At 59.1% G+C, this 57,204-nt stretch carries 53 protein-coding genes (1 of these 53 only partly in view); 12 read left to right on the plus strand and 41 right to left on the minus strand.

The features are described 5' to 3' along the window. Nucleotides 1-214, minus strand: a 214-nt coding sequence (locus tag OA90_RS19135) for an IS3 family transposase (protein ID WP_068416196.1), incomplete at its 3' end; no start/stop codon positions are given. Nucleotides 215-276: 62 nt separating this feature from the next. Further along, the gene (locus tag OA90_RS19140; protein WP_208986199.1) at nt 277-1,596 is read right to left on the minus strand and encodes an amidohydrolase; all 1,320 of its coding nucleotides are present in this window, start codon (nt 1,594-1,596) and stop codon (nt 277-279) included. A gap of 407 nt (nt 1,597-2,003) precedes the next feature. Between OA90_RS19140 and OA90_RS28640 the strand changes: the two genes are divergently transcribed. After that, nucleotides 2,004-2,159 (plus strand): hypothetical protein, encoded by a 156-nt coding sequence (locus tag OA90_RS28640; protein WP_156510567.1) that lies wholly within the window; start codon nt 2,004-2,006, stop codon nt 2,157-2,159. Nucleotides 2,160-2,344: 185 nt separating this feature from the next. On the opposite strand, the gene OA90_RS19145 is transcribed toward OA90_RS28640, so the two are convergent. From OA90_RS19145 to OA90_RS19210, 14 genes are all read right to left on the minus strand, one after another. After that, a complete protein-coding gene (locus OA90_RS19145) occupies nt 2,345-3,025 on the minus strand; it encodes a class II aldolase/adducin family protein (protein WP_068416199.1) in 681 nt (226 codons plus the stop codon). A gap of 89 nt (nt 3,026-3,114) precedes the next feature. Continuing rightward, nucleotides 3,115-3,927: a TIGR01459 family HAD-type hydrolase gene (locus tag OA90_RS19150; protein WP_068415863.1), complete on the minus strand. Its 813-nt coding sequence runs from the start codon at nt 3,925-3,927 to the stop codon at nt 3,115-3,117. A 4-nt stretch (nt 3,928-3,931) separates the two neighbouring features. Beyond that, nucleotides 3,932-5,185 carry an FGGY-family carbohydrate kinase gene (locus OA90_RS19155; RefSeq protein WP_068415866.1) on the minus strand — a complete coding sequence of 418 codons (1,254 nt, stop codon included), beginning with the start codon at nt 5,183-5,185 and terminating at the stop codon, nt 3,932-3,934. A 2-nt stretch (nt 5,186-5,187) separates the two neighbouring features. Then, entirely contained in the window at nt 5,188-6,249 is a 1,062-nt protein-coding gene (locus OA90_RS19160; RefSeq protein WP_068416202.1) for a class II aldolase/adducin family protein, read from the minus strand. Then, a complete protein-coding gene (locus OA90_RS19165; protein WP_068415869.1) occupies nt 6,246-7,835 on the minus strand; it encodes a glycerol-3-phosphate dehydrogenase in 1,590 nt (529 codons plus the stop codon). The genes OA90_RS19160 and OA90_RS19165 overlap by 4 nt, the downstream gene beginning before the upstream one ends. 13 nt (nt 7,836-7,848) lie before the next feature. Further along, on the minus strand, nt 7,849-8,889 hold the full coding sequence (locus OA90_RS19170) for a 2-hydroxyacid dehydrogenase (protein ID WP_068415872.1): 1,041 nt from the start codon (nt 8,887-8,889) through the stop codon (nt 7,849-7,851). Further along, nucleotides 8,886-10,445, minus strand: a complete 1,560-nt coding sequence (locus OA90_RS19175) for an FGGY-family carbohydrate kinase (protein ID WP_068415875.1) — start codon at nt 10,443-10,445, stop codon at nt 8,886-8,888. The genes OA90_RS19170 and OA90_RS19175 overlap by 4 nt, the downstream gene beginning before the upstream one ends. Continuing rightward, the gene (locus tag OA90_RS19180) at nt 10,442-11,569 is read right to left on the minus strand and encodes an ABC transporter ATP-binding protein (RefSeq protein ID WP_068415878.1); all 1,128 of its coding nucleotides are present in this window, start codon (nt 11,567-11,569) and stop codon (nt 10,442-10,444) included. Before OA90_RS19180 ends, OA90_RS19175 begins: the two co-directional genes overlap by 4 nt. Continuing rightward, nucleotides 11,566-12,675: an ABC transporter ATP-binding protein gene (locus tag OA90_RS19185; protein ID WP_068415880.1), complete on the minus strand. Its 1,110-nt coding sequence runs from the start codon at nt 12,673-12,675 to the stop codon at nt 11,566-11,568. The genes OA90_RS19180 and OA90_RS19185 overlap by 4 nt, the downstream gene beginning before the upstream one ends. Before the next feature lie 4 nt (nt 12,676-12,679). Further along, a complete protein-coding gene (locus OA90_RS19190) occupies nt 12,680-13,537 on the minus strand; it encodes a carbohydrate ABC transporter permease (protein ID WP_068415883.1) in 858 nt (285 codons plus the stop codon). Between the two features lie 2 nt (nt 13,538-13,539). Beyond that, complete coding sequence (locus OA90_RS19195) at nt 13,540-14,463, minus strand: sugar ABC transporter permease (RefSeq protein WP_068415886.1); 924 nt, start codon at nt 14,461-14,463, stop codon at nt 13,540-13,542. A 105-nt stretch (nt 14,464-14,568) separates the two neighbouring features. Then, nucleotides 14,569-16,008 (minus strand): extracellular solute-binding protein, encoded by a 1,440-nt coding sequence (locus OA90_RS19200; protein WP_068415889.1) that lies wholly within the window; start codon nt 16,006-16,008, stop codon nt 14,569-14,571. A gap of 45 nt (nt 16,009-16,053) precedes the next feature. Then, nucleotides 16,054-17,037 carry a sugar-binding transcriptional regulator gene (locus tag OA90_RS19205; RefSeq protein WP_068415892.1) on the minus strand — a complete coding sequence of 328 codons (984 nt, stop codon included), beginning with the start codon at nt 17,035-17,037 and terminating at the stop codon, nt 16,054-16,056. 352 nt (nt 17,038-17,389) lie between these two features. Next, nucleotides 17,390-18,280: a LysR family transcriptional regulator gene (locus OA90_RS19210; protein ID WP_068415895.1), complete on the minus strand. Its 891-nt coding sequence runs from the start codon at nt 18,278-18,280 to the stop codon at nt 17,390-17,392. 118 nt (nt 18,281-18,398) lie between these two features. Between OA90_RS19210 and OA90_RS19215 the strand changes: the two genes are divergently transcribed. The 5 genes from OA90_RS19215 (at nt 18,399) to OA90_RS19235 (ending at nt 23,703) form a co-directional block, all read left to right on the plus strand. After that, on the plus strand, nt 18,399-19,553 hold the full coding sequence (locus OA90_RS19215) for an ABC transporter ATP-binding protein (RefSeq protein WP_068415898.1): 1,155 nt from the start codon (nt 18,399-18,401) through the stop codon (nt 19,551-19,553). Beyond that, nucleotides 19,553-20,473 (plus strand): sugar ABC transporter permease, encoded by a 921-nt coding sequence (locus OA90_RS19220; protein WP_068415901.1) that lies wholly within the window; start codon nt 19,553-19,555, stop codon nt 20,471-20,473. The genes OA90_RS19215 and OA90_RS19220 overlap by 1 nt, the downstream gene beginning before the upstream one ends. Further along, a complete protein-coding gene (locus tag OA90_RS19225) occupies nt 20,470-21,417 on the plus strand; it encodes a carbohydrate ABC transporter permease (protein WP_082837148.1) in 948 nt (315 codons plus the stop codon). Before OA90_RS19220 ends, OA90_RS19225 begins: the two co-directional genes overlap by 4 nt. A gap of 123 nt (nt 21,418-21,540) precedes the next feature. After that, nucleotides 21,541-22,803 (plus strand): ABC transporter substrate-binding protein, encoded by a 1,263-nt coding sequence (locus tag OA90_RS19230; RefSeq protein ID WP_068415904.1) that lies wholly within the window; start codon nt 21,541-21,543, stop codon nt 22,801-22,803. 75 nt (nt 22,804-22,878) lie between these two features. Next, nucleotides 22,879-23,703, plus strand: coding sequence for a phosphodiesterase (locus OA90_RS19235; protein ID WP_068416210.1), 825 nt, complete (start codon nt 22,879-22,881; stop codon nt 23,701-23,703). A gap of 80 nt (nt 23,704-23,783) precedes the next feature. Here the strand turns inward: OA90_RS19235 and cynS are convergent, their stop codons facing one another. The 8 genes from cynS to OA90_RS19275 form a co-directional block, all read right to left on the minus strand. Beyond that, the gene (cynS, locus tag OA90_RS19240) at nt 23,784-24,287 is read right to left on the minus strand and encodes a cyanase (protein ID WP_235867110.1); all 504 of its coding nucleotides are present in this window, start codon (nt 24,285-24,287) and stop codon (nt 23,784-23,786) included. Between the two features lie 39 nt (nt 24,288-24,326). Beyond that, complete coding sequence (locus tag OA90_RS19245) at nt 24,327-25,505, minus strand: FAD-dependent oxidoreductase (RefSeq protein WP_068415907.1); 1,179 nt, start codon at nt 25,503-25,505, stop codon at nt 24,327-24,329. A gap of 66 nt (nt 25,506-25,571) precedes the next feature. After that, a complete protein-coding gene (locus OA90_RS19250) occupies nt 25,572-26,426 on the minus strand; it encodes a sulfurtransferase (RefSeq protein ID WP_068416216.1) in 855 nt (284 codons plus the stop codon). Nucleotides 26,427-26,462: 36 nt separating this feature from the next. Beyond that, nucleotides 26,463-27,617 carry an acyl-CoA dehydrogenase family protein gene (locus OA90_RS19255; RefSeq protein ID WP_068415910.1) on the minus strand — a complete coding sequence of 385 codons (1,155 nt, stop codon included), beginning with the start codon at nt 27,615-27,617 and terminating at the stop codon, nt 26,463-26,465. Nucleotides 27,618-27,700: 83 nt separating this feature from the next. Next, the gene (locus tag OA90_RS19260) at nt 27,701-28,237 is read right to left on the minus strand and encodes an OsmC family protein (protein WP_068415913.1); all 537 of its coding nucleotides are present in this window, start codon (nt 28,235-28,237) and stop codon (nt 27,701-27,703) included. 37 nt (nt 28,238-28,274) lie between these two features. Beyond that, complete coding sequence (locus OA90_RS19265) at nt 28,275-29,147, minus strand: ABC transporter permease (RefSeq protein WP_199823775.1); 873 nt, start codon at nt 29,145-29,147, stop codon at nt 28,275-28,277. Continuing rightward, on the minus strand, nt 29,144-30,430 hold the full coding sequence (locus OA90_RS19270) for an ABC transporter substrate-binding protein (protein WP_199823776.1): 1,287 nt from the start codon (nt 30,428-30,430) through the stop codon (nt 29,144-29,146). The genes OA90_RS19265 and OA90_RS19270 overlap by 4 nt, the downstream gene beginning before the upstream one ends. A 31-nt stretch (nt 30,431-30,461) precedes the next feature. Next, entirely contained in the window at nt 30,462-31,295 is an 834-nt protein-coding gene (locus OA90_RS19275; RefSeq protein ID WP_068415916.1) for an ABC transporter ATP-binding protein, read from the minus strand. A 376-nt stretch (nt 31,296-31,671) separates the two neighbouring features. Between OA90_RS19275 and OA90_RS19280 the strand changes: the two genes are divergently transcribed. Continuing rightward, the gene (locus OA90_RS19280) at nt 31,672-32,214 is read left to right on the plus strand and encodes a TetR/AcrR family transcriptional regulator (RefSeq protein ID WP_244274676.1); all 543 of its coding nucleotides are present in this window, start codon (nt 31,672-31,674) and stop codon (nt 32,212-32,214) included. A gap of 80 nt (nt 32,215-32,294) precedes the next feature. On the opposite strand, the gene OA90_RS19285 is transcribed toward OA90_RS19280, so the two are convergent. The 5 genes from OA90_RS19285 to OA90_RS19305 all read right to left on the minus strand — a co-directional run bounded on the left by OA90_RS19285 (nt 32,295) and on the right by OA90_RS19305 (nt 37,147). Further along, nucleotides 32,295-32,987, minus strand: a complete 693-nt coding sequence (locus OA90_RS19285; protein ID WP_068415920.1) for an aspartate/glutamate racemase family protein — start codon at nt 32,985-32,987, stop codon at nt 32,295-32,297. Between the two features lie 5 nt (nt 32,988-32,992). Further along, nucleotides 32,993-33,832, minus strand: a complete 840-nt coding sequence (locus tag OA90_RS19290; RefSeq protein WP_068415922.1) for an ABC transporter permease — start codon at nt 33,830-33,832, stop codon at nt 32,993-32,995. 2 nt (nt 33,833-33,834) lie between these two features. Next, nucleotides 33,835-34,713, minus strand: coding sequence for an ABC transporter permease (locus OA90_RS19295; protein ID WP_068415925.1), 879 nt, complete (start codon nt 34,711-34,713; stop codon nt 33,835-33,837). A gap of 83 nt (nt 34,714-34,796) precedes the next feature. Then, the gene (locus OA90_RS19300) at nt 34,797-36,089 is read right to left on the minus strand and encodes an extracellular solute-binding protein (RefSeq protein WP_068416228.1); all 1,293 of its coding nucleotides are present in this window, start codon (nt 36,087-36,089) and stop codon (nt 34,797-34,799) included. 65 nt (nt 36,090-36,154) lie between these two features. Continuing rightward, on the minus strand, nt 36,155-37,147 hold the full coding sequence (locus tag OA90_RS19305) for an ABC transporter ATP-binding protein (protein ID WP_068415928.1): 993 nt from the start codon (nt 37,145-37,147) through the stop codon (nt 36,155-36,157). A gap of 269 nt (nt 37,148-37,416) precedes the next feature. On the opposite strand from OA90_RS19305, the gene OA90_RS19310 reads away from it, so the two are divergent. Continuing rightward, nucleotides 37,417-38,136 carry a GntR family transcriptional regulator gene (locus OA90_RS19310; protein WP_068415931.1) on the plus strand — a complete coding sequence of 240 codons (720 nt, stop codon included), beginning with the start codon at nt 37,417-37,419 and terminating at the stop codon, nt 38,134-38,136. Between the two features lie 167 nt (nt 38,137-38,303). Here OA90_RS19310 and lysM read toward each other — a convergent pair whose 3' ends face one another. The 3 genes from lysM to OA90_RS19325 form a co-directional block, all read right to left on the minus strand. Continuing rightward, nucleotides 38,304-38,738 (minus strand): peptidoglycan-binding protein LysM, encoded by a 435-nt coding sequence (gene lysM, locus OA90_RS19315; protein WP_068415932.1) that lies wholly within the window; start codon nt 38,736-38,738, stop codon nt 38,304-38,306. Nucleotides 38,739-38,942: 204 nt separating this feature from the next. Then, nucleotides 38,943-40,979 (minus strand): C1 family peptidase, encoded by a 2,037-nt coding sequence (locus OA90_RS19320; protein ID WP_156510568.1) that lies wholly within the window; start codon nt 40,977-40,979, stop codon nt 38,943-38,945. Nucleotides 40,980-41,096: 117 nt separating this feature from the next. Further along, nucleotides 41,097-43,070 (minus strand): DNA/RNA non-specific endonuclease, encoded by a 1,974-nt coding sequence (locus OA90_RS19325; protein WP_068415939.1) that lies wholly within the window; start codon nt 43,068-43,070, stop codon nt 41,097-41,099. Nucleotides 43,071-43,331: 261 nt separating this feature from the next. On the opposite strand from OA90_RS19325, the gene OA90_RS19330 reads away from it, so the two are divergent. After that, complete coding sequence (locus OA90_RS19330; RefSeq protein WP_068415942.1) at nt 43,332-44,813, plus strand: protein adenylyltransferase SelO; 1,482 nt, start codon at nt 43,332-43,334, stop codon at nt 44,811-44,813. Nucleotides 44,814-44,988: 175 nt separating this feature from the next. After that, nucleotides 44,989-45,417 carry an HIT family protein gene (locus tag OA90_RS19335; RefSeq protein ID WP_068415945.1) on the plus strand — a complete coding sequence of 143 codons (429 nt, stop codon included), beginning with the start codon at nt 44,989-44,991 and terminating at the stop codon, nt 45,415-45,417. A gap of 63 nt (nt 45,418-45,480) precedes the next feature. Here OA90_RS19335 and OA90_RS19340 read toward each other — a convergent pair whose 3' ends face one another. The 4 genes from OA90_RS19340 to OA90_RS19355 all read right to left on the minus strand — a co-directional run bounded on the left by OA90_RS19340 (nt 45,481) and on the right by OA90_RS19355 (nt 48,085). Continuing rightward, a complete protein-coding gene (locus OA90_RS19340) occupies nt 45,481-46,131 on the minus strand; it encodes a glutathione S-transferase (protein WP_068415948.1) in 651 nt (216 codons plus the stop codon). Between the two features lie 37 nt (nt 46,132-46,168). Beyond that, on the minus strand, nt 46,169-46,531 hold the full coding sequence (locus OA90_RS19345) for an AzlD domain-containing protein (protein ID WP_068415951.1): 363 nt from the start codon (nt 46,529-46,531) through the stop codon (nt 46,169-46,171). After that, nucleotides 46,528-47,289 (minus strand): AzlC family ABC transporter permease, encoded by a 762-nt coding sequence (locus OA90_RS19350; RefSeq protein WP_068415954.1) that lies wholly within the window; start codon nt 47,287-47,289, stop codon nt 46,528-46,530. Before OA90_RS19350 ends, OA90_RS19345 begins: the two co-directional genes overlap by 4 nt. A 91-nt stretch (nt 47,290-47,380) precedes the next feature. Then, nucleotides 47,381-48,085, minus strand: coding sequence for an SDR family oxidoreductase (locus OA90_RS19355; RefSeq protein ID WP_068415956.1), 705 nt, complete (start codon nt 48,083-48,085; stop codon nt 47,381-47,383). Nucleotides 48,086-48,299: 214 nt separating this feature from the next. Between OA90_RS19355 and OA90_RS19360 the strand changes: the two genes are divergently transcribed. Next, nucleotides 48,300-49,715 (plus strand): patatin-like phospholipase family protein, encoded by a 1,416-nt coding sequence (locus OA90_RS19360; protein WP_068415960.1) that lies wholly within the window; start codon nt 48,300-48,302, stop codon nt 49,713-49,715. Between the two features lie 91 nt (nt 49,716-49,806). Here the strand turns inward: OA90_RS19360 and clpA are convergent, their stop codons facing one another. The 3 genes from clpA to OA90_RS19375 form a co-directional block, all read right to left on the minus strand. After that, nucleotides 49,807-52,248 (minus strand): ATP-dependent Clp protease ATP-binding subunit ClpA, encoded by a 2,442-nt coding sequence (gene clpA, locus OA90_RS19365; RefSeq protein ID WP_068415961.1) that lies wholly within the window; start codon nt 52,246-52,248, stop codon nt 49,807-49,809. A 12-nt stretch (nt 52,249-52,260) separates the two neighbouring features. Beyond that, nucleotides 52,261-52,593 carry an ATP-dependent Clp protease adapter ClpS gene (gene clpS / locus OA90_RS19370; protein WP_068416230.1) on the minus strand — a complete coding sequence of 111 codons (333 nt, stop codon included), beginning with the start codon at nt 52,591-52,593 and terminating at the stop codon, nt 52,261-52,263. A 400-nt stretch (nt 52,594-52,993) separates the two neighbouring features. Next, nucleotides 52,994-53,326 (minus strand): phasin family protein, encoded by a 333-nt coding sequence (locus tag OA90_RS19375; RefSeq protein WP_068415966.1) that lies wholly within the window; start codon nt 53,324-53,326, stop codon nt 52,994-52,996. 618 nt (nt 53,327-53,944) lie between these two features. Between OA90_RS19375 and OA90_RS29585 the strand changes: the two genes are divergently transcribed. Next, complete coding sequence (locus tag OA90_RS29585; protein WP_068415970.1) at nt 53,945-55,579, plus strand: serine hydrolase; 1,635 nt, start codon at nt 53,945-53,947, stop codon at nt 55,577-55,579. Between the two features lie 17 nt (nt 55,580-55,596). Here OA90_RS29585 and OA90_RS19385 read toward each other — a convergent pair whose 3' ends face one another. Both OA90_RS19385 and OA90_RS19390 read right to left on the minus strand, forming a co-directional pair. Further along, nucleotides 55,597-56,304: a DnaJ domain-containing protein gene (locus OA90_RS19385; RefSeq protein ID WP_082837158.1), complete on the minus strand. Its 708-nt coding sequence runs from the start codon at nt 56,302-56,304 to the stop codon at nt 55,597-55,599. Nucleotides 56,305-56,553: 249 nt separating this feature from the next. Continuing rightward, nucleotides 56,554-57,204, minus strand: the 3' portion of a protein-coding gene (locus OA90_RS19390) for a VWA domain-containing protein (protein WP_199823777.1). 96 nt of this gene lie beyond the right edge of the window; only the last 651 of its 747 coding nucleotides appear in the window; its start codon lies beyond the right edge, outside the window; its stop codon occupies nt 56,554-56,556.

Consider the following 57,204-nt stretch of genomic DNA (forward strand, 5'->3'; position numbering starts at 1 on the left):
CATCGACCGGAGGTGTAGCCGGTTCTCTCTTGGCTTCATCACCAAAAACGCCCATCGCCCCCTCAAGGAGTTGGTCTTTCCACTGCTTGATCTGGTTGGCGTGCACGTCGAACTGCTGGGACAGTTCCACCAGCGTCTGCTCGCCTTTGATCGCGGCAAGCGCCACTTTCGCCTTGAAAGCCGGGCTGTGGTTCCGGCGCGGTCGTCTCGTCATGATCTCTCCTGTTTCCGGCATCTAAGCCAAAGTCAGGCAGAAATTCCACTTATCCTAGCTGTTCAGATTTCCCGAGCCAGCTCTTGACAGCGGTCCAGCAACTGGGCCTTTTCCGCGCCGAACACGTTGTCACGCATGGCGACACCCCAGAAATGGACGTGACCGATAAGGAAGCTGGCGGATACGCCGAGGTCTTTCATCCGTGCAATCTGGTCGTCATGCAGGATGGAGCAGTGCTCGATCCGGGGGCGCACTTTCGACAAGTCAATCCCGGCTTCGCGCAGAGCCTCATAGGTGTCGAGGATATTGTCGATCGCGGCATCTCCGTTGCCGTGAATGGCGAGAGGCCAGCCCTTCTCGGCGCGCTCCAGTGCAATCGCCTTCAACTCATCGGGCTGCATGTAGGCAAGACCGCGATCGTCGCTGTCGAGATACGGTTCTCTTTGCAAGCCCGTGAACCCCTGGTTGGAGCCATCAGCCACCAGTTTGTATCCGGCGATGCGCGCGAGAGCGGTCCCGTCATTTGGCACGATCCCGGCCGCGTCCCAAACGTCCGCGCCAAGTGTATAGAACGGATAGGCCCTTATACGCGCGGACAGCCGTCCCGATTGCGCTGCGGCCGCCATCACCTGCGCATCCGCCGGGGATTGAGCCAGAGCCCCCAGGCTGAGTTCCGAGACTGTCGTCAGTCCCTTCGCACTCCAGTTGTCCAGCAAGCGGATCAAGTCCTCGAACGGATCGACGGACGCCATGGCCGGGTAACTGCCCACCACCTGGAGGAACGCGACATTGTTTTTCATCGTCCCGTTCAGGTTGCCGTTTTCGTCCCGGACGAATTCCCCGCCCTCCGGATTTTCAATGTCTTCTCCGATCCCTGCGGCCTCGAACGCTTTCGAATTGGCGTAGGCGAGATGTCCGGACGCATTCAGCACAAAAATCGGGTGTTCTCCGGACGCCGCATCCAGTTCCCTGAACGTCAGCGCATCGGGGCCGTCCTGCACGGCCGGATCGAAGTTGCGGAAAGCAAGCCACTCCCCAGCCGGCGTTTCGGCAACACGCGACGCAATATGCTCAAGGACCTGCGCCGCGGTCGCAAAACGCGCCATCCCGACATAGTCCATGATCGAATCGACCACAGAGCCGGAAACGACATGGGTATGCGCATCGATGAAGCCAGGTAAAACCGTCCTGCCTTCCAGATCTATTACCTTTGCACCGGCACCGGCAGTTTCAACGACGGTGTCTTCGGAACCAACTGCCAGTATTTTGTTGCCTCTGATGGCAAGGGCTTCCGCAACACTAAAATCGGCGTCCACCGTCAGGATCGTTCCGCCTTTGAATACAATGGTTGCTTCGGCTTGAGCCAAGACTGCGTTTGGCATGGTTGCGACAAAACCTGCTGCTGCCAAACCTCCTTTGAGGACGTCACGCCTCCCGACCCCCGCCCAGTCCATGCCCCAGTTGCACGACCAGCCTTTTTCATTTGCCGCTGCGGCCTTCATGTCTTGTATTGGTTTGCTTCGATAAAAGAGCTTCCCAAACGTTCCGTTACAGCAAGCACAGCCAAAGTGTTCTTTTTTCATCACTTGGGTCCTATACGTCCCGCTCGGATACCAGAACCTGGATTTCGAGACACCCTCAACGGGTCCGGCAACACAACTGCCGGTTAGAGTTGCATACCGCAGTCATTCTTTCAAACCGCAACGAACGGCCGGAAGCAGCCCCGTTACAGCAAAGAGAAAGGCAAGTTGATCCGGACCGACGAGGCACGGATCATCTTGGCGAGAGGATGCGTGGCATCGTTGAAGGGGCATCGAATGCGATGCTGGATGCGGGCGGAAGCGGATCGGTGTGGCGGTTGGCCGGTTATGAGCGCCGCGACAGGCGTCAGGACACGTGTGCGGGCAGCTATGATCGTCCCTTCACACCAAGGCGGTCGACGTGAAGCTGAAGCTGGCTGTTTTGTTTTTGATGCCAGGATGATGTTTGCGAATCCGGGAGGTTCCGGGCCGCCTCTTGCGGCCCGGTCTCCGTCTCATCTTCGCTCCGCCGCTGGCGGGCTGAAATGTGCCAGAAAGCTCCTCGGGCGACTTCGCCGATCTCTATCCTGATAGCTGACGGGATACAGTGTCACGATGCCTTTTTTCTTTTGCCTTTTCCATCCTGAAGACCGTAGCCGGAAAACGAATTCAGCGTATCGGCGATGGCCTCCTGGCTCAGAAGCACGGGGCCACCGATCTGCAGGCTGAGGTAGTACTGTCTGGCAATGGTTTCCAGCTCAACGGCCCGCCACATGGCTTTGGCAAGGCTCTCCCCGACGGCGATCATGCCGTGATTGGCCAGGAGGCACGCTGTCCGGTCCTGGATTGCCTCGATGGCCAGCTTCGAAAGCTCTTCGGTACCGAACGTGGCATAGCCCGCGCAGCGCACGTTGGTGCTGCCGAAAGCGGCGATCATGTAGTGGCACGAGGGGATTTCCTTGCGCGCCATGGCCAGCGTCGTGCAGTAGGTCGGATGCGCGTGAACGACAGCCTCGGCGTCCTTGCGCTCGCGCAACAGCGCATGATGAAAACGCCATTCAGTCGAGGGTTTCAATGGTCCTTCCCAGGCACCGGACAAATCGTTCAGGTCCACCGAAGCAATCATTTCCGGTTCCAGCTGGTCATAGGGCGTGGCAGAAGGCGAAATAAGCATCCGGTCTTCAAAGCGGGCAGAAATATTGCCTGAGGTGCCTTGATTGAGCCCGTTGACGTTCATCTCCTGGCAACAGGCAATCAGTTCCTGGCGCAGTGCGCGTTCGGCTTTTTTCATCTGACGTTTCTCCCGTCGGTCATAATCGTGCAGTTGTCTGATGTGCCCGCCGGCATCGGCTTCAGCCGATCCGGCGAAACACAAGGATTTCAAAACCTCAGCCGGTCCATCGCATAGTCCGGCTCGACGCCGTCTTCCGCCAGGCCGGCCTGAACCCCGGAGGTGACCAACAGGCTCTGGCACCCGGCCCGCTGGCCACCCAGGATGTCATGATGCAGACTGTCGCCCACCATGAGGCAACGGCCGGGGTCCGGCTTGCCGAGTGCCTCCAGCCCCGCCTGAAACATCGCCGCACCTGGCTTGCCGAAAGTGTCAACCGTCCCCCCGGCAGCGGCATAGTCCTCTGCCAGCAAACCCGGGCCGAACGAGGCGCTTTCCCCCGCATAGATGCTGGTATCGGGATTGGCGCAAATGGCGGGGACACCCGCGCGCGCCAATGGCGACAAAAGGCGTTTGTAGTCTTCCCGGCTGTGGGTTTCAGGCTCCGCGCCGCTGATGATCACCAGGTGAACGGCTTCGCCGGGCTCAGCAACCTTCACACCCAGACCATCCAGCAGGCTGGCGTCATTTTCCCGCGCCAGCATCAAGATCGAGTTTCCGGGTTTCAGGCGGCCGTCCGCGAGGCGTTTGAGAAGATCGTGCCGTGTCAGTTCGCCGGAGGTCACCATCGCCTTGAAGGCCGAGGCCGGAAAGCCGAGCCGGACCAGACGGTCCATGTTGGGCTTTGCGCGGCGGCCGGAATTGGACAGGGCAACCAGAGGCAGCCCACGTTCCTGCAAGGCCTCGACACATTCTATCGCACCCGCAAACGCCCTGGTGCCGTCATGCAGCACACCAAACTGGTCAAGCAGCAGCGCATCGACGCTGGGCAGAATTTCCGAAAGGTTCGAGATCGTTCTCATGATGTCAGACCATCGCTCCCCGTGCGATCACGGCAGACCCGGCAGCGGCTTCTCCGGCCAGCACAGGCGCCGCCGAAACGCCGAGCAGCCTGAGGCGAATACGGCTCCACACGGCGTTATTCGAACCGCCACCGACAGTCCTCACGCTCACCAGGGAAGGTGCGCCGAGTTCGGACAGGCGCTGATAGCCGAGCGCTTCAATTCGGGCGATGCCGGTCAGCAACCCCTTGAGGAACTCCGCATCGTCCTCAGGCCTTGGCGTTTCCCGTGGCGGCAAGGCCGGATCATTTATCGGGAACCGTTCCCCGCAGGAGGTCAGCGGGTAGTAATCCAGCTCGCAGGCACTCTCGGGATCGATCTGCGCCGAGAGATCCGCCAGTTCTGCAGGTGTGAAATGCGCCAGCAGCGCGCCGCCGCCGCTGTTGGATGCACCACCCGCCAGCCACAGGTCGCCAATCCGGTGGCTGTAGATGCCGTATTCGGGCGCAAACAGTGGCCCGTCGCTGAGAAGCTTCAGTGTCATCGTCGTGCCCAGCGCGGTCACGCCATCGCCCGGACGGCTTGCGCCCGTCGCCAGAAAGGACGCACAGCCGTCTGTCATGCCTGCGACAATCGATATGCCGGACGGCAGGCCGTAAGCACCGCCGGTTTTGCCAGTGAGGGTACCGGTCGGAACAACCTCCGGCAAAAGGTTCATCCGGAGAGACGTCGCCTTGATCCACTCGGGCCACTGCCGTGCAACCGGATCATATCCGGTCTTCAGCGCGTTGCTCTCGTCACCGGGCACAGGATGTCCGGCCAGACGTTCGGCAATCCAGTCCGCCTGATGAACGATCCGGACAACGCCTGAACGTTGCTGAAGCGTGATGGCGCGCGCCAGGGCGGAACTCGCTCCATGGGCCGCGCTTTCTCTTGGCGCGCTCGCCGCGACTTCCGCCAGAACCCGCTGATCTTCCACCGTATCATTGTACATCAGCGCCGCGCCAACCGGCGCGTTGTCGGCGTCCAGGGCAAGGATCGTACCCGACGTGCCATCAACGCTCAGCGCGGCGAAATCCGCGGGGTCAACTTTCCGGCACAGGTCCGCAAGACACGCGCCCAGCGCCTTGTCCCAGACCGATGGATCACGGCGGGTGACATCCTCTGTTCCAAAGTCTGCCCGCGCAATCGCATTCACCTGAAGATCCGGATCGAGAGCCACTGCCCGAACGCCGGACGTGCCGATGTCGATCCCCACAAACAGGTCGGTTCGCGTCATGATCAGCGTCCTGCCTTGTTGAGGGACTGCCGATAAACCTCGGCATCCCAGTCAAGCAACTCGGCTTCCTGATCTTCAGACAAACGGGACACCCTGGCCTGAGGAGCGATCCGCACAAGGACGTCTCCAAAAGCGCGCGCAAGGGCGATATCGGAAGCGGTCGCGGTGTCCGGCATCGCGACACCATGGTCAGGCACAATCACCAGCTTGCTGGGAAACTGCTGCTGCCCGGCGCGAGCCAGCACGTCAGTGAGCTGTTCGCCTTCACGGACCATGGTGACCCCTGGGCCCAGAAAGACCAGGTGATCGGGGTAAAGCGTCCGGCCATCGGCAATCGTCAGCAACCGAGCATCGTGAGCGATCTGCTGGGTCGGCCCGTGCGGCACGGGTTTCCAGCCGCTCCCGGACAGCCGCCTCTGAAAGGCATCGTCGATGCCGGCAGATCCGGCGAGCGAAGACGGTGCAAGCCGGGCACTGACGTCCTGAAGAAGGCCGTTGGCTTCGCCAACCGTTGCACCGCAAGTCACCAGCCCGTGGTTGCCCAGGATCAGGATCTGCGTTCCGGCGGACGCATGTTCGCGAATGGCACGGGCAAGATCGATGCCCGGCTTGGCGTAGGGGATAAACGCGTAAGGAAGGCCTGCCAGCTTGCTCTTGACGAACGCAGGCGCGTCCGTTCTGACGGCCGCCGCAATCGTCGCGACACAATGGGTGTGCAACACCACTCTGGCTGACATGGAGGCGTGAACGGTCGCCTCAATGGAAGCGCGCAGCCCGGAAGGGTTTTCTTCCCGACATGTAAACGGTCCGACATCATCGGCTCTGCCATCATCGGCCACAAGCGCTTCGGCCAGTGCCTCATGGTAGACCGGGACGAACAGGTCCGTGGTCAGTGCGTCCGAGAGCCAGGTGCCGGAGGCCTTCACCCACATCAGATCACCGGACTTGATGGAGGTGTTCCCGCCCGGTCCCTGAACCTGCAGCGGATCGGAACCAAGACGGGCGGACTCGGCCCGCAAGGCGGCAAACTCCGGATTGGACTGAAGCTCCGAATAGAGTGTCATGCCGCGCCTCTTATGCCTGTCAGCCATGTCTCGACGGAGGCTTTTTCATCATCTGTCAGGAACAGCCCGTGCTTCGTGCGTCGAACCAGCATGTCATCCGCTGTTCGCGCCCATTCGCGGTCCAGCAACCAGCGGGCTTCCACTTCATAGAAGAGACCGCCGAAATGAGCCCCGAGATCAGCCGGACAAGAAGCCCCGGCCAGCATCTGGGCTGTGTCCGTGCCGTAGCAAAGCACATAGTGCTCAGCCAATCCTTCCGGCAGCCAGGGATTTGACTGGCGGAACGACACCGCCCACTCGCTTGACGCCCACCCGGAAAAATCCCCGCCTGGCAGAGACGCCCCTTCCGTCCAGGCAGGCATCATCTTCGGGAAGAACGGAGCCAGATGATCGAGAGCGTGTTCGGCCAGCTTGCGATAGGTGGTCAGCTTGCCGCCGAAGGCACTGAGCAGTGGCGCTTTATCCCTGGAGGACGTGTCCTCTTGAGACCCACTCCTGGCTCCCTTGTCACCTGTATCCAGCTCGAAGGTGTAATCGCGGGTAACAGCGGAGGCTGACTTGTCATCGTCGTCATTGAACAGGGGCCGGACACCTGAATAGGAGTGCAGGATGTCCGAACCTCTCAATTTCCGGGTGAAGTAGGTGTTCAAAATGCCGAGCAGATAGTCGATCTCGCCCTGATCGATCTTCACGTCTTCAGGCCTTCCGTCAAACGGCACATCGGTGGTGCCAACCAGAGCCAACCCCTCAAAATACGGATTGACGAAGATGATGCGCTTGTCCGGGGCCTGAAGGACAAAACCATTGTCTCCTGTCCACCACTTGGGAAGGATGATGTGACTGCCCTTCACCAGCCGGACAGACGAGCCTGACTTCACCTTGTCGACGGAAGACAGAACCTTCTCTACCCAGGGGCCTGCCCCATTGAAGATGGCTCTTGCGTGAACCTTCCGCCGGTCGCCCGTCTCGATATCGCACAAGTTTGCGCACCAGAGCTCTCCCTGGCGCCGAGCATCGGAGAGTTCGGTCCGTGTCAGGATTTCCGCGCCGCGCCGCGCAGCATCCACGGCATTCAGGACCACGAGGCGTGCATCGTCGATCCAGACATCCCAATAGGCAAAGCCACTTTGGAATTCAGACCTGATCAGCCCATCAGGCCATTCCGATTGAAGGTTGACGGCCCTGGACGCCGGGATACGCTTTCTCCCGCCCAGGTGATCATAGAGAAACAACCCGAGCCGAATGAGCCAGCGCGGTCTTTGCTCCGGACTGTGAACCAGAATAAGCCGCAAGGGCTTGGCCAGATGCGGGGCAACATCAAGCACGACCTCGCGCTCGATCAGTGCTTCGCGCACCAGGCGGAATTCGTAATACTCCAGATAGCGCAGACCGCCGTGAATGTACTTCCCGGATCTGGAAGATGTACCCTCCGACAGATCGCCCTTCTCGCACAGGACAACGGACAGCCCCCGTCCAACCGCATCCCGGGCAACACCAACCCCATTGATGCCGCCGCCCACGACAAGCAGATCAAAGGGATCGTCTTCGGTACCCAATGGCGTCAGGCGTGAAACAGTGTCTGTCATGAGCACACCATCCTCAGCATGGGTTCACAGGCGGCCCGCCATCAAGCCAGCGCCGAACTTCTTCGGCCGCCTTGGCAGCGGCAATGCGCACCGTCTTGAGCGAAGCGCCGGCGATATGCGGCGTCAGCGTGACATTGGGCAGTTGCAAGAGCGGCAAGCCGGGCGGAGTTGGCTCAATGGCGAAAGTTTCAAGCATCGCCCCGCCCAGATGCCCGGACACCAGCGCGGCATGCAGCGCGTCGTAATCCATAAGAGGACCTCTGGCGGTGTTCACCAGCAAAGCTCCACGCTTCATGGCCGCGAACTCTCCAGCGCCAATCATGCCCCGTGTTTCCTCTGTCACACGCGGATGAAGCGAGACGACGTCCGAGCTCTGCAGCAGGACATCGAGCGAGACATGCTCCACCCCGGCCCGCGCGTCCTCCGCTGACAACTGAACATAGGGGTCACACACCAGTACCCTTGTGCCAAAGGCCCGCAGCAACCGGACGACCCGGGTTCCCACCGCGCCATAGCCGATCACACCGACAGTCATGTCGGACAGCTCGTCACCGGCAACGTCGGAGCGATAGAGATCTCCCCGGTATGTGCCCTCGCGCAGACCTTCATGCCCCCGGGTGATATTGCGCGTTTCCGCGATAATCGCCCCGATGGTGAACTCGGCAACAGCGGAGGCATTGCGGCCCGGTGTATTCACCACCAGAACTTCATGATCCGCCGCGGCATCCATCGCCACATTGACAGGACCGCCCCTTGAGACGGCCACAAGCTTGAGTGTGGGCGCAGCCTCAAACACGGATCGCGACAGGGGCGCAAGATGGGTTACCAGAACAGGCGCATCGCCCAGATGGTCCAGAACCATCTCCGGCGTCCCCATGTACTCCTTCAGCCCCTCCATGCCCGGAACGGCATAGCCGTGTTCCATGGGCTCGTCCGGCCAGGCAAGATCAAGCGTCTTGCAGGTAATGCGGTCGCCGCACGCATCGTGCAGCGCCGCTGCAAACATTTCGGACAGCATGAACCGGTCGCCGATTATGGCCACTTCTGTTGTCATGACAGCTTTCTCCGGGCGAGGTCTTGTGCGCGCCACGTCTCGGACATGGCCCTTCGGGTGGACAGATAGGCAGGAAACAAGGCGTCGTAGACGTCGGCAAGCTCCGGATCCGGTTCCTCTGCGGGCTCGACCAGAGGATCGACCCAGCCCCGCGTGACCGATGTCAGGTCCGGATAAAGCCCTTGCTGGACAGCTGCCATCATCACTGCCCCGGCAGCTCCGGCCTCCGGCTGGGCCACAGTCTTGACCGGTGCCCGCAGCGCTGCCGCCAGGAGCTTCTTGAGCGCGACTGATTTGGCAGCCCCTCCCGTCAGGTGAATTTCACCCGGAACTCGTCCAAGCGCCATGTAACAATCCCGCGAGGCCAGAACCAGGCCGTCAAAGACACCGCGCAGGATGTCAAACCATCCGGTGTTCTGATCCAGCCCGGACAAGGACGCACGGGCAAGCGGTTCGGAAAACGGCCCTCGCTCTCCGGCGGAGGAAATGTAAGGCAGATAGAAGGCTGCCCCCGGACGGGCAGCCAGAACCTGATCGTCCAGCCGGGCCAGAAGATCCGCCTGCGTTGCCTCTACACCGGCGGCAGCCAGAACCTCACGCATCAGGCCCAACGCCCAGTCGATGTTCAGCGTTGCCGCCATGTTGGTCTGTATCTGCGCAAATGCACCCCCGGGAAAAGGCATTGTGTAGCCGGTCATGTCGGGATTGAGCACAACCTCGCCGGCACCCGGCACAAAGCGCATATGCATGCCGGTCGAACCGAGGATGGTCATGCCCCGATCCGCAGACGCATCATGCAGTCCGGCTCCCAACGCGCAACACATCACGTCAACGCTTCCAAGACAGACCGGAAGACCGGCCGGTAGCCCGATCAGGGAAGCCGCCTGCGCTGTCATGGCATGGGTCTGGCGGGTGCCATCGACAATCGGCGGCAGCAGATGTCGATAGGCCCTGAGGCCAAGGGCATCGACCACGTCTTCGCTGTAGGTGCCCTCCTTGTAGGAGCCGAAGGTGAACCCGGCTTCGGACACATCGGAGGCCGTGATGCCGGTCATCTTGAGGTAGAGCCAGTCCTTGCAATGAAGGGCAGCGGCGCTGCGCTTCAGAAGCTCTGGCGCGGTGCGCGCCAGATGGACCAGGTGGGTGCGCATCTGGCAGACATTCAGTCCCGTCGCCGTCTCCCGGTAGATCGTGTCGATTGCATCGGATGCGCACAGGTCCCGCGCCGTTTCCGCCGCCCGCGCATCCAGCCACAGCCAACCGTCATCGACAGGCTCGCCATCCGCATCGATCAACCAGGTACCGTCGCCCTGCCCCGTGACGGCCAGCGCACGGACACTGGCGGAACCGCCAGGCAGCCGCTCAACCAGTTCCTTGAGGACCACGACTGTATCCTGCCAGGTGCGCGCCATGTCCTGCACCACGCCGCCATTCGGCAAGGTGGTATAAGCATTGCGCCGGTGGGCAATGGCAATCTGATGACCCTTGAGGTCATAGGCTACGGCCTTGATGACCGACGTGCCCGCATCCAGCCCGATCAGCACCTCAGAATTCATTCCACACCTCCCCCATGAGAGAAGGCAGCACCGGTGTCGGAATGGAAGAGATGAAGGTCGCTGGCATCCAGCTCAATTCCGATGTTTTCGCCGGGTGCATGATGGGCACGGTCATGCCGCACCGAAACGATGGTCTTTCCGGCGAAACGTGCGGCGATGTGTGTCTGATCACCAAGCCACTGATTGGCAAAGACCTCCGCCGGTTGGCCCGTTTCGGAAATTTTCACCGCATGCGGGCGCACGCCCATCATGAATTGCTTCTCCAGCAGCAAACGATCCTTGAGAGGCGGAGAAAAGGCACCGGCGGGAAAGGACAGGCTCACTCCCTCTTCCAGATGCAGCTTGACGAGATCGTCTGCAACCTCGGCCTGAGCCGGAAAGACGTTCATGGGCGGTTCACCAATGAAGGTGCCGGTAAAAAGGTTCGCCGGACGATCCTTGAGATGCTCAGGCGTATCATATTGCTGCAGAAAACCGCCTTCCATCACAGCGATCCGGTCCGCAAGCGCATTGGCCTCCGTCTGGTCATGAGTAACGAGAATCGCCGTCAGACCGCGCTGCTTGATGAAGTGCTTGATCCGGCCACGCAGGAGCGCACGCAGTTGAGGCTCCAACTGCCCCATCGGCTCATCGAGCAGATGCAGGTCCGCTTTCCGTATCAAGGCGCGGGCCAGACTGACCCGCTGTTGCTGACCGCCGGAAATCGATCCGGGCGAGCGCTCCAGAATGTCGCTAATTTCAAGCAGATGAGCGATCTCCGCCACCTTGGCCTTGATCTCCGTCTTGTCGAGACGTTCCGACTTGAGGGCGAAGGCGATGTTCTCCGCTACGGAAAGCGGCGGATAGAGCGAATAGCCTTCAAAGGCCATTGCGACGTTGCGCTTCGCCGGATGCAGACCGTGTACCGGACGCCCCTTGATCAGGACCTCGCCAGAGGTCACCGCCTCGAACCCCGCAATCATGCGCAGGGTCGATGTCTTGCCGCAGCCGGATGACCCCAGAAGGGCAACGATCTCACCGGCGGCGACATTCAGGTTCAGGTCGCTGACGGCCTGCACCGGATGGCGGGAGGTCTCATTGTAGATCTTGTTGATACCCTGGAGGGTGAGCAAACCATCACTCATGCTGCTCTCTCCGCTGCCTGATTGTTGCCATTCGGATCTATGCGGAGACCCGTCTCCCGGTCGAACAGAACCGCATCGCTCGGATCGATCGTGATGTGCACCGTGCCGGACTGAGGTGCCGGCGTGCCGGAAGGCCGCGACAGGAGGATTTCGCGCTTGCGCAGCGTGGTCACCAGGGTGACGGATTTCTCGTTGAAAGGCGTCTCGGCCTCGATGGTCACCGGCACGCCGTCACTGGCATCGGTGAAACTCAGCGCCTCGGGCCGAAGGCCAAGAACACACTCCTTGCCCGCATAGCCGGCCAATCCCGGATCAAGCTGGATCCGCCGGTCGGACAGCATGGCATGGACCCCGGACGCATCGCTGACGGGAACCACATCAAGCAGGTTGATGGTCGGATCGCCGAAGAGTTTTGCTATGTTGATGGTCGCAGGCTTGCGGTAGATTTCCTCAGGCGTTCCATTCTGAATGATGTGACCGCCGTCAAGGACCGCAATCCTGTCGCCAAGCGCCATTGCCTCGCGATAGTCCTGCGTCACATAGATGACCGTCGCGCCCTGATCAGACAGCAAGCGCGGCAGCTCGAGACGCATCTCGAACCGCAACTTGGCATCCACATTGCGCAAGGGATCGTCCAGCAACAGGACCTTGGGTTCTGACACAAGCGCTCTGGCCAGAGCCGTTCGCTGCTTCTGGCCATTCGACAAGGCCTTAGGCGTGTGGTCCAGAACGTGATCGATCTTCAGCAGCCGTGCGACGGCATCAACACCCTTGCGGATCTGATCGCCGGTCTTTTTGCGCGCGGTGAGCGGACTGGCGATGTTGTCGTAAGCGCTCATGTGGGGAAACAGAGCGAAGTTTTGAAACGCCATGCCGATGCCACGGTGTTCGGGCAGCACATCGCTTACACTCGCTCCCCCCAGAAGCACATCGCCGCTGTCCGGTTCGATAGCCCCGGCAATGCAGCGGAGCAGAACTGTTTTGCCGGCACCCGATGGGCCAAACAAAACCAGTGTGCTGCCTTGAGGCACATCCAGGTCAATGCCGGACAGGACAGCGTCTTCCTTGAAGCTCTTTGCGAGATTCTTGATTTCTATGCGGCTCATGAGATCATCCTTTCACCGCGCCGAGCGACAACCCTTCCACCAGATACTTCTGAGCCCATAGGGCGAGCAGCAGGGTGGGAGCGATTGACATGACGATTGCAGCGGCGATCTGGCCATACTGGATGCCGGACGCTGTAACGAAGGCAAGCGCGCCGACAGTTACCGGCTGCTTGTCGGCAGAGGCCAGTACCAGCGCGAAGACGAAGTTGTTCCAGGCAAAGATGAACGCCAGAAGCCCGGCGGCGGCAATGCCTGGTCCGGCCAGCGGCAGGGCGATCTTTCTGAAGGTCGCAAACCAGCCATGCCCGGCAATCCGGTAGGCATGCTCGATGTCCGGCGAAATATCCTCAAAATACCCGCGCACGATCCACAGGATCAAAGGCAGGCAGATCAGCTGATAGACCCAGATCAAGCCGACATAGGTGTTCGCCAGACCGAGGGACTGAAAATACAGTGTCAGCGGCAACAGCACCAGCAAAGGCGGCGCAAACCGGAAAGACAGAAGCGTGAAGGCGATGTCTTCCGAGCCTTTGAACTTGTGCCGCGCAAAGGCATAGGCTGCAGGCACGCCGAGCACCAGCGCGAGCGCCACCGAACCGACCGACAGGATGACCGAGTTCATCAGATTGCCCATGAAGTGAATGCTCATGGAAGCAACATTGGAATCCAGCCGCCCGGCGATGATCGCAGCATAGTTCTTGAAGGTCGGCACAAAGGCCATGCTTGGCGGAGAGCGCAGGATAGTCTCGTTCGTCTGCAAGGACATGAGCACGATCCAGAAGATCGGGAACATGAAGAACAGCACAACAAGGGCCAGAGCGATGGCGCGCAGAATGCGCTCAAGCGGGGACATGTGATCCATGGTTACGCCTCCCCTCTGGCACGCTCGCGAAGGCGCAGCCAGTTTTTGACAAAGATGTTCGACAGGACATAGGTGATGGCCCACAGGATCATCAGCAGAGCCGCCGATCGCCCGACATTGGTGGATTGGAAGAAGTTCAAATAAGCCTCGACCTGGAACACCATCAGTTTGTCGCCGGGACCTCCCTGGGTCATGGCGTAGATGATGTCGAACTGCTGAATGGAATCGAGCAGCCGGAACAGGGCCGCTGTCAGAATATACGGCGACAGCATGGGCAGCGTGATCCGCCAGAACTGTTCGAGCCGCGGCACGCCATCGAGCGCGGCAGCCTCAAATGGCTGGGTCGGCAGCGAGCGCAGGCCTGCCAGCAGCAGGATCATGATGAACGGCGTATAGACCCATACATCGACCAGAATGACCGTCAACAGTGCAGTGTCAGGCGAAGACGCCCAGCGGAAGTCCTGGAACCCGGCCAGTTGCATGAAGTAGCTCAGAATCCCGAAATTCGAATTGGTCATCAGTTTGAACATCAACGCGGCCAGCGCCGGCGCCGTCATCAGCGGCATCAACAGCATGATCGACACGAAGTTGTTCACCCGGCTGCGCTTTTGAAGCAGCAGCGCAATCCCCAGACCCAGCAGCAATTCCAGGACCACGGTCAGGCCGGCGTAGGTCAGCGAGACCTGCAGAGTGTTCCAGAAATCAGGATCCGTGAAAAAATTCAGATAGTTTTCGCCCCAGTTCATGCCCCGGTTCCACGGCTGGGACATGCGATAGCGCTGGAGAGAATAATAGACAGCAGTCCCGAACGGGATCAGGATCCCGATGCACACCAGAAGTGCCGGCAGACTGAGCAGATAGGGGAGCATCGTCCTCGACAGACGGCTGGACCGCCGCATAACCGGCATGTCGGCTTGAACAGACATAAAACCTCCGTGACAAAGCGGCCGGACAGCGCCGCTGCCGTTGCCGGTTCATCGGAAAAGTGTGCAGGGCAACGCCCTGCACACGTCAGTTGGGATTGAGAGACCTTATCGCAGACCGGCTTCCGCCAACTGCTTGTTCATGCTGGCTGCGAGCTGATCCAGCCCCTCGTCAACCGGGACTTCCTTGGCGACCATGCGCTGAAGCATGGCGGCCCAGTCGGTTGTCATGTCGAAGAACAGTGGCTGCGGCGTGAACTTGATCGACGCACCGGGAGCAGACGCATTGTACATGTCCACATAGCCCGGATAGCCTTTGTTCAGCTTCTCCTTGAACATCTCGTCTTCCCAGACCGAATTGCGAACCGGATCCACGAAGTCCATCTTGCGGGCACCGAACAGCGCATGCTCCGGCCCGGAAGCCCACTGCATGAAGTACCAGGTCGCATCCAGATCCTTGGAGGCCTTGGTCATGGCCAGCGACCATATCCAGATATTCGGTGTCGGAGCTTTCGCTTCGGGATTGGCTGCAAAGCCGGCATAGGCCAGCTCACCCGCCATGGCGTTGTCGCCGCCATTCATGAAGTAGCCAAGAATATCAGCGTCGAAGATCATGGCCGACTTGCCGGCGCCCAGATCGGTGCCAACCTGATACCATGTATGGGTCGACCAGTCGGCAGCGCCACTTTCCTGGATCATCTTGACCCAATCCGCATGGAACGCCTTGGATCCGGCCGTGTTCATGGCAGCCGACAGCTTGCCGTCTTCGTTGGTCAGATCCATTTCGCCGAAGTTGGAATAGGCGGACAGGAAGCCCGGATGGATCGTCGCCCAGGAGCGTGAGCCACGCACACCGATACCGTAAATGCCATCCGTATCGGCCTGAACCTTGGCGGCGGCTTCCATGAGTTCGCTCATGTTGGTCGGAACGGCAACACCGGCCTTGTCGAGCATGGCCTTGTTGAAGGTCAGGTTGTTCTGCTCATAGCCCCACGGAATACACCACTGTTTGGCATCGTCGGAGCCCAGCTCGCCTCCGGGAACGCCGTTCCAGGCACAGGACTTGCGCACGCCTTCCAGCATGTCGGCCCAATTGTACATCGGGTTGGTCTTTTCCGGATCGTTGATCCATTCGTTGTGATCGACAATCCAGCCAGCCGGGCCATAGGTCCAGGTCATGTATGCGCCGGTCATGAAGGCATCATATTCACTGGAGCCGGAGGAAAGCGCCGCCGTCACCTTGTCGAAATAGACATCTTCGGGAAACACGTCATAGGTGACGTCCATACCGGTCAGTTCCTTGAACGCATCCAGGTTTGCGATCATGGCATCCGTGTAAGGATGTTTGTTCAAAAGCAGCTTGATGCTTTTGCCGGAATGCTTTTTCCAATCGAATTCTGCAGCCAGCGCCTGTGTCGCCATCAGGTTGTGCAGTGTTCCGGCCGAAGCCGCTGTCAGACCCAAGGCCCCAAGGCGCTTGATCAGACCTCTTCTGCTCATTCCGCCGCTCAAGAACGCGGAAATGAGATCCTTTTCCTTCTCATGCATAGTCTTTCCTCCCAAAAAGCCCTGACTTTAAATCGCTCCCGGCGTCTATGCCGGAGGCAATGCGACGACAGCCCGGGCCGTGGCTTCGTCAGTTATCAATCCGGTCAAAAGTCCGCTGGCCAAGGCTGCGCAAATCGCCGGTATTTTGGTTGCACCACCGGCAATGGCGACCACTTCCCTGCCCTTCAGGCTGTGAAGCGGCGCGGCCATGACACGGTCATCATAGGGGCTGGCCAAGATGCTGCCGTCAGCACTCAGGAACTGGCCGAGCAATTCAGCGACGGCTCCTGCCTGGCGCAGGTCCTCAGCGGCCAGTGCACCGTCCAGCATCGAGGCGCTGATTCCCCCTTCGCCGCTGCCGATGTCTCCCACGCCAACGACAATCAGCGTGGCCTGCTCGATCAGGCTCATGGTTTCCGAAATGCCGAACTGGTTCAGCATGACCTGCTTGTCTTCCGCGGAGTTTGCATAAAGCGGTGCCGGCATCAGATAGGACGCAGCGCTGGTCTTTTGCGACAGGCGGTGGATCACGTCATAGGGGTTGGCGGCAAAAGACCGCGTCAGACCGCCCAGAACAGATACGAATTTAACATCCGGGGAGGCCTGGCGGCCCATGGCATTCACCGAGGCCGCCAGGGTTCTTCCGTTGCCAACGCCGATCACCTGATGCTTGCGGCCGGCTGCAGCCTGCATGATGAAATCGCCGCCAACAACGGACAGGGTCTTGAGAGGGATTTGATTGGAGTCCGGCACCTCCATGCCAATCCGGCAGTATCCCAATCCATAACGCCGCATCAGCTCTGTTTCGAGCTGGACGCAATCGGTTGCCTCGACATCGACGAAAATCCGCACCAGGCCTTCATTCTGAGCACGGGCAATATAGCGATGCGCCCTTGTATTCGGCACGTTCAGCCGTTTGGCGACTTCGCTTTGCGTCATACCGCCGACGTAATGCAGCCAGGCAGCTCTCGCGGCCAGATCGGCATCACTGTCGCTTTTCGCGATCGCCAGGCTTCGACCTTCAATCATCAAGACATTCTCTCAACTGAAAGATATTCCAGATTTGGAATTTATTTCATCAATCATAGGCACAGGCCAGCGGAGAGTTCAAGTCCTCAGAAGCACATGAATTTATCGAGCCATAAATTGAGCAAATCGCTGCGCTGCAACGACGGGCGAGTTCGACTTTGAACCAAGGCCCATGAACCAAGCGTTCTTCCGGGATCGGACTGGCGGAAATTCCCTCGATTTGACCAGAGACCCGAGTTCCTTCCATCCGATTCAGAGCGGGTAGCCTCCCACCCGGATCAATGGCGTTTAGCGAGGCATATCAATGCCGTCGACTAGACCCGGAACTCATTGATCGTGTGGGGAATCGCGGTCAGAACGATTGCTCGGCTTTTGCTTCCACAGCAACATCCAGAAAGCTTCTGATGAGCTTGAGGTCCTGCTTGTCTGAGGGAACAGCGATACAGTCGCGGTATTCTTCCGGCATTTCGATGATCGGAACTGCCGACAATTTTTCCGACGGGTGAAGACTGTTTTCCAGAAGCAGGCCGATGCCCAGCCCGTGCAGGATTGCTTCCTTCACCATCGGGAATGTCGTCGTCCGTATGATCCGGTAAAAATCCAGATCGTATTTCTCGATCTTCCGGCGCGCGATTTTCTGGGTCAGGGACCCGTCTTCGGGCAGAATAAGCGTATCGCTCTGCAGTTGAGACAGAGACAGTTTTTCCGCCTGTGCCAGCGGATGGTCATGGCGCATGTGGGCCATATAGACGGTCCGGCGCAATTCACGCGTGAAAAGCGCCTTGCTTTCCTGGGGTTCCGTCACGATCGCTATATCCACCTTACGGTCGGCGAGCAGGCTCATGGAACTTGCCCAGTCATAAAGCGTGAAATCTATATTGACCTTGGGAAAGAGCTCACCGTACCGGGCGATGATGGGCATGGCTGGACGGGGTGCATTCGCGATAATTCGAATATGACCGTCCGTCAAAGCTCCGTAATCATTGACCTTTTCCGTCACCAGTTGCTCGAGTGTCGTGAGCCGTTCGGTAATCTGGAACAGTTCGTTTCCCGCACGTGTCAGTTCCACGCCGTCCCGGCGCCGCACAAAAAGCAGCGTCCCCATCGTCCTTTCAAGTTTGGCAACATGCTGCGTGACCGATGACTGGGTGACATTCAGTTGCTGAGCCGCGCGGGAAAAACTGCGTTCGCGGGCAACATAGGTAAATGCGGTGATCTGATAGGGGCTTGGCCGAAGGTTCATGACAGTTCCATGTTGGATTTCATGGAAAACTCTACCTGTCATTAGCGACGCTAATATTACGTCACAGACACTTCAATCAGCCTCGCTAGTTTACCCTGGAAACAACAGGGCAGACTTAATGGCAGCCATATCCTTAAGCGCAATCAAAAAGAACTACGGCGAGACATCCGTCCTGTCCGGAATCGATCTGAGCATCGCCGAAGGCGAATTCCTGACACTTGTCGGCCCGTCCGGCTGCGGCAAATCAACCTTGCTGCGCATCCTGGCAGGTCTGGAGGCTCCGTCTTCCGGCGATGTCCTGATCGACGGAAAGCGCGTCAATTCGATCCGGCCCGCGGACCGGAACCTAGCGATGGTGTTCCAGTCCTATGCCCTTTACCCGCACCTGACCATCGCCCAGAACATCATGACCCCATTGCGGTTGCGGGATCTGTCATTTGTCGAGCGCTTGCCGGTTGCTGGTGCCGTGATCGGCCGCAAAAAACACCGGATGCTCCATCGGCAGGTCGAGGAAACCGCCCGAATTCTGAAAATCGACCATCTTCTCGACCGCAAACCGGGTCAGTTGTCCGGCGGCCAGCGTCAACGCGCTGCGCTGGGGCGCGCCATGGTTCGAAATCCGGCCGCGTTCCTGATGGACGAACCCCTTTCCAACCTGGATGCGGCATTGCGGATCCACATGCGCTCCGAGCTTGCAGAACTGCACCGGTCCTTGAAGACGACATTCGTATATGTCACGCACGATCAGGCGGAGGCGCTGACAATGTCGGACCGGATGGCAGTCATGATGGATGGCAACATCCTTCAACTCGGCACGCCGGACGAGATCTACAACAATCCGCGTGACATCCGGGTGGCTGAATTTGTCGGAGCCCCGAAGATCAATCTTCTGAGCGGCCATCTGGACACCGGTGGTCATGCGCGATGCGCAGGTGTCGTCCTGACACGCGTGGCGCCGTCAGCCTTTACGGACGTGACCATCGGCCTGAGGCCGGAGCATCTGGCGCTCTGCGATCCCTCGGATCCCGAGGCCCTCAAGGGCCGGGTCGTTCACAAGGAAAATCTGGGCGCGGACATTTATTTCCATACAGCCATTCAGGACGGCGGCAGTCGGCTGGTTGTTCGGGCCTCCCCCGTTGAAGGCAGTTCAATCTCGATCGGCCAGGACATCGCATTCAAGCGTCTGCATGGCCTTGCAATGGTGTTCGACCCGTCAGGCAAGCGGTTGGACCTGATGACGGAACCGCTTGAACAGGTTTCGGAGGTCGCCTGATGCAGTCCTCCAGAGCCCATTGGTGGTTCATCGGCCCGGCGCTGTTTCTGATGGTGCTTATCCTGCTGATGCCGATCGGAATTGCCGGCGTGATGAGCTTCACCAACTACAGCCTCGGGAATCCGGGGGCCGATTGGGTGGGGCTTGCGAACTACGAGAAGGTCTTCACCCGCTCGACCTATCAGAAGATGTTCGGAGCGACCTTCCGCTATGTCTTTGTGGTGGTTCCCCTGTCGGTCGGTCTGGGCCTTGGTGCTGCGCTCCTGATCAACTCGACCAGGCGCTTCGGAGATTTTTACAAGACGATCTATTTCCTGCCGGTCATGGCCGCCCTGATTGCCATGGCGATTGTCTGGGAATTTGCGCTTCACCCCACAATAGGCATCGTCAATTCCACGCTTGAACAGGGCTGTGGCTCGGTTCTGGAAAGCTGGAGCTGGTTTGCGCAGGGCTGTGATCGCGGGTTCCCGCTCTGGCTGACTGACCGGGACTACGCGATCTGGACCGTTGCCTTCATCGGCGTGTGGCAGGGCTTCGGCTTCAACATGGTGCTTTATCTTGCCGGACTGACCTCTGTTCCGCGCGAGCTTTATCAAGCGGCGGAAATGGACGGCGCCAAATTCGCCTGGGAACGGTTTCGGCTGGTGACCTGGCCAATGCTCGGACCGACAACCGTCTTTGTCGTGACAATATCCTTCATCCGCTCGTTTCAGGTGTTCGACACGGTGGAAGCCTTTTATCCGCAAGGCGGCGGGCCTTCAAAGTCCGTCTACGTGATGATGTTCGCCATCTATGAAAAAGCCATCCAGCAAAACCTCATGGGCATCGGTGCGGCAATCACCGTCGTGTTCCTCGTCTTTGTCATGTTCCTCACCCTTGCCCAGCGATGGCTGGTGGAAAAACGGGTCCATTATTCATGAGCGATCTCTCTCTGCCCGCAAACGGGACAGCCGCAGGCGCATTCAGCGTGCCGTCCTTCCGGTTCTCCGCGACAGAGACCCTGAAACATCTGGTGCTGATCCTGGGAAGCCTGATCGTCCTGCTGCCGTTCTATGTGATGCTCAGCTACAGCTTGAAAAGTCCCGCCGAGATCATGCAGAACATCGGAGGGTTTTTCGGCGCCCAGGAAGCTTTCCGGGATGACTATTGCGTCAAGCTGGGCAAGGACGTCGCCGACTGCATGGTGACACCGGCGATCTACAATTACACCACGGCCTTTCACAAGGCCCCGCTCGTCCGCTACCTGCTGAACGGCGTCATCATCACGGCGTCCATCTTCTTCATTCAGGTCCTCGTCGCGCTTCCCTGTGCCTATGCTCTTGCGAAACTGCGGTTCTGGGGACGCGAAGCCGTCTTCGGGCTTGTGCTGTTCTGTCTGCTGATCCCGGTTCACGCGATCGCCCTGCCCCTTTACATCATGCTTGCCAAGCTGGGCCTGACCAACAGCTACGCCGCACTGGTCATCCCGTGGACGATATCGGTTTTCGGAATTTTCCTGATGCGGCAGTTTTTCATGACCGTTCCCGACGACCTCATAGATGCCGCCCGGATGGACGGAATGAGCGAGTTCTCGATCATCTGGAACGTCATGCTGCCAACCGCCGTTCCAGCCCTTTTGGCATTCGCGATCTTCTCGGTCGTGGCCCACTGGAATGACTACTTCTGGCCGCGCATCGTCATCACCGGCAATCGGGACCTGTTCACCCCGCCGCTCGGCCTGCGGGAATTCAAGGGCGATGCGGACGGCGACAACTTCGGCCCCATGATGGCGACAGCCACCGTGATCGTGGCCCCGCTCATCCTTGCTTTCCTGATTGCCCAAAGACGCTTCATCGAAGGCATCACCCTGAGCGGCATGAAGTAGGCGCGCAAACAAAAGGCCGCCTGTTGAAAGGCGGCCTCATCACCGAAATCCCGCAAGGGATCAACCGGGAACGGGCGAGTTTGGCGACCTGACCGCTCCCACGGCAACACCACGGAGACTTCCATGAAAAAGTGCCTCACCGCAATAGCATTTCTCCTCGCCTCCGGTACGGCGAACGCAGAAGACAAGATCACCATCGAATTCGCATACCCTTACAGCCACCTGTTCGATGTGACCTACGAAAAGATCCTGCCTCTCTTCAACGAGAAATATCCGAACATCGAAGTGAAGATGCGCGCTTCGTATGAATCCTACGAAGACGCTTCCAACACGATCCTGCGGGAAGCTGTTGCCGGAGAACTTCCGGACGTCACCATGCAGGGGCTGAACCGTCAGGCGATCCTGGTCGACAAGGGCATTGCCAAATCACTCGCGCCCTTCATCGAGGCTGAAGACGGTTTCGCGACCGAAGGCTACCACGATGCGATGCTGAAACTCGGCACGTTCGACGGCGAAGTCTACGGCCTGCCGTTCTCCGTTTCCCTGCCCGTCGGCTACTACAACATGGATGTGATGGCCAAGGCCGGCATAACTTCTGCCGACCAGTTGCCGAAAACCTGGGACGAAGTCGTCGCAACTTGCGGGAAGCTGCGCGAAGCCGGTGTCAACAACCCGATGTTCTGGGGCTGGAACATCACCGGCAACTGGTTCCTGCAAGCCATGATGTGGTCCCAGGACAAAGCCATCATGGAAGGCAACGACTTCCAGATCTCTTCGCCGGAAGGCCTGAATTCCCTTGAAACCATGAAGGGCTTGTTCCGCGGCTGCGACATGCAGAACATCGAATGGAAAGCGGCGCTGGCCTCCTTCTCCGCCGGTGAAATCGGCATGATGTACTGGTCGACATCCGCTCTTGGTGCCGTTGAACGCGCCAAAGGCGATTTTGAACTCAAAACCAACGAGTTCCCGGGTCTCGAAGCAACGGGACCGAAGGGCCTCCCGGCAGGTGGAAACGCCGCGATGCTGGTGTCCACAAGCAAGGACCCGAACGAATTGCAGGCTGCCTGGAAGTGGCTGAAATTCATTACATCCGGCCAGGGCGCGGCTGAAGTGGCCCGCACCACGGGCTACATGCCCCCCAACAAGGCGGCCAACGAAGTCATCCTGGCCGATTTCTACAAGGACAACCCGAACAAGGAAACCGCCGTGCGTCAGCTGCCGCTGCTGCGCGACTGGCAGGCTTATCCGGGCGACAACGGCCTTGCCGCGACACAGGTCATCTACGACGGTCTGGAAGGCATCGTCACCGGTGAGTACGACGACATGAAGGAACTGCAGGAACAGCTTCAGGAAGAAGTCCAGGACCTGCTGCCGTCCGGCAGCTAAATCCGCACTTTCTTGAATGAGCCGCCCGGTTTCCGGGCGGCTTTTTTCGCCGATACCGACGCCTTCGGGGACATCATGAAACTCATACAGCTGACAGACATTCATTTGACAACGCCAGGTCAGACGATCGCCGACCGCGATCCCAATGAAAACTTCAAAAAAGCGCTGAACCATGCTCTTTCATCCCACCCTGACGCAGACCGGATCGTAATCACGGGAGATCTGTCCGACTGGGGTGAAAAGAGCGACTACGAGCGTTTGAAAGCCATTCTTTCGAACGTGCGCATTCCCGTAAGCCTGTGCATCGGCAATCACGACGAACGAGATGTGTTCCTGTCCGTTTTTCCGGAACAGGCTGATGAAAACGGCTTTGTTCAGGCCGTGTTCGAATTGCCTGTCGGCACGGGCATCACCCTGGATACATGGGGTCCCGATTCACATGCCGGGTTTTATTGCGAGAAGCGTCTTGGGTGGCTGTGCGACCAGTTGGACAAGACAGCTGGTCCCGCTTTCCTCTTCATGCACCACAATCCGGTTCCAATCGGAATCGATCCGATGGACAAGATCATGTTGCTGGATGCGGACGCTTTTGCCGGCGTGATCGCCAAATACAAGCACAAAATCCGCCACATCTTTCACGGTCACTGCCATCTGCCGCTGTGCGGGTCCTTGCATGGCGTACCCTTCAGCGCCCCCCGCGGCACCAACCACGCAGGCTGGGCTGATTTCGGCAATGAACGAAACCTGAGCGGCTCCGATTTACCCGAGGCCTACGCGGTCATCCTGACCGATGACCACTCGGTCATGGTGCATATGATCGAATACGGATACGCCGGCGAAGTCCGCCGCGAAGGCTCACCCGACTATGCCGACTGGGACAGATTGACCATGGTCCGGTGAGTAGCAAGGGGCCCGGAGTGGTATGCTCTTGAAACAGGGCAAGCCGGATCCGTTTGGACCGGCTGCCCTCCTGGTTCACATCACCATTGATTATATGGCAGGAACTTGCCGCACATGGTTACCTTGACCCGGTCGCCTTTCGGGTTCTCTTCCCGCTCGATTTTCAGGTCGAAATCGATGGCGCTCATGATCCCGTCGCCGAACTCCTCATGGATCAACTCCTTGATCGTGTCGCCATAGACATAGGTGATCTCGAAGAAGCGATAGATCAGCGGATCCTTGGAGACCGTTTCGGCTTCCTGACCCTTTTTGGGCGGCAGTTGAAGGGCTATCTCGACGTCTTTGGTGCGATTGCCGAAGCCGAGGAAGCCGGCAACCTTTGCAGCGGCTTCTGCCGGCAGAGCGTTCTGGCCGAGGCAGGCCGACACCACGAAAACATCTGACATTCCGGCGGCTGCGGAAATATCCGCCCAGCTTGCCTGCTTTGCGAATTTCGCGGCCATGACCAGTTCGGTCATCTCCAGTTTGGTCATCAAGGGCGCCAGTGTGACATCGGCGGATGGCATGCTCGTAACGGTGCTCATGTTTGCTCTCCTGGTTTGACGTGGTTATGCAATTCGGTTTCAGGCGGCGGCAGCCTCGGGCAGCTGCGCGAGTTCTCTGCGCGCCAGCATGTGCTGGCGCGGTGCGTTGATGGCGTCGACGGCCAGAAGCCGGTCGCCGGAAAAGTAGCTCAGGGAAAAACTGCCGCTGTCGGGATCACCGTCCAGCCGTGTGCGATCGTAACCTTCGGACAGGCCGGCGATCTGCAGCTTGGTGTCGAACTGATCGGACCAGAACCAGGGAACCGGATCGTAGGCGACGCTTTCGCCCAGCATGGCGCAGGCCGCCGCCTTGGCCTGATCGATTGCATTCTGGACGCTTTCGAGGCGGAGCTGCCTGCCGTAACGCCTTGAGGGATAGAGACTGCAGTCACCGGCGGCAAAAATATCCGGTGCCGATGTCCGGCAGTCGTCATCGACGACGATACCGCTCGAGACCTCAAGCCCCGCCACCTCGGCAAGTCCGGTGACCGGCACGGCGCCCACCGCGACCAGGACGAGATCCGCCTCCAGTGCACTGCCGTCAGCCAGCATCACCGCAGTGACAGTGCCACTGCTCCCCTCAAGGGCCGCGACATTGACGCCGAGATGAAACCCGACCCCGTTCCGGCCGTGAAGCGTTTGAAAATACTCCGATATCTCCGGAGCAACCGAGCGCATCAGCACCCGGGACTGTGCCTCGACCACCTGCACCGACTTGTCCATGCCCGCGGCTACGGCGGCGAATTCCATTCCGACATAGCCGGCGCCAATGATGACGATCCGTCTTGCCGATATCAGAGCCTCCCGGAGCGGGGCGATATCGTCCATGCTTCGGAGAGAAAACACACCGTCCAGATCTGCGCCCGGCAATGGAATTTGCCGCGCCCGCGTTCCCGTGGCCAGCAGCAGCCTGGAGTAAACAAGCTTTTCGCCGGTCTCCAGACAGACACCTCTGGACTGAACGTCCAAACTCGCGACTTTGGCACCCAATCGGAGATCGATCGCATGCGCCGCGAAATATGCTTCCGGGCGGAGGTAAAGCTGCTCTTCCGCCATGCTTCCTTTGAGGTAGGCTTTCGACAACGGAGGCCTCTGATAGGGCAACCAGCGCTCGTCCCCGAAGAGCACGAGATCCCCGTCATAGCCCTTGGACCGCAACGTCTCGGCGGCTTTCATTCCGGCCTGCCCGGCTCCCACAATCACAATTGGCGCATTCATTCTCTTGGTCCTGTTTTCCGTTAGGGCACCGGCGGCAGGCTGCCGCCGCCGGTGCGGTTCAGCCTTTTAGAAAGGCAGACCTTCCTCGATCGGAAGCGCAGGATCGCGAGACCACTCGTTCCAGGAACCGAAATAGATCTTGACGTCTTTCACGCCTGCCTCCTTGAGCGCCAGATAGGTGTTCGAAGCACGCGCGCCCTTGAAGCAGTAGATGGCAACCGGCGTTTCCGGCGTGATGCCCACAGTGGCGCATTCCGCAAGGACCTCGTCCTTTGACTTGATCATCGGCCCGGATGCCGTCGGCTTCATCATCCGGTACCATTCGATCCATCTTGCCCCCGGAATCCGGCCCTTGCGCGGGCAGAAATCCTTGCCGTAAGGCGACGAGCTTTCCGCGATCCACTCATCGATGTCGCGCACATCCAGCTTGACGACACCTTCGCTCTTGATCGCCTCCATCATGTCGGCAACGTCCATCATCAATTCGGCGCCGCTATCGGATACCGGAAAGGTCTTGGGTTGCGGAGCGACAGCGTCGGTTGATACCGAAAGGCCGGCTGCCTCCCAGGCCTCATAGCCGCCATGCAGGACCTTGATCTTCGGATAACCCAGATATTGCAGCAGGAAATAGCCGCGGCAGGACTGACCGAAGCCGGTTGCCATCGACTGTTCGTAAATCACGGCCGTTTCCGCGCCGGACAGGCCGACCGAGCCGAACTCCTCCGCGAACTTTCCACGGAGTTCGGCAATGCCTTCGGGCGAAGACGTTGCCAGATAGGTGAAGATGTCGTGCAGATTGACCGCGCCGGGAATATGACCGGCGGCATAGGCTTCCGGTGCACGGGTATCGATCACGACACAGGGTTCACTTGCGACAAGGCTTTCAAGGCCCGCGGGAGAAATCAGACTTCCATCCGTCATAATCATTGCTCCTTGGTTTTCAAAAAGTCGGTGTGATCAGGCAGCCCCGAAATCCGCCAGCATCTTTCTGAGCTGTTTGGTGGCGGGCGTTACGATGGCCACGAAGTAAGCCTCGCGAAGCCTCCTCTGAGCCGCGCCGCGCCGCACATAGCCGCGCGCGCCGCAATGGAGCATCGCGTTGTGAGCTGCCGCGACAGAAGCATCGCCGGCCGCGAGGCGAGCCTTGATGACGCGAATGAAATAATCCCTCGACGTATCAAACGGCGTCCTTGCCAACTCGAAGACCTCCTGCTCCATGGCGGCGAGCTGCGCGCGGAAATCATCCGGTTGATCGGGAAGATGACAGTTGACGTGAGACAGGGTTTGACCGGCCTGGTCCATGAGGTCGATACATGAGCGGATCATGCCGAAGGCCATGCCGGCCTGAAGCAGGATGAACCCGGCCCGGATGCGGGGAATATAGTCGTCTATCGGATCTGCAAGCACGCTCTCCACCGGGATAAACGCCTTGCGCAATTGAATCGCGAACGTCCTTGTGCCATCGAGCGCGACGAAATCGTCGTTCTCGGAGATCTTCACGCCCTCGCCGGAACAATCGGCAACGGCCATGACCTTCCGTTCACCCTCATCCGGCAAGGCAAAGACGATACCGAAATGATGGTCTTCACCCAGGTTGGACACCCAGGGCAAGGTGCCGGTGACCTCATAGCCTCCTTCTACCCTGACGCCCTTGAGGCGGAGCTTTTCAATGCCGAAGAGCGATTTCATCGGATTGGACAGGCCGGTGCCGCCGAGGACTTCGCCACTGGCGATCTTCGGGCCCAGGGTCCGCTTGAGTGTTTCGTTTTCGGAATTGGCGATGTACCAGGCGAGCGCATCCTGGCACCAGACGCAAAAGGCCGTCGAGAGGCATTCCTCACCGACTGTCGTCATGGCACGGATAGCGGTTTCGAGATCGAAAGCATCCGGCGCATCGGCCTCTGCCACGCTCATAGGGGCATGTTGGCCATAAGCGCCGGCGCGGCCGAGCGCGCGCATCACGGCCTCCGGGTAAACGCCCTTCAGATCGATGTCGTGGACGAGAGGAGCAAGGTCGGTCTTCGCGATCCGCGCCACATTCGCCAAAATGCTCTCGACGCTCTCCGGCGGGATCGCATCTTCGACCGTTTTGAGCTGTACCTGTGCGTTCATCTTCACACCTCCTCGTTCCACGGACGGGAATTGATTTTAGGGACGGTCCGCCCCGCCTGCCGCGGCGGGGCGGACCGGTTGCATCAGACGGACGCGGCGACCATGTTCACGGGCCGGGAGAAGGTGTTGAACACCGGCGACCACTGGCACACATGAGCGATCAGCTCGTCGATGGTCTCCTGCGGAGCATCCGCGTCCATGTGGACGTTGATCCGCACGTCGGTGAATCCGACCGGCTTTTCGCTGACATCGCCCGTGCCCCAGACGGCGGTGATGTTGAGATCGCCTTCGAGCTCAACTTCGAGCGAATTGATGGTTATTCCCCGGTGCACCGCGTTGGCGTGCAGACCGACGGCAATGCACGAACCGAGGGCTGCCAGAGATGCTTCGGACGGGTTCGGCGCGGTGTCATCCCCCAGAAGGCCCGGCGGTTCGTCGACGATGTAGGGATCCAGGTCACGGATGTAGTTGGCATGCCGGAAGCGACCTTCGGCAACCGTCTTGCACTTCAGGGTCTTGACCGCTTTAGGGTTCTTCTTGCCGTTTTCAATCAGGGCATCGAGACCGCCCTTGTCGATAGGTGCCAGACATCCCGTCAGGGCTGTTGCAGGTTCGGACATTCGTTTCTCCTTTTTGGTTTCCTTGGGCAAAATGAAATCAGGATGATCGCAGCCAGCTGAGCTTTGCGATGGCCAGCTGCAACAGGGAGTCGAGGCTGAAACCAATCACCCCGATGATCACGACGGTGGCCGCGAGACGGTCGTATTCGAGCGTGTCGCGGGCGTCGTTGATGGCGTAGCCGAGCCCGGAGGTGACCCCGAGGTATTCGGCTGGAACGAGAATGATCCAGGCGACACCGAGCGCCAGGCGGATGCCGGACAGGATGTCCTGGGAAATCGCGGGCAGGATAATCACGAACAGCATGTGCCAGGGTCGGGCACCCAGGTTACGGGCGACCTTGAACCAGGAAGGTTCAATGCGCCTGAGACCGGAAGCCGTCGAAAACAGGACCGGCCAGATGGCGGCGACCGCAATCAGAAAGACGATCGCGCCTTCCCAGGTGGCGAAGGCCATGACCGCGATGGGCATCCACGACAGGGGCGAAATCATCCGCAGAAACTGAAACGGCACATTCGTGAGCTTGCGAAAGCCTGCGATGGCACCGACCAGAATACCGACAGGCACTCCGATGGCGATGGCCCAGAACAGCCCGGAGGCGATCCTGTACAGACTGGGAACCGTTATCTGGAACGCCTCCCCTGTCCGGATCATGTCCGTCAGCCGGACCAGGGTCGGCGCGGGAGCGAAATCGGCAAAGGCATAGAGATCGTCGGAGGCCGCAACCATGCGCCCGCCGAGCCACCAGACAGCCAGCAGCAAACACATTCCGGCCAATGTATAGCCAAGGCTTTCCAGTCCACCGCCGATACGGCTTTTCATGCCCTCGGACAGAAAGGCCTTGTTGCTGGCGGGTGAGTAGGCCGGTGTAAACCCGGCCTCCCGCGTCGTGATTGGGCTCGCCTGATTCACAGCGACAGGACCTCCTCGCGGTTGTAGGGGTCACCCGGATTGACCGACGGGTCGTTCTTCCATTCAGGGTATTTTTCCAGCGACGCCTTCACGAAGCTGCGGTCGACAAGATCGTCGGCCACAAAGGCCGGATCGAGACCGGCGAGAAATTCCGTGTCACCGCCAACCACGGTTTCCTTCATCTGCTCGACAGTCAGCCTGGTTGCCGAGGGATAAGGCCACGGCTGGAAGTCGATCCGTCCGTTTTGCCACTCGTCAACATGCTTGACCGCACCACTCTCCCGATAGGCGGGCATGTCGTATTCGGTCATTGCACGCTTGACGACCGGCCCCGGAGCCGGAAGGTAACCTTCGCCGTTCTTGGAAATGATCTCCGCGACCTCGGCCTTGTTGGTCGAGGCGTAGATCGCACCGCGCACCACGGCATTGACGACTTTCTGGGTCCACTCGGGACGCGCTTTCGTCGCTTCCTCATGCATGCAAAGCACGCAACACGGGTGGTTCTTCCAGATATCGCCGGTGAACCGCAGCATCCGGGCGCCCGCCTTCATTTCCCCGAGGGCATTGAAGGGTTCGGCCACGATGTAGGCGTCGAGCTTTCGGGCAGCGAGGGAAGCCGGCATTTCCGGTGGCGCCATGACCTGAAGATTGCACTCGTTCGCCGCCAGCGGCTCTCCCGCCCCCTTGATCACCGGGGTTACGCCGGATGCTCTCAAGGCGTACTGCAGGACGATGTTGTGCATCGAATACCAGAACGGCACCGCCACCTGTTTGCCGCCAAGCTGGGAAAAGTCGCTGATGTCGGTGTGTTTTCCAACGACGAGGCCGGAACCGTTGGTATGCGCCCAGGCCATGATCTTGACCGGGAAGTTGTTGTTGTAACGCATCCAGATCGGGATCGGATTGAGGAAGTGCACCACATTGAACTTGTTGGAGACAAAGCCCTCGATCAGCGGCGACCAACCGCGGATCAGGGTCGGCCGTTCCGCCTCCAGCCCTTCATCGGCGAAGAAGCCCTTGGCATGGGCCACCAGAAGCGCGGTCGCATCGGTGATCGGCAGATAACCGATGCGCACCACTTCATCATCCTGGGCATAGGACATCTGCGGCAGAGACGACAGAAGTCCGGACAGCGAGGCGAACAGACCGCCCTTGGCGAACATGCTCAGCATTTGGCGGCGCGAATAATCTCCCGCATAGGCCTCGCCGGCCCATTTCTGCATCGCCCAGTCAAACTCTTCGGTTTTCAGGCTGTCGAGATAATTGCTTTCGGATTTGCTCATGGTCACATGCCTCTGTTGTCGGGAAAACGGGTCAATTGGCGGCCAGCCGGTCAATCGGCGCTGGCGTGTTCAGACTGTCCTGGGATATGAAGCTCTGCGCCTCGGCCATCGCCATGCCCGCCGCGGCCTCATAGGCGGCAACGAGCTCACGGCGGGCATCGCCGAAGGCAGCCATCGATGGCAGGCGGTCACCGGCGATGGGGATACTGATCTCGGCTTCGATGTCGCCCGGGTCTGCTTTCATCACCAGCGCACGGTCCGCCATCATCACGGCTTCGTTGATGTCGTGGGTAACGAGCACGAGCGTGATGCCAAGCTCCTTGCAGATCTTGCGAATATCCCTTTGCAGCGCATGCCGGGTGAAGGCATCGAGAGCCGAGAGCGGCTCGTCAAGCAGCAGGACATCGGGTTTCAGGGCCAGAGATCGTGCCAGGGCAACGCGCTGCTGCTGACCACCGGAAAGGTCCTGAACGTTGCGTTTCGCATAGTCGCCAAGTTCAACCAGTTCCAGCACTTCGGGAATGCGGCTGCCTGCCTCGCGCATCTTGCCATTGAAGCGCAGGCCGAGCCCGACGTTCTGCTCGACACTCATCCAGGGATACAGGCTGGGTGCCTGAAACATCATGATCCGGCTTGGCGAAGGCTCCGTTATCCGGGTGCCGTCAACCAGGACTTTGCCTCGGGTCGGCAATGACAGCCCGGACAGGATGTGCAGCAGAGTCGACTTGCCACAGCCCGATCGCCCGATCAGCGCAAGCGCTTCACCGGGGCAAATTTCCAGATCGATTTGCCCAAGAGCCGGGGTCCCTCCTCCCTTGTATGTGTGGGAGACCCCAATCGTCTGGATATGCGCACCATTTGTCATTGACCGCCTCAAGCATGATACATACCGTTCTGTTTCCTATAAGCAGGGACCATGCCAATTGGTCGTTTTCCTTCCTTCCGGTTGTTTCCATTGAGACTTTTCCGGTGCGGCCAAATTTCCGAAACCGCTGCACTGCACAAATTGAAATCGTATGACCATGCCAAGCGCCTATTTCCGCGCCCGGTGCACCTGAGGTTCACTTCTATTTGCCTGCCGCTGCCGGATTGAAATGTGCAAACGGGTCGGCTAAGCAAAAGAAACAGATCGGTCGGTAGCTTTAGGAGAGGTCCCCGTGTCCCTTTCACAAAATGCGTTAGCGGAGAACTCCGGCGTCACCTCACAAGCTTCCGGACGAGGGGCGGCACGCGAGCGGCTCTTGCTCGCCGCGTCGGATCTCTTCTGCAAGCAGGGCATCAATGCGACCGGTGTAGACGCCGTGATTGCCGCCGCGGGCACCGCGAAAACAACTCTCTACAAGGCCTTTGGTTCAAAGGAAGGTCTGGTCGAAGCGGTTCTGGAGCGGGAAGGCGAAAGCTGGAGAAAATGGTTTGTCGAAGAGGTCGACGCCCTGCCCGGCAATCCCTCGGACAAACTCGTCCACCTGTTCGATGTCCTGAAGAAATGGTTTGCCGAGGAGCACTTTTACGGCTGTCCCTTCATCAATGCCGTTGCGGAGCACGACAAGGACGATGACCGCATGCGGGCCATTGCACTCCGGCACAAGACCGTCGTCCTCGACAAGATCCGCGAACTTGCCCGAGAGGCCCGGCCTGAGGATGCCGAGGGACTGACCCATGAGCTCGCGCTTCTGATCGATGGCGCCATCGTCGCCGCCCTGATCACACGCGATCCGAATATCGCCGACCATGCCCGCAATGCCGCCGCCAGGATCCTGAACAACTACGACCTGGATGGATGAGGTGGTTGCTTCGGCGCAATAACTGAAAATCGCGGCACGACATGGTTGGGATACTCTTCCCGCCAAGCCGACCGCCAGTTTCAGCCTGAACGATTGCCCTGATACGGCAGGGCTTCAATCAGCCTGACGGCCGCCGCGATACCGTCGATGACCGGAACCTTGAATTTTTCGCTGAGATCTTCGGCAAGATCGGCCATGCCCGCGCAGCCCAGTGCGATTGCACCGATGTCATGTTCCGCCAGAGCTGCCGCGATCTCGGCCTCGATTTTTGCGCGCCCGGCGGTGCCCTTCTCTTCCAGCGCCAGAACCGGAACTTCCGAGGCGCGAACCTGCGCGCACCGTGCCCGCAAACCGGTCCGGTACAGGTTATCCTCCAGAACCGGTACGGAAACGGACAATGTGGTCACGACCGAAAACCGCACAGCACTCAAGGCCGCAAGGTGGTAGGCCGCTTCGCCGATGCCGAGAACCGGAAAAGGACAACGCTGCTTGAGTTCCCAAAGGCCGGTGTCGTCAAAACATGCGATAATGATCGCATCGACGTGCTCGGGCCCCGCAAGCCAGTCCTCGACAAGCGCGAACAGACCGGGAAGAGCCGCCTCCCCGTCCTCCCGCCCCTGAATGGCGGCCGGACCGGTGGGGGGATTGACGGCGGTTATACGGGTGGACGGGCCGGCAGCCGCGATTGCCGCCAACCCGATCTTGGAGGTCATCGAGGCCGTCGTGTTCGGATTGATGACCAGAATATGCGTACGCTCCCTGCTGCGAGACATGCGCCTCACACCAGTCCTGAACCGGCATCGGAGCCGCCGCTGGCCTGACGCTTGCGCATCACCACAACGATGGTCAGAAATGTACCGATGATGAAGAACGAGAACACGGTCGTCAGCGTGCCGAGGGCATAAAGGACCGGCGACGTTACATTGGTCGTCATGCCGAATATTTCCAGCGGCAGGGTATTGTAGGAGCCCGCCGTCAGCAAGGTGCGCGCGAATTCATCGTAGGACAGGGTGAAGCCGAACAGGGCGACCCCGATCAGCATGGGCGCAATGATCGGCAGCACCACATGGCGCACGGTCTGCCAGGGCGACGCACCCAGATCGCGAGCAGCTTCCTCATAGGATTTGTCGAAGCGATTGAAAACTGCGAACATGATCAGCAGCCCGAACGGTAGCGTCCAGGTCAATTGCGAGCCGAATCCGGAGGTTGCCCAGTGCACTTCCATATCCAGAATATTGAAGATCAGGCCGACACCCAGCGACACCAGGATAGAGGGAACGATCAGGCTGGCAATGATCAGATAGAACAAGACCGAGGATCCGCGGAACTTGCGGCGAAAGGCCATGCCTCCCATGACCGAAAGCACCACGGTCACGCTCATGACCATCAGTCCCAGCGCGAAGGAACGCCGGAAGGATCCCCAGATGTCGCCGACCGCCTGCTGCTCGAACAGATCGTAGAACCAGTGGATCGAAACGCCGTTCATCGGGAAAGTCAGTCCGCCCTTCGGCCCCTGAAAAGACAGGATGCCGATGGTGATCACCGGGCCGTAGAGAAAGACCACGAAGAGCGTGAAAAAGGCTGCCAGAACATAAAAGGAGCGGGATCTCGGTTCCATGGTCACAGCTCCTTGCGGATGTCGACGAAGCGCATCATCACGCCGATCATCAAGAGAACGGTACACAGAAGCACCACGGAAGACGCCGCCGCTGCCGGATATTGCAGAAGCGCGATCTCGTTGGAAATGATCCGGCCGACAGAGGCGCTTTGACCGCCCGACATGTGGCGTACGGTGATGAAATCTCCCATCACCAGGGTCACGACGAAAATCGACCCGATCATGATGCCGGGCTTGGCCAGCGGTATGATGACGTTGGTCAGGATCTGCAGGCCGCTTGCTCCCGCATCGCGTGCCGCCTCGATCAGGGATTTGTCGATCCGCATCATGGTGTTGAAAATGGGTACAACCATGAACAGTGCATAGAGATGCACGAAGGCGAGCACCACCGCGAAATCCGAATAGAGCAGCCATTCCAGCGGCTCGTCGATGACGCCGAGGCTGATCAGGCTGGAGTTGGCGATGCCGTTGCGCCCCAGGAAGGGGATCCAGGAAATCATCCGGATGATGTTCGAGGTCCAGAACGGAATGGTGCACACCAGGAACAGCGCGATCTGCACCGGCAGGGAGCGGACATGAAAGGCCAGGAAATACGCCACGGTAAAGCCGATAACGGCGCAGAAGCACCAGGTCAGCACCATGAATTTCAGCGTCTTCAGATAGGTGGCCCAGGTCACCGCCGAGGTCAGGTGGTAAACGTAATTGTCGAGAATGAAATCGGGAAAGAACGACCACTCGTTGAAGTTCCAGAAGCTGACCGTGACGATTGTCAGGATCGGCAGCAGCAAAAAGAACCCGAGAACGCAGGCCAGCGGCGTCACCAGCATCCAGCTGACACGTTCGGCCCGTTTCGATGGATCGATCTTCTTTGTCGTCTTCATGAGGTCAGGTCTGCCCGGAAGGTTTTAATGCCCCTGCCCGGCACAGCGCCGGACAGGGAAAGCTGGAGTTCTCGTTGCAGCGGTCAGGCGGCGATGAACTCGTTCCACTTGCGAACCATGTAACGGTTTTCGTCCATGACCGCGTTCCAGCAGGCAACGGAGCCCATGCGGTCGTAGAAGGAACCGCCATCGCGCACGGCACCGGCTTTTTCCATGACATCGCCGAACGGGTTCTTGATGTCGCCTTCGGCCGGCTTGCCTTCGAACCAGAAACCCCACTCGTCGTCGCTCATGAAGTTCTTGGAGGTTTCCGGCACGGCGGAATAATAGCCCTGGCGCATCAGGAAGCCGCCGACCCAGCCGTCGAGATACCAGTTGATATATTCATAGGCCGCGTCCAGCTCGAGGCCGGACAGGTTTTTGGAAAGACCCAGACCGCCGCCCCAGGAGCGATAGCCTTCCTTAAGCGGCTGATAGACGCAAGGAATGCCCTTGGCGCGCACGGCGGTGATCGCAGGCGACCACATGGACTGGATAACCACCTCACCGGACGCCATCAGGTTGACGCTTTCGTCGAAGGATTTCCAGAACGCGCGGAACTGACCGTTCTTCTTGGCTTCCGTGAAGATACCGAGCGTCATGTCGATCTCTTCCTGGGTCATGTTGCCCTTGTCCGGGTATTTGTATTCGCCCATCGCCTCGACAACCATCGCCATGTCCATGATGCCGATGGAGGAGATGTCGAGGATGGACGCCTTGCCCTTGAACTCCGGATTCAGCAGTTCTGCCCAGGTGTCGATCGGACGGCCGATGAGGTCCGGGCGAATACCAAGCGTATCGGCGTTGTAGATGGTCGGGATCAGAGTCATCCAGCCGGATTCTTCCTGAACGAAATCCGTGCCTTCCGGACCGGATGTAAAGCCGACCGTATGCGGCGCCGTACCCTGGGCGATGACGCTCTCCGGGGTCAGCTTGCCGCTTTTGAAGGTGCCGACAATCTTGTCGTAATTCTTGATCTTGGAGGTGTCCATCGCCTGAAGGTTACCAGCGCCCCAGACCTTCTTGCAGATCCAGTATTCGATGTCCGCGATATCGAAGGACTTTGGCTGTGTGGCCGCACGCTGCGTAACGCTGTCGCTGTCGAGCGCGGTCATCTCCAGTGTGAAACCGAGGTCTTCCTTCACCTTGGCTGCAACTTCATTGATGTTGGAAACACCGGTCCCGAACTGGCGCAATGTCACATCCTTGATGTTCTGCGCCCAGATGGTCGGAAAGCCGGTAACGGCTCCGGACCCGATGGCAGCACCAGCGGCGGCAGCGCCGCCTTTCAGGATGCTGCGACGGCTGATGCCTTTGGTGTCTAACTGCTTTGTCATGCGTTTCTGCTCCTGTTCCCTGAAAAGGATTTGTTCCGGCGTCCCCTGCCGGCGTTTCAGACGGCTTACACCGCCAAGGCGTGGGCATCCTCCGGCTTCCATGCCAGGAAGACGGTGGTGCCGATTTCGATCGGATCCGCGAAAAAGACCGTGTCCGACACGGCAGCCGTCAGATCGCCTGCGCTGCCTGCATCGAGAGCCAGATTGACCGACGACCCGAGATATTCGACGTCCTTGACGGCAGCGGTCAGCGTTGCTCCGCCCTCCCCCGCCTGTCGCTTGACGTCCAGTTTGTCCGCTCTGACGGCAACGGCCTCGCCGCCAACCCGCAATACGTTGTGGCCACCTATGAACCTGGCGACGAATTCAGTCGCAGGTGCGTTGAAGACGTCCCGGGGGGAGCCTGCCTGTTCAATTTTCCCGCCATTCATGACGATTATGTCGTCGGCCAGAGCCAGCGCCTCGTCCTGGGAATGGGTGACGTGGATGAAGGAGATCCCGAGTTCGCGCTGCAAGCGTTTCAGTTCCAGCCGCATCTTGATGCGCAGAAAGGGATCGAGCGCCGACAGCGGCTCATCGAGAAGAAGGACGGAGGGTTCGGTGATCAATGCCCTCGCCAGGGCGACACGCTGCTGCTGACCGCCGGAAAGCTGATCGGGAAGCCGTTCCGCATAGGACACCATGTCCACCAGATCGAGCAGCTCCATTGCCCGTTTCCGGCGCACCGGTTTCGCGACACCCTTCATTTTCTGGGAGAAGGCAACATTGTCCACAACACTGATGTGCGGAAACAATGCGTAATTCTGAAACATCATGGCCGTGCCGCGGCTGGCCGGCGGACGATCGGTGATGTTGGCATCGCCCAGAAGGATATCCCCCTCGCTGACCTGCTCATGACCGGCGATCATCCGCAGTGTCGAGGACTTGCCGCAGCCGGACGGACCCAGCAGGCACGAGTAGGTTCCTGCCTTGAATGTGTGATCGATGGCAGCCACGGCCACAGTCTCACCATAACGCTTGGTGGTTGCCACAAGTTCCAGGTCAAGTGCGTTGGTCATATGCTCGGTTCTCGGATCGCCTGACGATTTTGCCAGCTACTTCGCAATCACCGTGCCAGATTGTTTTTTCCGCGGAATTCCGTCATTCATGAAAAGTATCGCTCTGAAAACAGAGCGGCAGACCTGCTAAAGTGCACAATTTCTAATCAGATAGAATACACTCTGCACATTTATTGTATACAATTTAGATTGTGCACGCGAACAGCTGCGCTATGATGGCGACACCCCGAAATTCAACCAGCTTAGATGGCCACGCAGACCGCAAATCGATGCCCGACAGAAAAGACGCCCGCCACCTCCACGATCTGTTCCAGGTCCCTCCGGGACGAACACTCGATATCTGCCTGAAGATCCATGGCGCGATACTGGAGCACCGCCTCGCACCGGGCACGAAACTGTCTGAAGATGAAGTCGGCGAGATTTACGGCGCCAGCCGCACGGTTGTGCGGGCCGCCCTGCAGGCTTTGGCCCACACTGGTCTGGTCACGATTGAAAAAAATCGCGGGGCCTTTGTCGCAAAGCCGAGCATTCGTGAAGCCCATGAGATTTTCGAGGCCCGGGCGCTTATTGAACCGAGAGTGGCCCGCATGACGGCCAAATCCATCACCGAGAAGGACCTTGATCGCCTTCAGGCCCATATTGATGCGGAGCACCAGGCCCTTCATGACGGGGACATGGGCAAAGCCCTGTTTCTATCGGGCGCATTTCACACAACGATTGCCGACATTGCCGACCAGCAGGTCCTGGCCCGCATGGTCCGTTCCCTCATATCCCGGTCCTCCTTGATCATCGCCATGTATTGGCAACGCGCGGACACTGCCTGCGAAAGCCATTCACACCATGCATTGATGAAAGCTTTTGCAGAGCATGACAGCGACGCCGCGGAAGACATCCAGAAGAGCCATCTGATCGATCTTCATTCCGGGCTGAATCTTGTCGAAGTGCGCCAGCAGCACGATTCACTGAAAGACATCCTTCGGACTGGATGACGGATCATACAGCGTTTATTCCCGGAGCCTTGCCGTTGAATGCGCGGCAATGAGCGCGGATGATGTCCATCCGGGCTGCGCTCCATCGCTGGGCTTTGAACAAACGGGTCCAGCCGGGCACCCGCCGGCTTGTTGGCCGCGGCGCACCGCGGCCTGGAAAGCTGTCCTTACAGGGCGGGAATGCGCAGGACCTGGCCCGGGTAGATCTTGTCCGGGTGCGACAGCATCGGCTTGTTGGCCTCGAAGATCCCCTGGTACTTGGACCCGTTGCCATAGGCCTTTTCCGCGACCGCCCAGAGCGTGTCACCCTTTTCCACTGTGTGGAAAGTGGCTTCGGGCTCACTGGTCGCAACCGCTATCTCTTCTTCGACCTTGCCGATCCCCAGGACGTTTCCGGCCGCAAGGATCAGCTTCTCGCGCGCTTCCTGCGTCGGCGCTGCCCCGGCAATCTTGACGGTATCGCCGCTCACTTCGACCTTGATATCCCCGTCCAGCCCGAGGGCGGCGACTTCCTTCTCGATAGCTTCTGCGCTGGAGGCAGGTGCCTCGTCATCGCCGAACAGCTTCTTACCCGCATCCTTTACAAAATCGAAGAAACCCATAACTTTTTCCTTTTAAACGTGCACATGCAACAGCCTGCCGTTCCATCTGGATGACAGCAAATTTACGCTACGGAATCATATTGCAGAATTTGGCGGCCTGCGGAAGAAAATTCAGGCTCACAGCCCAAAAGGCAGTGTGCAGCTCCACTCGAAAATCCTCGCTGAGCGGCCCCGGCCTCGCGGACCGGCAATTGCCCGGCGCCCCTATTCGACCAGAAGGCTGTGCCGGTCGTCATAGACGCTTCTGAAACCCGAAACAGGCGCTTCGCCGAGAATGCGTTTCAGCATCATGTCGAGCACATCGGTACGCAGGTCGAAGTCCCTGTGCGGCACATTCAATGAATGGATCGTTACGCCCGGCTCATCCGCCAGAACCTCGGCCGGGCGGCCGAGTGCCAGAAGATTGGCGCACCAGGCCTCATCGTCATATCCGATCCCGCCGGTCGCCATACCGGCATAATCGTCTTTGGCGCGCTTTTCCACGATCGCCAGCACCCGGGTCCACAACTGCGGCCAGTTGCCGGAGTATCCGGGCAAGGGCCGGTCATCCTGCATGGCCTCCTCGCTCTGCAGATAGAAATCCAGATGCTCGATCACCGTATCCTCTCCCTGTGCTCTTCGGCTGAGCGGCAGGTCATGGGGATGGGCGAGCCGCTCCAGGAAAGACCGGCGGACGGTCTCGACCGGCAGCATGGGCGAATAAAGACTGATCGAGGACAGGACGGGATGTCGGCTCCAGTGCTCGGTGTGCGACAGAAGCGCGGCAAGCAGGGATGCTCCAAACCCATGCGCCGACAAGTGGTAGGAGACCTCGCCGCGGCGGTGACGGTCACCGAGCGCGCCGAACAGGTCGTTCAGGATGTCCAGTCCTTCACCGAGCCGCCCGTCGCCGTTGCCGTAGACGACCGACATCGAGCTGTGCTGTATTTCCTCGACAATCCTGAGCGCCGACGCCGAGAGCCGGCCTTCAATGCGCCTGTCTTTCTCCCGGCTTTCACCCAGCCCGGCAATCACATTGGCCCGCTCGACTTCCGCTTCCACCATGTCATGCACGGTGGAAGACAGGTCGTTTTCAACGGTTACGAAGAACGGATAGATGCCGTTGCTCTTGAAGACCGGTACTGCATCGCGAATTGCCGCCATCGTCGCGTTCTCGTGGCGCTGCAGCCCCATGAAATGGACGAGGACATGCTTGTACTTCGGGCTTTCCTGCAGAATTCTGACGGTTTCCTGGAGCGTCCTGGGATCGACGTGATAGGCGCCATAACGGTCCAGACGGCCGCGCGATGTGGATGCGATATGACCAAGAACATCGAAGCGCGTCGGCGGTGTGGCCGGCCGCAGAGAGTCCTTGTCGAAAGCACCTTCTCCGACCCGTAGTCCCCGGCTTCGCGAGGACAGCGGATTGACCGCCGTTGCCTTGCTGGCGACCTGCACCGCCAGCCTGAGCACCCACATGTCGACGACATTGGCGGACCAGTCCTCATAGCTCCACAGGGCCACCCCCTTGTCGCCCCAATCGGGGCCCCAGGAGTTCTGAACAAGGAATCCCTCTTCGGTGTAGCCGATCAGGATGAACGCATGCCGGCCGATTTTCTCTGCCTTCTTGTCACCGAAAGGGATGCGTCCGCTATCGGTCGCCCAGCCGGAGTGCAACTCGGCCGAGGCGAGCACCAGTCCGGCTTCATTGAGCGCTGCATGCACGTCCGACAGCCGGGGGCGCACACGGTAATAGGCACCGAGTTGCACTCCGCGCGCGCTCTCCAGAATTTCGCGCGTCATATGCCACTGCTGGCCAGAGAGCCCGCGGGTCACCGCCTCTGCACACGCACCGTTGAAATAGAACGCTTTCAGCGCGCCCCGGATCGATGACCCCGAATAGGATTCGCCCGGAAATTCATCATGGAACCGGGCGACGTTGTAGAGCATGTCCGCCGATGTCCAGGGATGCCGGTCTGCGGCCGGGAGCACCGTATCCGCAGGCAAGTTGAGCATCCGGTCGCGTGCGCGCAAATGATCGATTATTCCCGCCAGAGCATGGGCGGTACAGCTGCTCTCGTTTCCCTGATCGCGGATGCGCTCGTCGCTCCACCAGAGCGCCGTGTCGTCTCGCGGATCGATATGCGGCGCCAGGCCGGCCAGTGTGGGCTTATAGAGATAGTCGCGAACGTCCCCGACATCCGCGCTGGTCTCCAGCAACCGCATTCCGCCGAAATACAAAGTGGAAGCCGGCCTAACCAAATCGGTGTCCCCTGAAGCGTCGCCTTGAGCCCTCCTGCTCCCGTCGAATCGCGGCTGACGGGGGCAGGATGCTGACCTGTGCTGGCATCTTTCCCGAACGCACTGGAGCCGGTCTGCCTAACCGGCTTCCACATCCTCAAGAGAGGCGAGCGGCTTGATATGATCGGTCGGACCCGTGAGGAGCCCCGTCACGGATTCCAGCTTTTGCTTGTGCTCGGCCCGCATTTCCGGCGTGACTGCGAACGTGTCCGCGTCCCTAAGCGGACCGAAGTCATGCCCTGTCAGCCGTTCCAGTTCCTCAATCGTCACCTGGTACTCCTCGAAACCCTGCCCGAAGACCAGTTCCAGGTCTTTTGGTTTGACGAGATGCTCCTGGGAGAGAATGAAGGCCTGCGCCTGAAGCACACGCCGGCTCGACCGTCCGCGCCGTGTCCTGCCGATCGAGGCAACGACCTTCCAGAAACGCATCGGCACCTGAATGCCCGAACGTTTCTGCACCGGGTCGCCGCAATCGAACACACATCCGACAAAGACCGAGATCCTCGCATCCGCATCGTCTGTCTTGTCGAGAACATGCTCCTCGAGCTTGAGCCATATTTTCTGGTTCAGGCTTTTGTGCTGGGGCGCGATATTCGGGAAATACATGGAGTCCCGATTGGCCAGTTCGGCCTCTTGCTTGGTTCCCCAGCAAGGATCGAGCCGGCGGATCAGATGGCCCCGGTCCAGATCGTTTCTGGAATAGAGATCTTCCCCGGCCTGTTGGTCTTCCGCGAGCCTGGGGTCGAGTTTGAAGGAATTTATCCTTCTCGGCCGGCGCAGTTCGTTGCCGTCGATGTTGGCGGCCGCATAAAAGGCGAGCCTGCGTTCTCCGTTTATGACGGCCGAAAAATGCGTGTATTTCAGCTCGGTGTCACCGGTGTGCGTCTGCGCGAGTTTGAGCACCTGCACACTGTTCAGTTCCGGAAGCGGAACCCGCAGGGAGCCCTCGCCGAGGAAGTCGGGCTGATAGCCCTGCCGGTCCTCGAAAAGCCGGCTGTCTTCCGCCGAAGCGGACCCGGTCGATCCGCCTGAAGACTTCGTGTCCTCGTCTTCGTCACCGGTTGCGGTTTCGAAATAAACGGAATGACGCGTCAGGATATCGGCGACGGCGTCAATCTTGACGGCGTAGTTCTGCGTCAGCGCGCTTCCAGCATAGTGAAGGCCCACGGCACCTCCCGTATCGACATCGATGATCATCGAACCGGAATTGCCGCCGAGGGTGGTCGCATTATGTGTGAAGCCTGTGGGCGACTGGTTTTCGTCCATGATCTGGCCGGGCGCGAAACGTTTGACGTTGTAGATATCGCTGAAATACTGGTCCATCGCATCGACCGGATTGTCGCGCACGGCTTTTGCCGGATAGCCGATGACGCCGATCGTGTCGGGCTTGCGTCCGTCAAGCTGAAGAGCGACGGGGTCCGCCATATTCGTCAACGCACTCCTGTCCATCTTGAGGATCGCCACGTCCGGCAATCCCGTTGGCTCGATATGGAGTATCGAGGACACCAGCATTTCGAGCTGTTCGTCGGATTCATGCTCCTCGCGCAGGTCCATGTAGACCTTGATGCCGCGCGCGAAGCCCCAGCCCTCGCGCCGAAGCTGGGCGAAATAGGCGGCAACATGCCGATTGGTGACGAAAGTGTCTTCATTCACACGCCAGCCGGTGCCGATCCATTTGTTGTGAGGATCGTTACGCAGATCCACCCTGCCGACATTGGCAATCGCCCGGTCGATCACATTACGCCTGGGAAGAAGAGCATCTCTCCAGAGTTGCAATTTGGGCGTTTCGAAGGTGCCGTTCTTGACCAGCAGCGACGGATAGCCGGTACGCATCACAATCGCTTCGGTATAGGTCGGAGCGCTCAGGTCGGTCTTGCCCTTGCGCAGCCGGTCGACCGCTTCTTCAAGTGTGGCCGGGCCACTTCTCGCGGTGACGCCTTCAAGCATCTCATCCGGCGGGAATGGCGCTTCCGAGACAATCTTGCTTTCGTTATTGAGAAGACTTTCAAGCGCTTGACGGTTTTCAAGCTGGGACTGGAAAACAGTTTTCATGACAGATACCCAAATGTTTGAACCAAGAATAAGAAATAACTGATCGGAAAATTCGACCCTGAGGCGATAAAGGGAAATTATACACTAATAGCGTTTCGATTTACAGCCGAAAATTAAAAGAGCCGTAGTCGTTGCCGATGATCTCTCGTAGAAGCGGCCGCCGGATCTTGCGGAACGAAAACCAGTTCCGCAGTATCGTTTCGCTGCCTTTGGCACCTATATGTCTTCTTTAGTCAGGCAGACAAACCACCGGGATCGCAAATGACCGCCACACCGCCCCTCTTCCAGTTCGACAATTCCTATGCCCGGGACCTCCCGGGGTTTTATGTCGCATGGGAAGGGGCAAAGGTCCCGCAGCCGGAACTTGTTCTCTTCAACCGTCCCCTGGCCGAAGAACTTGGTATCGATCCTGCAGGTCTGGAGACCGCCGATGGTGCGGCAATTTTCGCTGGTGTGAAGCAGCCCGGAGGCGCCTCTCCCCTCGCCCAGGTCTATGCAGGCCATCAGTTCGGCGGATTCTCACCGCAGCTGGGAGACGGCAGGGCTCTGTTGCTGGGTGAGGTCATCGACACGCACGGACGGCGGCGCGACATCCAGCTCAAGGGCTCGGGACCGACGCCCTTCTCGCGCGGCGGCGACGGCAAGGCGGTCATAGGCCCGGTGCTGCGCGAATATATCATCGGCGAAGCCATGTACGCTCTGGGCATCCCGACCACGCGCGCCATGGCCGCCGTGACAACAGGCGAAATGATTTACCGGGAAGGTCCGAAGCCCGGTGCCGTCCTTGCCCGCGTCGCCGCAAGCCACCTGCGCGTCGGCACCTTCCAGTATTTCGCGGCCCGCGGCGAAACAGACAAGGTCCGCCTTCTCGCAGACTATGCCATTTCCAGACACGATCCGGATCTTGCCGAAGACCCGGACCGTTTTCTCAGGTTTTTCCGCCGTGTCACGGAACGCCAGGCCGCGCTCATGGCTCGCTGGGTGCTCGTCGGCTTCGTGCATGGTGTCATGAACACGGACAACACCACGATCTCCGGCGAAACCATCGATTACGGCCCATGTGCCTTCATCGACACCTACGATCCGCAGGCCGTGTTCAGCTCCATCGATCACGGCGGGCGCTATGCCTTTGCCCGCCAGCCGCAAATCGCCCAATGGAACCTTGCCCGCCTTGCAGAAGCACTGCTTGCCCTGATCGAGCCGGAGGATATGGACAAGGCGGTGGATCTGGCCGGTACGGAACTCGCCCGGTTCCCGGAGCTCTACAATGGGCACTGGCTGGAGGGCATGCGCGCCAAGCTCGGGCTTGAAACGGATGCGGAAGGCGACCTGGAGTTTTTCCAGGCACTATTGACGGCGATGGCCGAACAGGGCGTCGATTACACACTGTTCTTCCGCGCGCTGGGTGCGGCTGCGGAAGGTGCACCGGAAAAGGCGTGCGCGTTCTTTGCCGATCCGGCTGCGTTCGACCCCTGGCTGGCCGCGTGGCACGAAAGGCTGGAAGCGGAAGGAACAGCAACGGACCGTATCAGGACCAGCATGGATGCGGTCAATCCGATTTATATCCCCAGGAACCACAAGGTGGAAGAAGCGCTGAGTGCCGCTGAAACAGGTGACTACACAGCGGCCAGACAACTCCTGAACGTTCTGAAGACGCCGTTCACCGAGAACCCCGATTTCGAGGCCTATGCGCAGCCGGCGCCGGCATCCTTCGGCACCTACCAGACGTTCTGCGGCACCTGAAACCGGTGGGACACCTGTTTTGTTCACCGGGAAACGCACCGGAAATCCAATACTGAGCGCACAGGAGCACCGGTAGCGATCACTTGCCTCTTGCCCCCTTCCCGGCAGTCCGACTAGTCTCCCGCAAACAGCGCAAGCTGACCGATCTTTGCCTTTGAAACGGGAAGTTCCAGATATGCCCACACCCGCTTACGACGACCAGAATGTCTTTGCCAAAATCCTGCGCGGCGAGTTGCCGTGCCACAAGGTTTACGAAGATGACAAGACGCTGGTCATCATGGATATCATGCCGCGCGGAGACGGGCATATTCTGGTGGTCCCGAAAGCGCCCTCGCGCAACATTCTGGACATCGCCGGCGAAGACCTCAATGCCGTCATGGCGACGGTCCAGAAGATGGCGCACACTGTGATCAAGGCATTCGATGCGAATGGCACGACCATCCAGCAGTTTTCCGAACCGGCGGGTGGACAGGTGGTTTTTCATACGCATGTGCACGTAATCCCGCGCTTCGACGGTGTGCCGCTCAAACCGCACACCGGCGAAATGGCCGACAATGATCTCCTCGCCGCCCAGGCGGAACAGATCCGCACAGCGCTCGGCTAGAAGCACTTTCCGGTCATATTGGATCATTTGCCCGGAAATCTGGTGACCTGGAAGCCAAAGGCGTCAGGCAACACCTGCCTTTTCGGCGGCTTCCTGCTGATCGGCCACAAGCCGCTGGTCGTCCTGAAGTACGGTTTGCGGCGCAGGGCGCTGAAAGTAGTTGTCGGTAAAAACCTTGAATTCCTCGAATTCCGGCACGAGGCCGTAGGCCATGCCCGCACGGAGCCCCGTGGCCCACAGGACATCGACAGCGGTTATTCTTTCTCCCAGCACATAAGGCCCCGTGGCAAGCTGCGCCCGCATGGTTTCCATCACCGTATCGTAGCTGCCATAGGCCGACATCACTTGCGGGGCTTCATCCCGTTTCATGGCGCGGTCGATCAGGGCGGGCTCGAAACAGGCCGCCATATAGACGAACCAGCGCAAATACGGCCCACGCAACGGATCGGTCAACGCAGGCGCCAGACCTTTGCCCGGAAAGAGATCCGCGAGATAGAGATAGATCGCAACCTGCTCGGTAACGATCGCCTCACCGTGTCGCAGGGCCGGCACCTTGCCGGCAGGATTTAAGGCGAGATAGTCCAAACGGCGGTTTTCGCCCAGTTTCAGATTGAGAAAACTGAGTTTATAAGGGACGCCCAGCTCTTCAAGAAGCACGCGAACGCCAGTTGCCCGGGTCTGCGGGGCATAAAAAAGTTCTATTTGATCGGACATGCCGGCCTTATTCGATTGGAGTTGAGTTTCTGCGCGGTCAACCTAGCTTATCAAGGGCCAGCCAGCCACACAGCAGGAACGCCTCTGCTGACAGGACGCCGACAACAACTCTCTGCCGCGCGGCGAAAAAAGCTGCGAAACCAACCCCTGTCGCGGCCAGCCGCAGCCAGACAGGCGTTTCCGCCAATACGCCTTGCGGAAACAGGATCAGTTTGGAAATAACGCCGGCGACGAGTGCGGTTGCCACGCAGCGAACCCAGATGAGCAACTCGCCGTCCTCACTGAGCCTGCCACCGGCAAAAACACCCAGCCAGCGCCAGACGTCGGTGGCCAACCAGCCCGCCACGAGGATCATCACGAAAGGCCACCACCAGGTCTCGGAAAGAATCACATCCGTCATGTCAGCCCCCTGCGGTAAAGCCGCGTGCCGACATAGGCCAGTGTGCCGCCGACAAGCCCTGTCCAGAGAAGGTCAAGACCGGGAAAATAGATGAAAAACAGCGGCCCCAGGGCCAACCCGGCGATCATGGCAACCCTGTCGGCATTCAGCCGGGAAGCCCCCCACAGCGAACACAGGAAATAGACCGGCGTCAGCAGGAAGAGCGCTCCTGCCACGATGTCCGGCAAGCGTTCGACAAGGAGATAGGCAATCGCGGTCATGCAGAAGACGAAACTGGACACCGATCCGCCGAAGCCGACAAAAAACAGCAGGCGACCTTCTCTCGGCAGGTCCGGCAAGTGTTTCATCGCATAGACCCAGGCCGTCACCGCGACGAAATGGGAGGCGACAAGCAACTGCCAGTTCCGGGTCTTGCCCGGCACCTTGATGAGCGGCATCAGCGCCATGGTCATCGGCATCAGGCGTACGGACGCCAGCGCCACGGCAATTCCGGCCGGAAGAAGCCCCATGCCGGAAGATAGCGCACCGGTCAGAACCACGATCGACGGCAGCGCCCAGACAAAACCGGTCATGGCAAGTGTTTCGGCCAAAGTCAGGCCGGTTTCGCGCGCAAGACCCGCGTAGCCGACAAAAGCCGCGGTGAGGATAAAAGCTGGAATGGAGATCGCCGCACGAGCTCCGCGCAACATCCAGATTCGGCCGGGAACCGTCGTGCCCGTCTGCGTTTCCGGCCACTCGGGCCTTTCAGGGACAGTCATTTCACAGGACTCGAAGCAAGGTAGATAGTAAGGTTTCCTTACCTTTTCGACACAAAGCTGTCCAGCCCGGCCGGTGGAAAGGCAGCCGGTATCAGACCGATCGGGTCAGACCGCCGTCGATCCGGATATTCTGCCCGGTGATATAGCCCGCCTGCTCGCTGGCAAGATAGGAAATCAGGCTAGAAACCTCATCCGAGTAACCATACCGGCCCATGGGAATGCGGGCCTTTCGGTCAGCCGTTTCCGGCAGACTGTCGATGAATCCCGGCAGGACATTGTTCATGCGTATGTTCCGAGCCGCGAACTTGTCGGAAAAAAGCTTGGTGAAAGCGGCAAGCCCCGCCCGGAACACTCCCGAGGTCGGAAACAGCGGATCCGGTTCAAAGGCTGCGAAAGTGGATATGTTGATAATGGCACCGCCACCCTGGTCCGCCATCACCGGCGCGACAAGCCGGCTCGGGCGAATGACATTCATCAGGTAGACGTCCATGCCCAGGTGCCAATCCTCATCGCTTATTTCCAGAATGTCCCCTTTGGGACCGTGCCCCGCGGAATTTACCAGAACATCTATTTTTCCATAAGCTTCCAGAGTTTTCTTAATAATTTCATTCAAGTCATCGGCAACAAGGTTGGAGCCCGTGAACCCGATCCCGCCCAATTCTTTCGCGAGCGCCTCTCCCTTACCGGAGGACGACAGGATCGCGACCTTGAAACCATCGGCCGCCAATCGTTTGGCGGCATCAGCCCCCATCCCGGATCCGCCTGCCGTGATCACTGCAACTCTTGTCTCGGACATCAACTGTCTCCTGCTTCTCTGCACAAAGATTAGGGACCCTGCAAGCAATCCGCAAATGAATTGAAGGAATGGAATCGATCAAGGAACCATATGGGTAAAGCCGTTGGGACACAGCGATTTTCACGTTTCGGCAAGCACATGCCTATTCCACAAGGCGCAACTTCAGGTAATATATACCATTGATTGATTTTTATTGTTTTCAGAGGAATGCGACATGCCTATCGGACTTGTTTTGGGCGGCGGAGCCCCGAATTTGCCGCTGATGAGCGGTGCATTGCTGGCGCTCGATGAAGCAGGTCTCGAGTTCCGCGTGATTTCCACCACCGGGGCCGGCATGCTGGCCGGGCTGCTTTATGCCTCGCCGCAAAGGGCAACTCCCGACAACGACCTTGCAACCACCCGCCGGGAGGCCCTGAAAGCCACCCGCCTCATGGGCATCGACGACCTGATTTATCACTTCATGCCCGTCAACTTCAAAATCTTCCAGAAACCCGGCCCGATTGCCGAGGCCATGGCCCCGGCCTTCAACACTTTCCTGTCCACTTTTCCCAGGGAAAGACGGGACCAGCGCCTGATGGGAGACTGGCTGGCTCTGGTTGCCGCGACGATGATGCCATCCAATCTGAGCACGAAGAGCAAGGGGCTTTGCCAGGCACCATCCTGGATCGAGGCCATGGTCGATTTCGACGATCTGGTGAAAAATCTGGGCGAAACCCGCTTCCGCCTCGGCGCCTACAGCGTCGAGGACAGGGACGACGTCACATTCAACCGGGAAGACATCACCATCGACCACTGCAAAGCGGCTCTGGCGATGCCCTTCATCTATGAGCCCTACAAACTCAGAGATCCGAAGACCGGCGAGGAAAAAACCTATCTGGAGGGATCCGCCTTCGATCCTCTCAAACTCGATCCGGATGACGTCATGGTCGAACATGACGTCGACACCATCATCTTCTTCGACATACTCGGCCATCGCAGGCTGATCGACGAGCCGCGCGACCTGACGGACGCCTGGGTTCAATCGATCATCGCCCCGCTTACCAGACTCGCCGAAAACAGCGTCACTTCCTTCAAGTCAAAGCGGGACCTTCATGCAAGGGAGCGTTTCCTGATGCAGATGGACCGGATCATGGATCTGGCCGAAAGCGACCCCGGGGCCATTCAAAAACAGCTCAAACAGGTGCGCAACGACCGGGAGCTTTACGAACTGGTCGATCTGCTTGGCAGCGCGGATGTCGATCTGGCTGCATTCGACGACCGCGCCCAGACCTATCTCGATCAGAACCCGGATCCAGAGCTGGCCAAATTCGTGGGTCTGGCGCTGACCGACTACCGGACCTTCGTGCTGAAGCGCGAGGCGTTTCTGAAAAAACGGGAAAAGGCGCTCGGCGGCAAATCCATTTGCAAGAAGACGCACAGCAGCCGCTCGGAACTGCTCAGAATGCCCTTCCGCCGGCACATTCCGGAAGAGCATTGGCCGAAGGTCCTCGACTGGAGCCATTCCAATATGTCGATGCTCTTCGACATCGGCTACGAAACCGGCAAAAGCTTTGTCGCCAGTCACAAGGAACGGCTTGAAAGCAGCCTGGGAAAGACACTCGAACGTGAACCGGAACCAGCCACCGCCTGAGCAGAGCGGGGCCGAAAGCCCCCTTCAGGCCTTCGCAAACAGAAAAAGCCCCGGAAGGGTATCCGGGGCTTTTCAGGTGTTTAATCAAGCGTCAGTCGGCCAGCGGCACTTTGGGCACCATGCTCTTCTTCGCCGACCCGCCTTTTGAGGCCGGCGGCTTGGTATCCTTGGCAGCCACGGCCTTGGCCGTGGGCTTGCGCTTGCGTTTCGGCTTCGGCTTGGCGCTCGCCTTGGGTTTCGGCGGTGTCGCCCGCTCCTCGATGCTTTCCAGCAACAGACCCTTGCTGTCCTCTGAAACGGACACCTTGACCATGCCGCCCTTTTTCAGCTTGCCGAACAGAACCTCGTCCGCGAGCGGCCGCTTGATATGCTCCTGGATGACCCGGCCAAGTGGCCGGGCCCCCATCTGGTTGTCATAACCTTTGTCCGCCAGCCATTTTACCGAAGCTTCGGTAAGTTCGAATGTCACGCCGCGATCCGCGAGCTGAACTTCGAGCTGCATCACGAACTTCTCGACGACCTTGTAAACCACTTCCATCGGCAGATTTCCGAACGGAATGATCGCATCGAGACGATTGCGGAACTCGGGCGTGAACAGCTTGTTGATCGCTTCTGTGTCGTCGCCTTCCCGCTTCACGCGGTTGAAGCCGACCGGCATCTTCTCCATGTCCGCAGCGCCCGCGTTGGTCGTCATGATCAGGATGACATTGCGGAAATCGACCTGCTTGCCGTTGTGATCGGTCAGCTTGCCGTGGTCCATCACCTGCAACAGGATGTTGAAAAGATCCGGATGGGCCTTTTCGATCTCGTCGAGCAACAGCACGCAGTGCGGATGCTGATCGATACCGTCGGTCAGCAACCCTCCCTGGTCGAAACCGACATATCCCGGAGGCGCGCCGATCAGGCGGGAGACCGTGTGGCGTTCCATATACTCCGACATGTCGAAGCGGATCAGCTCCACCCCGAGCGACAGGGCGAGCTGGCGTGCCACTTCTGTCTTGCCGACACCTGTCGGGCCGGAGAACAGATAACTGCCGATCGGCTTGTCGGGTTCGCGCAGGCCCGCACGGGCGAGTTTGATTGCCGATGCCAGCGTTCCGATGGCGGCATCCTGGCCGTAGACCACCCGCTTCAGGTCCTTGCCGAGGTTTTCCAGAACTTCCGCGTCGTCCTTGGACACGGATTTCGGTGGGATCCGCGCCATCGTGGCGATGGTGTTCTCGATTTCCTTCACACCGATGGTCTTCCGGCGCCGGGCTTCGGGCACCAGCATCTGCGAGGCGCCTGTTTCGTCAAGCACGTCGATCGCCTTGTCCGGCAACTTCCGGTCGGAGATATATTTAGCCGAAAGTTCGACCGCGGTCTTGATGGCGTCATTGGTGTAGCGGACCTTGTGGAAGTCCTCGAAATAGGGCTTCAGGCCTTTCAGGATATCGATGGCATCCGGGATCGACGGCTCGTTGACGTCGATCTTCTGGAAGCGGCGGACAAGCGCCCGGTCCTTCTCGAAGAACTGCCGGTATTCCTTGTAGGTCGTCGAGCCGATGCAGCGGATCGCGCCCGATGCCAGCGCCGGCTTCAGGAGATTGGAGGCATCCATTGCCCCGCCCGAAGTAGCGCCCGCACCAATCACGGTGTGAATCTCGTCAATGAACATCACCGCGCCGGGATAGTCCTCGATTTCCTTGACGACCTGTTTAAGGCGTTCCTCGAAATCGCCGCGGTAGCGGGTGCCGGCCAGAAGAGAGCCCATATCGAGCGAGAAGATGGTCGCATCCTTCAGGACCTCCGGCACGTCGCCATTGACGATACGATGCGAAAGCCCCTCCGCGATGGCCGTCTTGCCAACCCCCGGGTCGCCCACAAAAAGCGGGTTGTTCTTCGAACGGCGGCACAGGATCTGGATCGTGCGCTGGATCTCGCGGTCACGGCCGATCAGCGGATCGATCTTGCCGTTGAGCGCCTTCTCGTTGAGGTTGACGCAATAGGCTTCCAACGCATCGGTTTTCTGGTTGGCCTTTTTCTCCGTTTCGGCACCGGGCAGCACGTCTTCCTCGTCCGCCCCGTCCACAGGGCGCGCCTCGGACATGCCGGGGCGCTTGGCGATCCCGTGGGAAATGTAATTGACCGCGTCGTAGCGGGTCATGTCCTGATCCTGCAGGAAATAGGCGGCGTGGCTCTCGCGCTCGGCAAAGATCGCGACAAGCACATTCGCCCCTGTCACCTCCTCGCGCCCGGAGGACTGGACGTGGATCACCGCGCGCTGAATGACACGCTGGAACCCGGCCGTTGGCTTGGAATCCTCGTCACTGTCCGTGACAAGGTTGTCCAGCTCGGTCTCAACATATTCGATGAGATTCCGGCGGATCGTATCCAGATCGACATTGCACGCACGCATGACGGCGGCAGCGTCCTGATCGTCCAGCAATGCCAGAAGAAGATGTTCAAGCGTCGCATATTCCTGCTGGCGTTCATTGGCGAAAGCCAACGCCTGATGCAGGGCTTTTTCAAGACTGCGTGAGAAAGAAGGCACTTGCGTTTGTCCTCACTTTTTTTCCATGACGCATTGCAAAGGATGCTGATGCTTACGCGCGAAGTCCATCACCTGGGTCACTTTCGTCTCCGCGACCTCGTAGGAGAATATTCCGCATTCCCCTACCCCGTGATGGTGAACATGCAGCATTATACGGGTCGCCTCTTCCCGGTTTTTCTGAAAGAAGCTCTCCACAACGTGAATGACGAACTCCATGGGAGTATAGTCATCATTTAACAGCAGCACACGATAGAGATTGGGCCGCTTGGTAACTGTTTTGGTGCGGGGGATAACAACCGTTCCGGCGTCTCCACCGTCATTGTCATAATCTGAGCCCGCCGACATTGCCGCTTCTACCGCCTCTAAAACTCCGGCCATCACCATTCCCTGCTCCGGCTCAGCCATCACCGGCCAGTCCGCAGTTTGGTCCCACAACGCACCCCGCGCCGCCGGTCGGCATTTTCTTGATGTTAATCCTGCCGCGCAAGTCGCGCTCGCGCAATGGTCGATTTCATCAACATTTCGGAATACAGCGCATTTGAACCATGCGCCCGTTCGTTGAAACTGAATGTAGGTGTGCGGAAAGAAATTAAAAGATGGGAGGGATAGGCAATTCCAGCATGCATCCGGTCAGTGGGACCAGGACGGGCAGCGGCGGGCTAAAACTGTGCATATACGAAAAAACCCGGCTCAATGCGGCCGGGTTTCAGTCTGTTCGCCTTCAAGCGGCGGATAGGAACGGCAGTTACTTCGCCATTTTACCGAGAACGCCTTCGTAGGGCTTGTAAGCATCCTTGGAGAGGTCGGTCATCATTTCGCCGATCTTGGTCATCTCACCGACAAAACCTTCATACGCGGTCTTGAAGTAGTCAGCCTGAGCTTCGAACGCCTTGTCGAGAGACTTGGAGGCAACCAGCTTTTCAACCGCTGCGGATCCGTCTTCGAAGGACTTTTTCTGGTAGTCGACAACCTCGGCGGCGATCGCCTGGAAGCCCTTGTTCATGGAACCGAAGGTCTCCATGGCCAGATCCATGTTCTCTTTGCTCAGTTTCTGCATTTCTTCAAAGTTGCTCATCATACCTTGCCCTTAGTTTTCAGCGAACCGGGTTCGGAGGAAGCACATTGGCCCAGTTACCTCCTCGGTGCGCGTATCGCGTTACCTGCAGTAAATTGTGATAATGCACTGCACAATTAGTGTCAAGGTGATTTTGCAGTGCAACAACAACCCATACGGGAAACCACTGATCTGACCGAGGGAGCGTATTCGCCCCTCCCAGGACGCAGCCGGCATGCTTTTTCTGCTCTGGCACCAGTCAAGGAAAAGTACGGAATCTTTTTGCCTCGCAACACAAATACAAGTGCTACTTCCGGAATTTTATATTTAAACGATACTTTTCGAAAATAAGTTCGTTTTTTTAGTAAAAATACTGATATATTAAGAATTATCTCGATATAAATTCTTTAGTAGGATGAATTTTTTCTTTAAACTCAACTTAACGAAAGATTAACCCTATCCAAAAACTATTTTTTAATATGCTTTTTATGCTGACTATTTACACATTCGTAACCGTGTTTGCCTCAAATGTCCCGAGAACATTGGAGCAGCTGGTTTGAATCGCTAGGGGGTTGAGATCCGTCCCGGCCTGCTCCAGACACGAACCACCTGACCCGGAATGGGATAGTAACTGTGTTTGGTATGCGTACTCTTTGGAATGCCCGGGCAATTGCCCATGCGGCAAAAATCCTGACCCTCGGCGTCCTCCTCTTCAGTGTCCCGGCAACTGCGCTGGCCAACTCGAAATATGCGGGCATCGTGGTGGACGCGAAGACCGGCAAGACCCTTTACTCCTCTTCTGCCGATTCCTATCGCTACCCGGCTTCGCTCACCAAGATCATGACCCTTTATATGGTCTTTGAAGAGCTTGAGGCCGGAAGGCTGACTCTGGATTCCCGCCTCAAGGTTTCGAAATACGCGTCGGGCCGTCCGCCGTCGAAGCTTGGCCTCAAGCCGGGAGGCACCATAAAAGTGAAGGACGCGATCCTGGCACTGGTAACGAAATCGGCCAACGACGTCGCGACGGTCATCGCCGAGAATATCGGCGGTTCGGAAAGTTCATTCGCCAAGCGCATGACCCGCACCGCGCGCCAGTTGGGCATGAACAAGACCACCTTCAAAAATCCGCACGGTCTGCCGAACTCGGGCCAGCGCACCACGGCAAGAGACATGGCAACGCTCGGCCGTGCAATCCAGGAACGCTTTCCGAACTACTACGGCTACTTCAAAACCCGCTCCTACACCTACAACGGCCGTACCTACGGCAACCACAACAAGTTGCTGGGCCGGGTGAAGGGCGTGGACGGCATCAAGACCGGGTATATTCGCGCCTCCGGGTTCAATCTTGTCACCTCGGTCAACCGTGGAGGCCGGCATATTGTCGCTGTGGTCATGGGTGGACGGACCGGGGCCTCTCGCAACGCCCAGATGACCAAGCTGATCAACAACTATCTGTCCAAGGCCAGCCGTGGACCGAAGACGGCACCGGTCATTGCCCGGCGTTCCCTGGAACCGACATTCGTAGCCGCCGCGCTTAAAAACCCGCCTCTTCCAACCGCAAAGCCCGGAAGCGAACCGGCCCCGGCTTCGGGCACGCCAATGGTGCTCGCATTCAATCCGCCTGCGACGGCCTCCGTCGTGCCGATGCCTGCCCCGGCCACGGTGCCAGGTTTCGGGGATGCAGTGCCTCTGCCGCCGAAAATGATCAAACAGCGTCTCGATTCGTCGTTCGCCGTGGCGACATCCCTGCCGCCGATCCCGCCGGAAAGCCCCGATACGCCGCTGACCACGAATTCAATCACCACAACCGCTCTGCGTCAGGCCGTCCGCGACAAAGCCGCCCGGACAGGCGGCCGCCAGGTTGCCACCGCCCCGGCACAGCCGTTCAAGACCGTCAATGTGGAGACCATCCGGATCGATCCCACTCCGGTCGAGACAATCAGTGCGGAAATTGCGGAAGCGGCAGAAAACCCGCCGGAAACCGAAGAGGATTCGGTGACGGTCGCCACCAGCGATACACGTGACATTGAGCCGGGCTGGCAAGTTCAGATTGCTGCCGCCGAAACAGAAGGCCAGGCCATCACGATGCTCAAGAACGCCAAGGCCAAAACCGGTGCCGCACTGCGTGGCCGCTCACCTTACACGGAACCTGTCGAAGCCAAAGGCCAAACCCTGTACCGGGCGCGTTTCGTGGGCTTTGAAACCAAATCTGCAGCCTGGAATGCCTGCAAGAGACTGAAATCTGCAAAATATGCCTGCTTCGCCATCTATCAGTAACTGCGTAACGGATGCCGTCAATGTCTTCTGAGAAGCGTGTCTTTAGCCTCGTTGATTTTCGCCGCGAGGAAACCGGAGCCGCCCTGGTCGGGGTGAACTCTCTTCATAAGCCGGCGGTGCGCGGCTCGAATTTCCGCGTCCCCGGCGTCGGAAGAAAGCCCCAGGATCTGGTAGGCCTCCTCATCTGTCATGGGGCCCGCGCTCGCCGCGCTTCTCTGCCGATCTGTTCCATCAGACTGGAAGTGTTCACGCCAACCGGCAAGCCGGCGGTCGAGATAGGCTTCGATTAAATTCTGGCTCTGTTCGTCCTGGCCTGTTTCACGCCAGAAAGCCAGTAAGTCGTCTTCGCTCATATCGTCCAGCCCACGGCCCTGAAAGCCGCCGGCCAAAACGGTTCCGGTCATGACACCCGTATCGTGGTCAAGCTCCATTTCAAGCATCGCGGTGCGGACACGCGATTGCTGACCGGCAGCCTTCGTCGGTTTGTAACCTCCCGTGAGGCCGCGCAGGCCTGAAAGTCCCATAACAGACAATCCGAGCCCGAAGAGCGGTATTGCGAAGACAAACCGTCCGCCGAATGCGAAGACGGCCGCAAGGGCGATCAGGAAGATGCCGCCATAGAACCGGAGCTTGCGGGCCAGCACCTTCGGATTGGCATTCACGAAGGCCTGGCCAGCAGCGAGAAGCAGCACCAGCAGGATTCCACTGATCAGAAGATAGATCATCCGGCGATCCCTAATCCTGTTGTCGATTGCCGCCAAATTGCTGCCATGGCCCAACCTCCCTGCGAACCCAACCCGCCCGTTTCAGGTCAAACCGTGACAGGTCGACGAAATGACGGACATCTTCAAGGGGTCTTTCTGACAGGAGCGCCCCTTGGATCTCCAGGACGCACGGCTTGATGCAATTCGCCGGAAAAGGCAACCCTGCAAGACCACCGCCGTGAACCAGTCCCGCTATCCCGGATCGCGAGATCACCTCCGGCTGGGCTTCAGCTGTTGCAGCAGCAAACGGGCCCCCTGGCCACCCTGCTTCTCCAGCGCCTGGAGCGCCGTACGGCCACCGCTTGCGAAAACGGCGACCGCCTTGAGCAGATCCGCCAACTGCTTCGCGGAACCTGCGTCGAACGGGCAATAGGCGCCGTTGGTCAGGCGCGCCATTTCCCGGAACGCCCGCTCGGCGACACTGTCACGCCCCTCCTGAAAGAGGAACATCGGGACACCGAGCAACCCCAGTTGCCCCGCCTTGTCGCACAAAAGGTCGATGTCCTCTTCCATGCAATCGCCGACATAAACCAGCGCCGCGATCTTTTCCTTGTCCGCCGCGCCCAGAGCCGCCGACAGGACCTTGCGGATCTGCGTGCGGCCGCCCTGGCAGGCAATGCCGCTCATCGCACGCGCCAGGGCTTCCCCGCTTTCGAACCAGCGCGAAGCCCTGCACTCCCCGAAGCCGCGGAAATAGACAAGCTTGATCTTCAGCCCGCCGACCTTGTCGGACGCCTGAAACATTTCTGCCTGGATATGACAGGCCTGATCCCAGGTGGGCTGCCGGCTCATGGTGGCATCCAGTGCAAAGATCAGCCGGCCTCCGCGATCGGCCGCCGGCGCTTCCCGGACTTTCTCCAG

The sequence above is a fragment of the Labrenzia sp. OB1 genome (assembly GCF_001624695.1).
In the GTDB taxonomy this organism is placed as follows: Bacteria; Pseudomonadota; Alphaproteobacteria; order Rhizobiales; family Stappiaceae; genus Roseibium.

What these genes read in the sequence shown, in the direction of transcription:
- OA90_RS19140 (WP_208986199.1), bottom strand. Translation starts at nt 1,596, where the DNA reads ATGCCAAACGCAGTCTTGGCTCAAGCCGAAGCAACCATTGTATTCAAA.
- OA90_RS28640 (WP_156510567.1), top strand. Translation starts at nt 2,004, where the DNA reads ATGCGTGGCATCGTTGAAGGGGCATCGAATGCGATGCTGGATGCGGGC.
- OA90_RS19145 (WP_068416199.1), bottom strand. Translation starts at nt 3,025, where the DNA reads ATGAAAAAAGCCGAACGCGCACTGCGCCAGGAACTGATTGCCTGTTGC.
- OA90_RS19150 (WP_068415863.1), bottom strand. Translation starts at nt 3,927, where the DNA reads ATGAGAACGATCTCGAACCTTTCGGAAATTCTGCCCAGCGTCGATGCG.
- OA90_RS19155 (WP_068415866.1), bottom strand. Translation starts at nt 5,185, where the DNA reads ATGACGCGAACCGACCTGTTTGTGGGGATCGACATCGGCACGTCCGGC.
- OA90_RS19160 (WP_068416202.1), bottom strand. Translation starts at nt 6,249, where the DNA reads ATGACACTCTATTCGGAGCTTCAGTCCAATCCGGAGTTTGCCGCCTTG.
- OA90_RS19165 (WP_068415869.1), bottom strand. Translation starts at nt 7,835, where the DNA reads ATGACAGACACTGTTTCACGCCTGACGCCATTGGGTACCGAAGACGAT.
- OA90_RS19170 (WP_068415872.1), bottom strand. Translation starts at nt 8,889, where the DNA reads ATGACAACAGAAGTGGCCATAATCGGCGACCGGTTCATGCTGTCCGAA.
- OA90_RS19175 (WP_068415875.1), bottom strand. Translation starts at nt 10,445, where the DNA reads ATGAATTCTGAGGTGCTGATCGGGCTGGATGCGGGCACGTCGGTCATC.
- OA90_RS19180 (WP_068415878.1), bottom strand. Translation starts at nt 11,569, where the DNA reads ATGAGTGATGGTTTGCTCACCCTCCAGGGTATCAACAAGATCTACAAT.
- OA90_RS19185 (WP_068415880.1), bottom strand. Translation starts at nt 12,675, where the DNA reads ATGAGCCGCATAGAAATCAAGAATCTCGCAAAGAGCTTCAAGGAAGAC.
- OA90_RS19190 (WP_068415883.1), bottom strand. Translation starts at nt 13,537, where the DNA reads ATGGATCACATGTCCCCGCTTGAGCGCATTCTGCGCGCCATCGCTCTG.
- OA90_RS19195 (WP_068415886.1), bottom strand. Translation starts at nt 14,463, where the DNA reads ATGTCTGTTCAAGCCGACATGCCGGTTATGCGGCGGTCCAGCCGTCTG.
- OA90_RS19200 (WP_068415889.1), bottom strand. Translation starts at nt 16,008, where the DNA reads ATGCATGAGAAGGAAAAGGATCTCATTTCCGCGTTCTTGAGCGGCGGA.
- OA90_RS19205 (WP_068415892.1), bottom strand. Translation starts at nt 17,037, where the DNA reads ATGATTGAAGGTCGAAGCCTGGCGATCGCGAAAAGCGACAGTGATGCC.
- OA90_RS19210 (WP_068415895.1), bottom strand. Translation starts at nt 18,280, where the DNA reads ATGAACCTTCGGCCAAGCCCCTATCAGATCACCGCATTTACCTATGTT.
- OA90_RS19215 (WP_068415898.1), top strand. Translation starts at nt 18,399, where the DNA reads ATGGCAGCCATATCCTTAAGCGCAATCAAAAAGAACTACGGCGAGACA.
- OA90_RS19220 (WP_068415901.1), top strand. Translation starts at nt 19,553, where the DNA reads ATGCAGTCCTCCAGAGCCCATTGGTGGTTCATCGGCCCGGCGCTGTTT.
- OA90_RS19225 (WP_082837148.1), top strand. Translation starts at nt 20,470, where the DNA reads ATGAGCGATCTCTCTCTGCCCGCAAACGGGACAGCCGCAGGCGCATTC.
- OA90_RS19230 (WP_068415904.1), top strand. Translation starts at nt 21,541, where the DNA reads ATGAAAAAGTGCCTCACCGCAATAGCATTTCTCCTCGCCTCCGGTACG.
- OA90_RS19235 (WP_068416210.1), top strand. Translation starts at nt 22,879, where the DNA reads ATGAAACTCATACAGCTGACAGACATTCATTTGACAACGCCAGGTCAG.
- cynS (WP_235867110.1), bottom strand. Translation starts at nt 24,287, where the DNA reads ATGAGCACCGTTACGAGCATGCCATCCGCCGATGTCACACTGGCGCCC.
- OA90_RS19245 (WP_068415907.1), bottom strand. Translation starts at nt 25,505, where the DNA reads ATGAATGCGCCAATTGTGATTGTGGGAGCCGGGCAGGCCGGAATGAAA.
- OA90_RS19250 (WP_068416216.1), bottom strand. Translation starts at nt 26,426, where the DNA reads ATGACGGATGGAAGTCTGATTTCTCCCGCGGGCCTTGAAAGCCTTGTC.
- OA90_RS19255 (WP_068415910.1), bottom strand. Translation starts at nt 27,617, where the DNA reads ATGAACGCACAGGTACAGCTCAAAACGGTCGAAGATGCGATCCCGCCG.
- OA90_RS19260 (WP_068415913.1), bottom strand. Translation starts at nt 28,237, where the DNA reads ATGTCCGAACCTGCAACAGCCCTGACGGGATGTCTGGCACCTATCGAC.
- OA90_RS19270 (WP_199823776.1), bottom strand. Translation starts at nt 30,430, where the DNA reads ATGAGCAAATCCGAAAGCAATTATCTCGACAGCCTGAAAACCGAAGAG.
- OA90_RS19275 (WP_068415916.1), bottom strand. Translation starts at nt 31,295, where the DNA reads ATGACAAATGGTGCGCATATCCAGACGATTGGGGTCTCCCACACATAC.
- OA90_RS19285 (WP_068415920.1), bottom strand. Translation starts at nt 32,987, where the DNA reads ATGTCTCGCAGCAGGGAGCGTACGCATATTCTGGTCATCAATCCGAAC.
- OA90_RS19290 (WP_068415922.1), bottom strand. Translation starts at nt 33,832, where the DNA reads ATGGAACCGAGATCCCGCTCCTTTTATGTTCTGGCAGCCTTTTTCACG.
- OA90_RS19295 (WP_068415925.1), bottom strand. Translation starts at nt 34,713, where the DNA reads ATGAAGACGACAAAGAAGATCGATCCATCGAAACGGGCCGAACGTGTC.
- OA90_RS19300 (WP_068416228.1), bottom strand. Translation starts at nt 36,089, where the DNA reads ATGACAAAGCAGTTAGACACCAAAGGCATCAGCCGTCGCAGCATCCTG.
- OA90_RS19305 (WP_068415928.1), bottom strand. Translation starts at nt 37,147, where the DNA reads ATGACCAACGCACTTGACCTGGAACTTGTGGCAACCACCAAGCGTTAT.
- OA90_RS19310 (WP_068415931.1), top strand. Translation starts at nt 37,417, where the DNA reads ATGCCCGACAGAAAAGACGCCCGCCACCTCCACGATCTGTTCCAGGTC.
- lysM (WP_068415932.1), bottom strand. Translation starts at nt 38,738, where the DNA reads ATGGGTTTCTTCGATTTTGTAAAGGATGCGGGTAAGAAGCTGTTCGGC.
- OA90_RS19325 (WP_068415939.1), bottom strand. Translation starts at nt 43,070, where the DNA reads ATGAAAACTGTTTTCCAGTCCCAGCTTGAAAACCGTCAAGCGCTTGAA.
- OA90_RS19330 (WP_068415942.1), top strand. Translation starts at nt 43,332, where the DNA reads ATGACCGCCACACCGCCCCTCTTCCAGTTCGACAATTCCTATGCCCGG.
- OA90_RS19335 (WP_068415945.1), top strand. Translation starts at nt 44,989, where the DNA reads ATGCCCACACCCGCTTACGACGACCAGAATGTCTTTGCCAAAATCCTG.
- OA90_RS19340 (WP_068415948.1), bottom strand. Translation starts at nt 46,131, where the DNA reads ATGTCCGATCAAATAGAACTTTTTTATGCCCCGCAGACCCGGGCAACT.
- OA90_RS19345 (WP_068415951.1), bottom strand. Translation starts at nt 46,531, where the DNA reads ATGACGGATGTGATTCTTTCCGAGACCTGGTGGTGGCCTTTCGTGATG.
- OA90_RS19350 (WP_068415954.1), bottom strand. Translation starts at nt 47,289, where the DNA reads ATGACTGTCCCTGAAAGGCCCGAGTGGCCGGAAACGCAGACGGGCACG.
- OA90_RS19355 (WP_068415956.1), bottom strand. Translation starts at nt 48,085, where the DNA reads ATGTCCGAGACAAGAGTTGCAGTGATCACGGCAGGCGGATCCGGGATG.
- OA90_RS19360 (WP_068415960.1), top strand. Translation starts at nt 48,300, where the DNA reads ATGCCTATCGGACTTGTTTTGGGCGGCGGAGCCCCGAATTTGCCGCTG.
- clpS (WP_068416230.1), bottom strand. Translation starts at nt 52,593, where the DNA reads ATGTCGGCGGGCTCAGATTATGACAATGACGGTGGAGACGCCGGAACG.
- OA90_RS19375 (WP_068415966.1), bottom strand. Translation starts at nt 53,326, where the DNA reads ATGATGAGCAACTTTGAAGAAATGCAGAAACTGAGCAAAGAGAACATG.
- OA90_RS29585 (WP_068415970.1), top strand. Translation starts at nt 53,945, where the DNA reads ATGCGTACTCTTTGGAATGCCCGGGCAATTGCCCATGCGGCAAAAATC.
- OA90_RS19385 (WP_082837158.1), bottom strand. Translation starts at nt 56,304, where the DNA reads ATGATCTATCTTCTGATCAGTGGAATCCTGCTGGTGCTGCTTCTCGCT.